Consider the following 44,502-nt stretch of genomic DNA (forward strand, 5'->3'; position numbering starts at 1 on the left):
CTCGCCGGCCCGCCGTCGCCCGGTGCCCCGCCGCTCGCGCCGTCACCCGGCGCACCGCCGTCCAGGCCGAGCGACTCCAGGCCGCCCCCGGCACCGCCGCCGCGCCCGCCGGACAGGCCGGAGCTGAAGAACACGCCCGCCCAGGCCTGCTTGAACACGCCGTCGTCGGTGGTGGCCGCGGACTGCGCGAACAGCGACTTGCCGAGGTCGTTCCACGTGATCATCGGGACGATCGCGTCGACCCGCTTGTCCTGCGCCGCGAGCAGCAGCGACAGCGCGCCGCCGTACGAGCCGCCGAGCACGCCGACCCGCGGGTCGCCGGCGGCGTCGAGCTGGATGTCGTCGCGCTTGGCGAGGTGGTCCAGCAGCCGCTGGGCGTCGCGGACCTCGTAGTCCGGGGAGTTCAGGTGGATCTGCCCGGTGCTCGCGCCGAAGCCCTGCGCGGTCCAGGTGAGCACCGCGTACCCGAGCCCGGCCAGATCCTGCGCGTCGAGGGCGACGCTCTCCTTGGTGCCGCCGAACCCGTGGGCCAGCAGCAGCGCCGGCACCTTGTTCCCGGCGGACGCGCCGTCGGGCAGGTAGAGCCGGGTGTCGAGGGTGACGTCGGAGTCCCCGAGCGGGCCGGTGCGCACCGACACCCGCTCGTCCACCGTGCGGTAGCCGGGGTCGGCGGGCCAGACCGCCCAGGTCGCCAGGCCGGCCAGCAGGACCACGCCGACGCCTCCGGCGATCCACCGTCTGTTGAGCTTTGCCCGTACCCGGGCCGCGAGCGCGCGCATGACCGCCACAGTACGGCGAGTCACCCGGGGACCCATCGGGGACAACCCCCACGCAAGCTGAGAGTTCTTTCAGCCGGCGTGTGGGTGGCCTCCAGGTTTCAGCAGCCCTCGCCCTCGGTGTAGCGGAACTCCAGCGTCTCGGCGTCGCCCGCCTCGATGCCCGTGAGCACCCCGGCCTTGGAGAACCGGAAGAACAGCGTGTTCTTGCCGCTGTCGACCGACAGCGCCTTCTCGCCGTTCGGGCCGGGCAGCTCCTTGGCCCCGGCGTACATCGCCTTGACCTCGGCGAGCTTCGCGCCCACCTGTGCCCCGGCCGCGGTCTGGTGCGACTTGCCGTCGGTGCTGAACCACAGCAGCTCGCCGTTGTAGAAGATCACCGCGACGTCGGCGTACTCGCCGCTGCCGAAGCCCGCGACCCAGCCGGGGCAGCCCGCGGTGCTCTGCTTCTTGGTGACCAGCTTGCCCGCGTCGGCCTTGGCCAGCGCGAGGCCGATGACGTACGGCCCGTACCCGCCCGCGGTGATGAAGCCCTTCTCCGCCTTCGGACTCGGGCTCGGCGCGGGGGCGGCGCTGCTCGGGGCGGCCGACGGGCCGAGCGAGGTGACGGCCGTCGGCGCGGCGGCGGGGGTGCCGCCCTTGCCGCAGGCGGCGGTGCCGAAGGCGGCCAACGCGGCCACCACCAGGAGCGGGACGGAACGGCGGAGGATCGATCGCATGTCCGGCAGGGTGTCAGCGACGGATCACGAAACGATCAAGAGATCGTGAAGCTGACAGCCGCGAACTGCGCCGGTCAGCGGGCGCTGCGGGTGCGGGCCCGGCTGCCGCGCAGCCGCCGCAGGCGGCCGACGAGCACCGGGTCGTACGCCAGCGCGGCCGGGTCGTCGAGCAGCGCGTTCAGCAGCTGGTAGTAACGCGTCGCGGAGACCTCGAACTGGTCGCGGATCGCCTGCTCCTTGGCCCCGGCGTGCCGCCACCAGCGCTGCTCGAAGGCGAGGATGTGCCGGTCGCGCTCGGAGAGCGCCTCCTCCTCGGTGCCCACGGCCGCCGCGGGCAGGTCGGAGTCGACCTCGTCGTCGCGCTCGGCCGGCGAGGTGAGCTCGACAACCGGCTCACGCCGGGGAATCGGGACCAGGGGCAGCTCTTCGAGGTCGCTGCCGTCGGCTCGCGAACGCTGTCTGATCTGCTCCATTTTGTCCCCTCCCCGCGGGCCACGTCCCACGAGTCTAGGTGCGCTGTCGTGATCAACGAAAGATCTGTGATCAGGGTTGCTGTGCCACAAAAGCGACCGGGCGGCCGGGGTGTTCGGATACCCCGGCCGCCCGGCCGTATGCCTGTCGCCGTGAGTCAGCTGATGTCGCGGCGGCGCATCTGCCAGAAGGCGAACGCGAGCACCACCACGACCAGGCCCAGCGCGATCGAACCGCTGTCCTGCCAGGTGATCAGCAGCTCCGGCGGGTTGCAGTTGCCCGCGTTGTCGCAGACCGTCTCCGGCGAGCTGTAGTCCATCAGCTTCATCTCTTTGTTCATCCAGGCGAAGATGTGCACCGGGACCAGGTACTGCTCCCAGAACTGCACCCGGATCATCTGGAACAGGATGGTCAGACCGACCTGCCCGACGATCACCACGGCCAGTGCCGCGCCCAGCGCGAGACCGGTGTGCCGGCCGATCGAGGCCAGCCCGAAGCCGAGCGCCGCGAACGCCAGGATCATGCCCAGCCCGCGCAGCGCGGTCAGGCCGAACGACTGCCACACCCCCGGGGTCAGCCCCTCGGTGGTGCCGCGCAGCTCACCCGCCGCCCACAGGATGCCGGTCCAGACACCCAGCGCCAGGATGGACAGCGCGGCCACCGACAGCAGCAGCACGCCCAGCTTGGTGCCGAGCACCTTCATCCGTTTCGGCTGCCAGGTCAGCAGGTTCATCATGGCCCCGGAGGCCCACTCGGCCCCGACGAACGACGCCCCCAGCAGGAAGGCCACCATCGCCATGATCGCGGCCCAGACCAGGAACAGCTCGCCGTACTGCGCCTTGAAGTCGAACGACGGCGGCATGAAGTCCTCGGCCCGGAAGTCGGTCCGCTGCGGTCCGGTCCAGCCGTCGTCGGGGCACTTCTCGCCGCACTCGCGCTTGTACTGCTCGTAGTAGCGGACCTGCTCCTGGTACATCGCCTCGGCCGCCGCCTCGCCCCTGGCGCGCGCCTCGGGGGTGGGCTTGGAGTGGAACGCGAACAGGATCGACGCGATCGTCACCAGCAGCAGCAGGCCGATCGGGAAGACCCAGCGGGTCAGCCGGCGCTTGAAGAACCGCCGCCGCTCAGCACGTACCAGGCTCATGCCTTCTCCTCGCTACGCTCGTCGGCGGCATGTCCGAGCCTGCTGAATCGCTCGCAAAGCTCGCTCATGAGTTCACCCCGCTCTGTGGCGTGAGCTCCGGCCGCACACTCTGATCGACCGAGCGGACCTGGCCGGGCACCGGGGCGGTGCCGGTCAGCTCCAGGAACACGCTTTCGAGGTCCGCGGTGACCGGGGTCAGCTCGCTGACGTACAGCTGGCGCTCCGCCAGCAGCCGCGCGATCAGCGCCGGCTTGTCCACCCCGGACAGGGTGAGGTGGTCGGCGTTCGCCTGCAGCTGGAAACCCGCCGCGATCAGCACCTGGGCGGCGGCGGACAGGTCCGCGGGCGTCTCCAGGGCGACCTTCACCTGGCCGGACGAGTGCGCCTGCAGCACCTCGGCGACCGGGCCGGCCGCGACCCGGCGGCCCAGCGAGATGATGGTGACGCTGTCGCAGATCAGCTGGATCTCGCCGAGGATGTGGCTGGACAGCACCACGGTCATGCCCCCGGCCGACAGCGTGGCCATCATGTCGCGCATCTCGCGGATGCCGCCCGGGTCCAGGCCGTTGGCGGGCTCGTCGAGGATCAGCAGCTTCGGCTGCTTGAGCAGCGCCGACGCGACGGCCAGCCGCTGCTTCATGCCCAGCGAGTACGTCTTGACGCGCTCCTTGGCCCGCTCGCGCAGGCCGACCAGCTCCAGCGCCCAGTCGACGCGCTCCTTGGGCAGGCTGCCCGCGTCGGCCAGCAGGGACAGCGTGTCGCGCGCGGTGAAGTGGGCGAAGAACTGCGGGCTCTCCACGATCGCGCCGACCTGGCCGACCACGCTGGGCAGGTGCCGCGGCAGCTCGTGACCGAGGATGCGCATCTCGCCGCTGTCCGGCTTGATCAGACCGAGCAGCGTACGCAGGGTGGTGGTCTTGCCGGAGCCGTTCGGGCCCAGGAAGCCGTGTACCTGCCCGGCCTCCACATACATCTCGAAGCCGTCCAGCGCCCGACGAGGGCCACCCCGGGCTCGGTACGTCTTACGCAGGCCTTGGATCTCCAAGACAGCGGTCACGGGCGACCTCCTAGGTATTCAGTGACCCCCGCACCCTACGGCGTATGCACCCCCCACGCAGCCCTGATCTCCCCCGATTCTTCACAACCCCACCCCGTACCGCACCGGTCACCGAAGGTCATCCGATTTGCCTGGCACCTGGGCGAATGCAGCCTCAAGATACGCACACCTGCCAGGCAAGTCCGACGATCAGCGGGACGCGGCGGGCGACGGTCAGGCGACGATGACGTTGAGGCCGGCGTCGCGGAAGGCGGAGACGGCGGCGGGGTCGGCGTTGGAGTCGGTGACCAGGGTTTCGATGCGCTCGACCGGGCAGATGCGGGCGAACGCGTGGCTGCCCAGCTTGGACGAGTCCGCGATGATCGCCACCCGCTTGGCGCGGGCCACCATCAGCGAGTTCATCGCCGCCTCGCCCTCGTGGTGGGCGGCCGCGCCGAGGGACACGTCGATCGCGTTGACACCGAGCAGCACCAGGTCCAGGGTGACCTCGCGCAGGATGCCGCCACCGAGCGGGCCGACCAGCTCGAACGACTGCGGGCGCACCACGCCGCCGGTCACCACGATCTTCATCCGGGAGCGGACCAGCAGCTCGTTGGCGATGTTGAGCGCGTTGGTGACGACGGTGAGCTGCGCGCCCTCGGAGACCGAGTTCAACTCGGGGCGTACGGCCAGGGCGCGGGCGACCTCGGTGGTGGTGGTGCCGCCGTTGAGGCCGACGACCATGCCGGGCTGCACCAGCGCGGCCGCGGCGGCGCCGATGCGCTGCTTCTCGGCCGAGTGCTTGGCGGTCTTGTAGCGCAGCGGCAGGTCGTAGGAGACGCCGCTGGCGACGGCCCCGCCCCGGGTACGCGTGATCATCTGCTGCTGGGCGAGCTGGTCGAAGTCGCGGCGGATGGTGGCCTGGGAGACGTCGAGCCGCTCGGCGGCCTCCTCGACGGTCACCCGGCCCGAATCGGTGAGCAGTTCCAGCAGCGCGTTCCAGCGGGCGTACCGGTCCACCGAGCCTCCGTTTGCGCGATTTATGAGCGGATGCGTGCACACTAGTGCGCGAAACCCGCCCATGCAACGCGATGTGCTGCGCGTATGTGACTCTTGAGTTGCCATCGCCCCAGGCGTCGCGCAGAATAGCGCGCGAAAACCCTTACTTTCGAGCCGTTACGCGCACGCCTGCTTGGAGGGCCCACCCCATGACGTACGTCGCCGAAGAGATCGACAGCCAGCCTGAGCTCTGGCGACGGGCCGCGGCACAGGCCGCCGAGGCGACCGGGGCACTGCCCCGGCCCGGCGAGCGTGTCGCCGTCGTCGGCTGCGGCACCTCCTGGTTCATGGCGATGGCGTACGCCGCGCTGCGCGAGTCCGCCGGCCAGGGCGAGACCGACGCCTTCGCGGGCAGCGAGTTCCCGATCGACCGCCCGTACGACCGGATCATCGCGATCACCAGGTCCGGCACCACCACCGAGGTCCTCGACATCCTGCGCAAGGCCGGTGACCGGTCCACGGTGCTGGTCGGCGACGTCGACACCCCGGCCGTGACCCTGGCCCGCGACGTGATCGCGCTGCCCTGGGCCGACGAGCGCTCCGTGGTGCAGACCCGCTTCGCGACCAGCGCGCTCACGCTGCTGCGCGCCTCGCTCGGCGAGGACCTGGCCAAGGCCGCCGACGACGCGCGGCGCGCGCTCGCACTGCCGCTGCCGCTCGACCCGGCGACCATCGAGCAGGTCACCTTCGTCGGCCGGGGCTGGACCAACGGCCTGGCCCAGGAGGCCGCGCTCAAGTGCCGCGAGGCGGCGACGTTCTGGACCGAGGCGTACCCGGCGATGGACTTCCGGCACGGCCCCATCTCGATCAGCACCACCGGCCGCGCGGTCTGGGCCTTCGGCGCGGTCCCGCCCGGCCTGCGCGAGGACGTCGAGGCGACCGGTGCGACCTTCGTGCACGACCCGTCGATCGACCCGGTCGCACACCTGATCGTCGCCCAGCGCTTCGCGGTCGCCCTGGCCGAGCACAAGGGCCTCGACCCCGACACCCCGCGCCACCTGACCCGCTCGGTAGTGCTGTCATGACTGGTATGAGCGAGCTTGCGAGCGAATCAGCAGGCATCAGTGATGCCGCCGACGAGCGCGGCGAGGAGAAGGCATGAGCGAGCTACGCGAGCGAATCAGCAGGCTCGGTGATGCCGCCGACGAGCGCAGCGAGGAGAAGGCATGAGCGAGCTACGCGAGCGAATCAGCAGGCTCGGTGATGCCGCCGACGAGCGCAGCGAGGAGAAGGCATGACCTCGCACCAACCTGACGACGTCGTCGTCTCCATCGACGTTGGCGGCACCGGGATGAAGTGCGCCCTGGTCGACGTCGCCCACCGGGTACGCCACACCGAGCGCCACGCCACCGGCCGCGAGCGCGGGCCGCAGGCGGTGCTCGGCACCATCCTCGACGTCGCCGCGGGACTGGCCGCGACCGCCGCCGAGCGCGGCTGGCGGCCCGTCGGCGCGGGCGTCGTCGTGCCGGGCATCGTCGACGAGGCCAACGGCATCGCGACGTACTCCTCGAACATCGGTTTCCGGGACGTGCCGCTGCGCCGCGAGATCGCCGACCGGACCGGCCTGCCGACCGCGGTCGGCCACGACGTGCGGGCCAGCGGCCTGGCCGAGGCTCGGCTGGGCGCGGGCCGTGGCCGTAAGCACGTGCTGGTGGTGCCGATCGGCACCGGGATCGCCGCCGCGCACGTCGTCGACGGCACGGTCATGGCGGGCGCGCACGGCGCGGCCGGGGAGATCGGCCACATCGTGGTACGCCCCGGCGGCCCGCTGTGCGGCTGCGGCCTGCGCGGCTGCCTGGAGGCGCTCGCCTCGGCCAGCGCCGTCGAGCGCCGCTACACCGAACTCGCCGGCAGCCCCGCCACCGCGGCCCAGGTCGCCGCTCGGCTGAACACCGACCCCCACGCCGACCAGGTATGGGCGGAGACCGTCGACGCGCTGGCCGACGGGCTGCTCACCGGCCAGGCCCTGTACGACCCGGAACTGGTCGTCATCGGCGGCGGCCTGGCCGAGTCCGGCGAGACTCTGCTCGCCCCGCTACGCGACGCGCTGGGCAAGAAGGTCACCTTCCACCGCGTACCCGAGATCGTGCGCGCCGAACTGGGCGACGAGTCCGGCGCCCTCGGCGCGGCCCTGATCGCCCTGGACCTGCTCGAACGTACCGAGGAGAAGGCATGAGCGAGCATCGCGAGCGAATCAGCGGGCTCGGACATGCCGCCGACGAGCGCAGCGAGGAGAAGGCATGAGCGAGCATCGCGAGCGAATCAGCGGGCGGATCGTCACACCTGAGGGTGTGGTCGAGGGCTCCCTCCATCTGAACGGCGATCGCATCGCCTCCATCGAACCCGGCACCGCGGCCCCGGACCGGTGGATCCTGCCCGGGTTCGTGGACATCCACAACCACGGTGGCGGCGGGTTCACCTTCACCACCGGCGACGCCGCGGCGGCCCGGCAGGCGGCCGCGTTCCACCTGGGCCACGGCACGACCACGCTGCTGGCGAGCCTGGTCTCGTCGCCGTTCGAGCTGATGCGCGACGCGGTGCTGGCGTACGCGCCGCTGGTGGCCGAGGGTGTGCTGGCCGGCGTGCACTTCGAGGGGCCGTACCTGTCGCACGCGCGCTGCGGCGCGCAGAACCCGGAGTTCCTGCGCGACCCGTCGCTCGACGAGCTGACCGAGATCATCAAGCTCGCCGACGGCGTGCTGCGCATGGTCACCATCGCGCCGGAGCGGCCGGGCGCGCTCGACGCGATCCGGCTGCTGGCCGAGCACGGCGTGGTGGCCGCGGTCGGGCACACCGACGGGTCGTACGCCGAGGTCATGGCCGCGGTCGAGGCCGGCGCGACGGTCGGCACGCACCTGTTCAACGGCATGCGCCCGGTGCACCACCGCGAGCCGGGCCCGATCGTGGCGCTGCTGGACTCCCCCACCGTCGTCTGTGAACTGGTCGCCGACGGCGTACACCTGCACGACGGCACCCTGGCCTTCGCCGCGCACAGCGCGGGCAGCGCTCGGGCCGCCCTGATCACCGACGCGATGACCGCGGCGGGTATGCCCGACGGCGAGTACGACCTGGGCGGCCTGGCCGTCACCGTCGCCGACCGGGTGGCTCGGCTGGCCAGCGGCAGCATCGCCGGCAGCACGCTGACCATGGACGCCGCGGTGCGCCAGGCGCTCGGCGCGGGCCTGCCGATCACGGATGTGGCGGCGATGGCCGCGACCACCCCGGCCCGGGTCCTCGGCCTGGCCGGCGAGCTGGGCGCGCTGCGCTCCGGCCTGCGCGCCGACCTGGTCGAACTGGACGCCGACCTGGGCGTCGTCCGCGTCATGAAGTCGGGAGTGTGGAACTGATGGCCCTGGTCCCCACCGGGAAGCTGGTCGCCGAGGCGGCCGTCGGCGGCACCGGCGTCGCCGCGTTCAACGTCATCACCCTGGAGCACGCCGAGGCGATCACCGCCGGGGCGGCCGCCGCGGGCCGGCCGGTGATCCTGCAGATCAGCGAGAACGCGGTGAAGTTCCACGGCGGGCAGCTCGGCCCGATCACCGCCGCCGCGCGCGCGGTCGCCGAGCTGGCCTCGGTCGACGTGGCGCTGCACCTGGACCACGTGGAGTCGGTGGCGCTGCTGAGGCAGGCGCCCGAGCACGGCTTCTCGTCGGTCATGTTCGACGCCTCGACCCTGCCGTACGCGGAGAACGTGGCCGCGACCAGGGCGGCGGCGGAGTTCTGCCACGAGCACGGGCTGTGGCTGGAGAGCGAGCTGGGCACCGTCGGCGGCAAGGACGGCGCACCGCCGCTCGGCGCGCACGCCCCCGGCGCGCGCACGGATCCCGCCGAGGCGGCCGCGTACGTCGCCGAGACCGGAGTGGACGCGCTCGCCGTCGCGGTCGGCTCCTCCCACGCGATGACCAGCCGTGACGCCGCCCTCGACCACGATCTGATCGCCGCCCTGAAGAACGCCGTCACCGTCCCCCTGGTGCTGCACGGCTCCTCCGGCGTAGGCGACGCCGAACTGCGCCGCGCGGTCACCGGCGGTCTCGTGAAAATCAACATCGGCACAGCCCTCAACATCGCCGCGACCGGCGCCGTCCGCGAGATCCTCTCCACCGACCCGAAACTCGTGGACCCCCGCAAGTACCTCCGCCCCGCCCGCGACGCCATGTCCGCCACCGTCCGACACTTCCTCACCCTGCTCTGACCCCCTCGGAGCGGCGATCTTGCACGGGCGTCCCCCACGACACGGATGAATCGGTCACGGAAGGGGCCACTCGTGCAAGATCGCCGCATTGAGCCGATCGTGGAAGAGCTGCGGGACGGGCGGCTCGACCGGGTCGGGGTGACGATGCTGTTGGTCCGCGACGACCTGGTTGACCCGGAGCTACCCGGCAACAAGGCGCGGAAGCTGAAGTACAACCTGGTGGAAGCGCGGGAGCAGGGGTTCGGGACGCTGTTGACGTTCGGCGGGGCGTACTCCAACCATCTGCGCGCGGTCGCCGCAGCCGGCCGCCGCCACGGGTTCCGGACCATCGGCATCGTGCGCGGCGAGGAGCACCTGCCGCTCAACCCGTCCCTGGCGTACGCCGCCGATCAGGGCATGATCCTGTCCTACCTGGACCGGGACACCTACCGCCGCAAGCACACCGATGCCGTGCTCGCCGAGCTGAAGCCGACCTGGGGCGACTGCTACGTGATCCCCGAGGGCGGCAGCAACGCCCTCGCCGTGCGCGGCTGCGCCGAACTGCCCGGCGCGATCGATGCCGAGTACGACTTGCTGTGCTGCCCGGTCGGCACCGGCGGCACCCTGGCCGGGATCGCGGGCGGCCTGACCGGCGATCGGCGGGCACTCGGGATCGCCGTGTTGAAAGGCGCACGCTTCCTGGTCGACGAGGTGACCGAGTTGCAACGCCAGGCCTTCGGCGCGCCCACGGCCAACTGGCGGATCGAGCTGGATCACCACTTCGGCGGGTACGCCAAGCGCACCCCGCAGCTCGACGCGTTCGTCGCCGACTTCCACCGCCGCCACGGCCTCGCCCTGGACCCGGTCTACACCGGCAAGCTGCTCGCCGCCCTCTTCGACCTCGCCGAACAGGGCGTCTTCCTCCGGGGCACCCGCCTCGCCGCGGTCATCACCGGCTCCGCACCGGCTCCGGTCGCCTAGCGGCGGGACCGCGCGCTGCCCGTCAGCCCTTGCGGCGCGCGACCGCGTACGCGAGCACGCCGAGCGCGAGCATTCCCGCCCCGGCCAGCACCGTCGGCTCGGGCAGGGTCATCGCGAGCACGATGCAGCCGATCAGCCCGAGCGCCGCCACCGCGCGCAGGTGCTTCGGTCCGCCCAGGCTCCACGCGGCCGCGTTGGTGATCGCGTAGTAGGTCAGCACCGCCACGCTGGAGAAGCCGATCGCGCCGCGCACGTCCGCCGCCAGCACCACCCCGATGATCACCACGGCGACGGCCAGCTCGGCCAGCCACGGGGTCGCGTACCGGGCGTGCACCGCGGACAGGCGGGACGGCAGGTCGCTGCGCCGGGCCATGGCCAGGATCGTCCGGCCGACCCCGGCCAGCAGGCTGAGCAGCACCCCGCACACCGCGATGCCCGCCCCGATCCGCACGACCGGGACCAGGCCGGGCACACCGGCGGCGGCGACCACGTCGGCCAGCGGCGCGGTCGATCGCGCCAGCGCGGGCATCCCGAGCACGGACAGGCAGACCAGCGCGACGGCCAGGTAGACGGCCAGCACCACCCCGAGCGCCACCGGCACGGCCCGCGGGATGGTGCGCTCCGGGTCGCGGACCTCCTCGCCGAGCGTGGCGATCCGGGCGTACCCGGCGAACGCGAAGAACAGCAGCCCCGCCGCCTCGAACGGCCCCGCCGGACCGGCGGCCCCGGCTTCGGCCACCCCGCCGCCCCACAGCCCGACCCCGACGGCCGTGACCAGCACGAGCAGGGTGATCGCGACGAGCACCCGGGTCGCGGCGGCCGTCTTCGTGACCCCCCGGATGTTGATCAGCGTGAGCACCACGACCGCCGCGACCGCCACCGGCCGGGCGTATCCGGGCCACAGGTAGTACCCGATCGTCAGCGCCATCGCCGCGCAGCTGGCCGTCTTGCCGATGACGAACGCCCAGCCCGCCAGGAACCCGGTGAACGCCCCGAGCTGCTCGCGCCCGTACACGTAGGTGCCGCCGGACTCGGGATACCGCGCCGCCAGCCGCGCCGACCCGGTCGCGTTGCACGCCGCCACCACCGCCGCGATGAGCAGCGCCAGCATCAGCGCGCCACCGGTTCCCGCAGCGGCGGCCGCCGGCCCCCACACCACGAACACACCGGCGCCGAGCATCGCCCCCAGCCCGATGACGACGGCGTCGCCGAACCCCAGCCGCCGCGCCAACGTCGAGATCACGCCCGCAGGCTAGCCCGCCCACATTGAATAAAGGAAGGGCACCTTGCAAACCCTATGTGTATAGGAAGGGCACCTTGTTAACCTTCGGCCCGCTGAGCGCGAGGTCAGCACGCTGGGCGTGCGGCCGACGGCGCGAACGCGGCAGCCTCCGGGCGCGGCGGAATCAGCGGGCCGGCGGCAGGATCGCGTTCCAGTCGATCCGGTGGATGATCCGGTCCAGCAGCAGGCCCAGGGCCAGCGCGGCCAGCCCGTCGGTGACCCAGTGGTGCGACAGGTACGTCGTCGTGCACAGCACGATCACCGGCGGCGCGACCCGCATCCAGCGCACCAGCGTCGGCGGCAGCCGCCACAGCCGCGAGGCCAGGATCACGATGATCCCCCACCACACGATCGCGTTGACCACGTGCCCGGACGGGTACGAGTTCGAGTACGCCACCGCCAGCGGGTTGAACAGCTCCACCGCGTTGGGCAGCGAACTGCTCGGCGCGTCCCGGTGCGTCCACAGCTTCAGCGGCCCGATGGTGAGGTACGTGAGCAGGAAACCCGTCACCCCGGGCAGCAGCACCCGCCAGTCCCGGGTACGCACGAGCAGCGTCACCGTCAGCGAGCCCGTGATGATCCACATCACCAGCCAGCCCTGCCCGAGGTAGTTCAGCGCCCGCGCGACGGTGTGCGCCCAGCCGGGCTGCTGGCTCTGCACCCAGTCGCGTACGCCCAGGTCGAGCCCTTCGGTCGCGCCACGCGCCGCCAGCAGCGTGATCAGCGCCAGCACCGCCACCAGGACGACGTCCCACCACCAGCTGTCGAACCGGCTCAGCCGCCGCGTCGGAATCCGCACCGGCCCACTATGCCTGACCGACCCCGCGACCCGGCATACCTGCACCAACCCTCCACAAGATCACCACAGCGCCACCCCCAACAAACGATCATGAACTTATGGCACGGACTCGCCGTCGAGCCGTGCCATAAGTTCATGATCAACCCGAAAGAAGGCGGTCAGAGCAGGGTGCCGAGCTTTTTGGCGATGAGTTCCATGCGGACGCCGGAGTTGGGGCAGCCGCCGAAGTGGTGCAGGGCGATGACCTTGTTGGTGCGGCGGGACAGGACCGGCGAGCCGGACGAGCCGCCCTCGGTGTCGCAGTAGTAGGAGATGTCGGTGTCGTCGGCGTAGCCGTCGTAGTCGCTGCTCTCCACTGCGCAGTTGCCGGCCCGGTCGCGGTCGCTGCTGATCGCCACCATCGCCGGCGCGCCCGCCGGGTGCTGCGGGATGTAGAGCTCCTCGCCCTTGGCGGGGCGGCGCAGATCCAGCTCCAGGTAGCCGAACTTCTCCACCAGCGGGAAGTCGGTCACCGAGAACAGGCTGAAGTCCAGCGTCTTGTCCGTGGTGATCAGCTCGCTCAGCCACACCTTGGTCGGCCGGAACACGTCGTACCCGCCGCACTCGGCGCACTGGTAGTTGAACCACACCTCGACGTCGCTGGTCTCGCTCTTGTCGGCGACGCAGTGGTTGTTGGTCAGCAGCAGGTTGCGCGGCCCGACCCGCCACGCGGTGCACAGCTCGACGCCGCCGATCAGCATCCGGGCCACGGCCTTCGCGCGCCGGTAGACCACCGGCTCGGTGGTGCGGTAGCAGACCGCGTCGGCCTTCTGGTCGGAGCCGCAGATGGTCTCCTCCCGGCCCGTGCCCGCCTGCGCCCGCTTCGCCTTCTGGTACGACTCGGACGCCGCGGCCCGCTCGGCCTCGGTGTGCCCGCGGCTCACCTGGTCGATCACCACGCCGAGCCGGGCCACGGCGCCGCCCAGCCCGAGCAGGTCGAGGTTCGAGCTGTGCAGCTCGACCAGGGCGGTGTCCCCGGTCACGGACATCGCCCAGCGGCCGGCGCTGCCGAGCACCGAGCCGACCGCGTCGCCGTCGATGCGGTGCACCTCGGTGCGCTTCGGGTCGCTGACCGTCAGGTAGTCGCCGGGCAGCAGCAGCAGCTGCGAGAAGTGCACCTTGACGTACTCGGCCCCGGGGTAGTGCAGCGTCGTGCTGCGGTCCGCGCCGAGGTAGCCGAGCACCGCGTGCGCGGACTCGACCCGGCCCGCCTCGGCCCGCCCGGTCCGGTTCGGGGTCGCGTCCTCGCCGCCCTTCGCGGTGACCGGGGCGACGGCCCCGGCACCGGCCGACGGCACGGCCGCCTGCTCGGCGTCCTGCACCGCGGTGATCATCGATCGGGCGTCGTCCGGCCGTACGGCGGGCGGGGCTCCCTCACCGAGCACCGCGGCGCCTGCGGCCGAGGTGAGCGCCAACACGGCAGAGATTCCCATCACCAGCGCGACCGTACGGCGCATGCGACCAGCCTCCTGAACGACTCCGGACAAGCTCCCTACGTGCAACGACGCAGCACTGTGGCCGGTGCCTCGGCCGAAAAGAGGATTCGCGGCAGCTGTACGCGAATCCGTAGGCTGTTCGCGTGCGGATCACCTCGGCCCTCGTAGACCCAGCCCTGATCGATCTACCCTGGTCAACTCCACTGGAGGAGTGGCCGGCCGACCACCTGGTCGCGCTGCCCCAGGGCATCTCCCGGCACGTGGTCCGCTTCGTCAAACTCCAGGGCACCGTGTACGCGGTGAAGGAGACCCGCGAGAAGATCGCCGAGCGGGAGTACGACCTGCTCCGCGCCCTCGAACGGATCGACGCCCCGGCCGTCGAGGCGGTCGCGATCGTCGCCGACCGGATCGCCGCCGACGGCGAGCACCTCGAACCGGTGCTGGTCACCCGGCACCTGAAGTTCTCCCTGCCGTACCGGGCGCTGTTCTCGCACACGCTGCGCCCCGACACCATGAACCGGCTGCTGGACGCGCTCGCCGCGCTGCTGGTGCGCATGCATCTGCTCGGCTTCTTCTGGGGCGACTGCTCGCTGTCCAACACCCTGTTCCGCCGCGACGCGGGCGCGTTCGCCGCGTACCTCGTCGACGCCGAGACCGGCCAGCTGCACCTGCGGCTGTCCCCCGGCCAGCGCGGCGAGGACCTGGAGATCGCCCGGACCAACATCTTCGGCGAGGCGCTGGACCTGCAGGCCGCGGGCCTGCTGCACGAGGGCATCGACCCGGAGCACGTCTCCGACGAGGTGGTGCGCCGCTACGAGACGCTGTGGCACGAGCTGACCCACGAGCAGGCCGTCGAGACCGACACCCGCCGCCAGATGGACAAGCGCATCCGCCGCCTCAACGAACTCGGCTTCGACGTCGAGGAGGTGGCGATGTCCGTCGTCGAGGAGGGCGGGCACCGCAGCATCATGCTGCGCCCGAAGGTCGTCGACGCCGGCCACCACACCCGCCGCCTGCTCCGCCTGACCGGGCTCGACGCCGAGGAGAACCAGGCGCGCGCGCTGCTCAACGACCTCGACGCGTACCGGGCCGAGTCCGAGGACCTGCCCGACGAGGCCCAGGCCGCGCACCGCTGGCTGACCGAGGTGTTCGAGCCGGTGATCCGTGCCGTGCCGCCGCACCTGCGCGGCAAGCTGGAGCCACCGGAGCTGTTCGTGCAGATCATCGAGCACCGCTGGACGCTGAGCGAGAACGCGGGCCGCGACGTCGGCCTCGCCCCCGCGGTCCAGTCGTTCCTCAACAACGTGCTGGTGCACCGCCCGGACGAGCAGGCCGTCCTCGGCTACGACCCCGACGAGGAACCCGACCCCGACCTCATCCCCGACGACGACATCGCCGAGGACGACGACCTCGCCGCCCGCTGACCGCTCACGTCGACGACGCCTACCCGCTCGCCGCCCCACCCGTCATCGACGTTGGCCTATCACATCGAATCCGAGTCGCGATTTTTCGATGTGATAGGCCAACGTCTATTCAACTCGGGTGGGTGACAACGCTGGGCGATCGACAAAACCGCAGGTAGCGTGGCTGCCCGGTCCGGACGCGCCGCTCTGCCGAGCGGTGTGCACCCCGTCGGGCCGTGCACAGCGAAAGGGTCGCGACGATGCGATCACGGCCGCGCCTGGCCGCCCTCGCCAGGCTCTCCGCCGAGCGGGCCCGACCCGACGGCCCTGCACGCCGCCTGGCGTCCACGGGCCGCCGACCGCTGCCGGGCTGGCTGCGTTCGCTGCTCGTGCTCGGCGTCGGCATCGCCGCGGCACTGACCGTCGCGACCCCTGGCAACGCTCAGGCCGGCGCGGACGCCGCCGCGACCCGCATGATCCACGCCCTGCCCGCCGGTGACCTCGCCGCCGTGCCGGCGGACTTCCCGCAGGTCATGCACTACACCCCGGGCACCGCCCGGCTGGCCGACGGCTCACTGCGGGTGATCAACCCGACCGGCTCGTGCTCGGTGCCCGGCGAGGGCCGCCCGTTCGACTTCGCCGCGGCCTGCCAGGCCCACGACTTCGGCTACGACCTGCTGCGGTACGCGCAGCGCCGGGGCGCGCCCCTGGACCCGACCGCCCGCGCCGACATCGACCTGCTGCTCGACCACGACCTGCGGGTGCAGTGCGTCGCCGACTCCACCCCGGCCAGCTGCGACGCGACGGTCGCCCTGTTCGCCGCGGGGGTGGGCTTCAACTCCTGGCGGCAGGTCTCCGGGCCGCCCGTCGACACGTCCGGGCTGCCGCGCACCGCGGGCCTGGTGCTGCTGGCCCTGGCCGGTGGCGGCTGCCTGGTCACGGCGCGCTCGCGCCTGCTCCCTGCGCGATCGGGTCCGCGTCGTCGTCCGCGCCGTTTCCGGCGGCCTGGCGCATCAGCCGGCTGAGCCCGTCGCGGCTGGCCACCACGGTGATCCGGTCGCGCGCCTTGAGCACCCGGTTGGGCGCGGGCCGCCACAGCGGGCGGGGCTCACCGAACTCGGCCAGCGCGATCACGCGTACCGCTCCGGCGAGGTCCGCGACGGCCACCCGCTGGCCGGCGAGCTGCGAGCCGGTGCCGACCACGACCTCGGCGACGAGCAGCACCCGGCGCTCGACCGAGATGGTGCCGATGACCTCGCGTTCCATCAGCGCCTCGGCGAAGGCCGGCGCGGCCAGGTAGGACACGCTCCGGGTGAACCGGATGCTGAACGTCTTGCGTACCCGAGCGGCGAGGTCGCCGTCGAACAGCCGGACCAGCACCCGCAGCTGCGGCTGCAGGTTGCGGCCGTGCAGCGCCGCCTCCAGGTTGATGACGTCGTTGCTGGCCAGCGTCATCAGCGCCCGGCAGCCCTGCACGTGTGCCGAGCGCAGGGTGCTCTCCCGGCTCGCGTCGCCGATGATCAGCGGTACACCCAGTTCGCGGGCCAGCGGCACGCCGCGGGCCTGCTCCTTGACGTCGATCGCGACCACCGGAATGTCCCGGTCGTGGAGCAGCCTCAGCACGCGGGTGCCGACGTTGCCCAGCCCGACCAGCACGACGTGGCCGTCCTCGGGCAGCCGCAGCCGGCCCTGCGCGACGGCGAGCCGGGCGTTGACGGTGCCCTCGACGACCATCGCGGTGATCAGCGGCACCAGCGCCAGCCCGGCCAGCGCGACGAGCAGCTGCAGCACCTGCTGCCAGCCGGGGATCTCCGCGTCGAGTTGCGGGCCGCCGAGCGCGTTGACCAGCGTGACGTACACGCCGTCCCAGAACGAGGCGACCTCCGGCCGGGTGCGCGCGAACGCGAAACCGGCGACGATCAGGATCAGCAGCACCACCGCGACCGCGATGCGGAACTGGCGCGAGATCAGCGTCTTGGCGGTGTCGACGACCGCGGGCAGCCGCCAGCGGCGGGCATTGCGGCGTACGGTGCGCGCGACGGTGGTCACCGTGTCGGCGACGCTGTCGGCCACCCCGCTGCTCACCCGCGCCTCGGCCAGCACCAGGTCGGCCCGGCCCGGGTCGGCGGGCAGCAGGTCCGGCGCGGTGCCGCCGGTGGTGGTGTCGACGAGCCCGCAGACCACGTCGTCGGGCGCCACGTCGGCCCGCCGGGCGACCACGAGGGTACGGCCGCCGACCGGCAGCGGCACCGCGTTGACCTCGTCCAGCGCGATCGCGACGAGCGCCGGTGACGCGATCTCGGCGTCGGACAGCACCCGGGCGTTGCCGAGCAGCTCCTCGATGCCGCGGCCGAGGTGCGAGTTGTACATCCGGACCACCAGCCGCAGCTCCGGCACCAGGTCACGGGCCTGCAGCGCGACGTGGATGTTGCCGACGTCGTCCTGCACCGTCAGCGCCAGCCCGATCGCCGTGGCGACGTCGGCCTTGGCCAGGGCACGCTCGTCCACCCGGTCGACCACCACCACCCGCACCCGCGGCAGCTCACCGAAGTCGCGCGCGTCGCGCTTCTGATCGGGGGTCATCAGCACCACCACGTCCACGCCGTAGCGCGTGGTCAGCTGCTCGGCGAGGCGGTAGGCCAGGCCGTCCGAGCCGTTGATCACGAAGTGGTTGTTGCGGGCCCGGCGCAGGTTGGCCACGACCGAGGAGGGGGTCAGCACGCCCGGATGCTATCGACCACGCACCACCCGTACCACCCCTGAGGGATCGCCAGACATGCCTTTCCCGCGACGATATGCCCCTTTTGGTCGTTGCTCCTTCAGACGAATGCACCAAGCAGCACCCTGCGGTTCGGGGTGCACCGGTCAGCAATCGAATGGATGGACATGAACAAGTGGTTCTACCGTGCCGTCGGCGCCGTGGGCGTGGCGGGCGGCGTCATGCTTCTCGGCAGTGGCGTCGCGCACGCTGAAACGGTTTCCGAGGCCCAGCCGACCGCCGATCTTCAGGCCATGCGCGGGTTGGTGGCCGATCTCTTCTCCCCGACGGGCGGCCTGCACAACCTCGGCCTGTCGATCGACATGCCCGACACGAGGCTGAACGCAGGGCTGGTCGCGGACGGCCCGCTGTCGATCACGCGCGGCACCGGCGACCTCGGCGTCACCGCGTACGCCCCCGGGGTGCAGGACATCTCGCTCACCGGCAAGGCGCCGGCCCTGACCCGCGCGCTGCCGAGCACCGACCTGCTCAGCAGCACCGGCCTGCTCAACGGCGCCGGCAAGGAGGAGGTGCTGCCCGGCCTGGACAGCGTCACCGGCATGCTCTCCGGCGGACCGCTCGGCGGCCTGCTCGGCGCCCAGCCCGGCGGCAGCCCCATCGGCGGCCTCACCAACGGACCGCTCGGCGGCCTCACCAGCGGCCTCATGGGCGGCCCCGACGGCGGCGGCACCCTGGGCGGCCTGCTCGGCGGCGACGGCGGCCCGCTCGGTGGGCTCACCGGCGGGCTCACCGGCGGCGACAGCCCGCTCGGCGGCATCACCGGCAGCCTGACCGACCTGACCGGCGGGCTCAGCGGCGGACTCAACGGCAGCGCCCGCGCCGCCGACCCGCTCGCCAGCCTCACCGGCGGCCTCGGCGGCGACGCCCTGAACGGCCTCACCGGCGAGCGCAACGACCTGTCCGGGATCCAGCCCGCGCCGCTGCCCGCACCCGGCTCCCCGGCCGTCGACACCACCCGGGACAGCTTCGGCGAATGGCTCGGCGACCAGCCCACGGGCATGCCGTCCGGCATGCTGGCCCGCCAGGACGTCATCGACCCACTGCTCGACACCGACGCGCTCGACCCGTCCGACGCCCAGGGCGTCACCCTCGACCCGGCGCTGTCCCAGCAGGTCGCCGACGCGACCTCGCAGATCGTGCCCGCGCTCATCGCCGACGCGATGGGGCAGCCGAGCGGCGACGAACTGCTCGCGACCGAAGGCATGCCCACCGCCGAAGGCCTGCCCTTCGTCGACAAGCTGCCCATCCTCAACGGCGTGCTCGGCAACGGCGGCCCGCTGGACAGCATCCTGGTCGTCGGCGACATCGCCAAGCAGGTTCCCGGCGTACGCGACCTGGCCAGCGGCAAGCTCAGCCTGGACACCGTGACCAAGCTCCCCATCGTCGGCGGCATGCTGACCGGCGGCATCGTGCAGGGCGGCAAGCCCGGCACCGCGCTGCCCGTCGTCGGCTCCCTGCCGGTCGTCGGCGACGCGCTCGGCAAGATCACCGGTGGGCTGTCCGGCATGAGCCCGGGCCGCGGCGCCAACCTGCTGAACCCCGCGCCGACCCTCGACACGCAGCTGCCCGTCGGCCAGCAGCTCTCCGCCCCGGCGCCCCAGCCCCAGCACGTCGGCCGGCACCGGGCCACCGAGCGCCCGATCGCGGGCGAGGACGCCGAGTACGCGGAGTCGGCCACCGCTGAGGCCGGACTGCCTGGCCTGCCCGACCTGGGCGGGCTGCCGCTGCTGGGCAGCCTGACCGGCGGCGCCGGCGCGGGCGGCCTCGGCGTAGGCAGCCTGCTGGGCCAGCTGCCGCTCGTCAACGACCTGCCGATCCTGGGCAACATGGCCACCTCCATGGAGGTGCTGCGCGCGCTGCCGCTGGTCGGCACCGCCGCGGGCCTGCTGCCGCTGGAGAGCGACACGCTCATCTGACAGGGCGTACATGGCAAGGGGCGGATGCGATGCGCATCCGCCCCTTGCTCGCTGTACTGACCTCGTCAGAGCCGTCTCGTGGTGAACAGGGTGGTTCCGTGGACCGGGTCCACCACCTTCCGCTCGGTCTCGGTGAACCCGACCTTGGCCAGCACCCGGCGAGAAGCGGTGTTCCAGTCCCAGACCGTGGCCCACAGGCGTTCGTAGCCGGACGATCTCGCCCAGTCCAGCACCGCCGACGCGGCCTCGGTCGCGTATCCCTGACCCCAGACCCGGCGTAGCAGCTCGAACGCCAGTTCCGGTTCACCTGCGGACCCTCGACCGTCGACCAGCCCGCAGTAGCCGATGACGTCGCGGACGGCCTTCCGCTCGACCGCCAGCAACCGGGTGGACCAGAGATCGTCAGTGCGGATCGACTCCTCGAGCTCGGCGAGGGTGGGGTGTCCGTCGGCGTCGATCCGGCGGTGCGGCGGCACTCGCGGATCACGTTCCGTCCACAGCTCGCGTTGGACGGCCGCCTCGGCTACCCCCCAGGGTCTGAGCAGCAGGCGATCTGTCTCGAGTACGACCTCGCGGCCCGGAGTCGCTGAAGCTGCCATGACGGCAACCCTCCCACGGGCGGACGAGCTGTGTGCCACGGGGCTGAGCTGGGGCGTTGGAGCCGACCAGGGGACTTGAACCCCTAACCTTCCGATTACAAGTCGGGTGCGCTACCAATTGCGCCAGGCCGGCATGCACGGCGCAGGAACGGCCGTACCCAGCGATGGTACGCGCCGTACGTATCAGGTCCGCTACCGGATTCCCCGGAGTTTCGTACCGATCATCACCATAGCGTCCGTTTTGCCTGGCAGGCGCGTTCCACATGATGATCCACGGGCTTGTTTACCGGCCGTAACGCGGTTACTTTGGCGAACGCCGGGTTCGTGAAAACGTGGCCGGCACTCACTTTCACTCGGATCGTCCGGCACGTTCCTGCCGGTGGAAGGACACACCCCCGTGGCTACCGTCACCTATGCCAAGGCGTCCCGGATCTACCCGGGCACCGACCGCCCCGCCGTCGACCAGCTCGACCTCCAGATCAACGACGGCGAGTTCCTCGTCCTCGTCGGCCCGTCCGGCTGTGGCAAGTCCACCAGCCTGCGGATGCTGGCCGGTCTCGAGGACGTCGACCAGGGCGCGATCTACATCAACGACAAGGACGTCACGAACCTCCCGCCGAAGTCGCGGGACATCGCGATGGTCTTCCAGAACTACGCCCTCTACCCGCACATGACGGTGTACGAGAACATGGCGTTCGCGCTCAAGCTGCGCAAGACCCCGAAGTCGGAGATCGACGTCCGGGTCAAGAAGGCCGCGCAGATGCTGCAGCTGGAGGAGTACCTCAACCGCAAGCCGAAGGCGCTCTCCGGCGGTCAGCGCCAGCGTGTCGCCATGGGTCGCGCCATCGTGCGTGAGCCGCAGGTCTTCCTCATGGACGAGCCGCTGTCGAACCTCGACGCCAAGCTGCGCGTGCAGACCCGTTCGCAGATCGCCACGCTGCAGTCGCAGCTGGGCATCACCACCGTGTACGTCACGCACGACCAGGTCGAGGCCATGACCATGGGTCACCGGGTGGCCGTGCTGCTCGACGGCGTGCTGCAGCAGTGCGACACCCCGCGTGCCCTGTACGACCGGCCGTCGAACGTGTTCGTCGCGGGCTTCATCGGCTCGCCGGCCATGAACATCAAGACCGTGCAGCTGACCGAGGCCGGCGCGGTGTTCGGCCAGATGGTGCTCCCGCTGACCCGCGAGCAGGTCGCCCTGGCGCAGGCCGAGGGCGGCAACGGCCAGGTCACCGTGGGCTTCCGCCCCGAGGACTCGGACCTGGTGGGCGCCAGCGAGGGCGGCATGCCGATCGTCGTCGACCTCGTCGAGGACCTGGGCGCCAACGCCAACGTGTACGGCCACGCCGCGATCAACGGTGGCGAGGAGCGGTTCGTGGTCACCACGACCCGTCAGGCGATGCCGAGCCTCGGCGACACCGTGTTCGTCAAGCCGGTGGTCGGTAGCCACCACGCGTTCCACGCCGCCTCCGGCGTGCGCATCTGACGCAAGCAGTAAATAAAGGGCGGGGCCGGAAACGGTCCCGCCCTTTTGTGATGTGCGTGCCGATCTTCGGTTACCCGTGCTCCAGGGGGTAAGCATGGAGCCATGACGGAGTATCGAGTCGAGCACGACACGATGGGCGAGGTACGGGTGCCTGCCGACGCCCTGTGGGGCGCGCAGACCCAGCGGGCGATCGAGAACTTCCCGGTTTCGGGGACTGTCCTGCCGTACCCCCTGATCATCGCTCTTGCCCAGATCAAGGCGGCGGCGGCCGAGGCCAACGCGGCGACCGGGGACCTGGACGCGCAGACCGCGGGCGCGATCGCCTCGGCCGCCCGGGAGATCGTCGAGGGCGACTTCGCGGAGCATTTCCCGCTCGACGTGTACCAGACCGGTTCGGGCACCTCGACCAACATGAACATGAACGAGGTGCTGGCCCGGCTGGCCGGGCAGCGCCTCGGCCGGGCGGTGCACCCGAACGACCAGGTGAACGCCTCGCAGTCCAGCAACGACGTGTTCCCGTCGGCGATCCATCTGGCCGCGCTGCGGCTGGTGGCGTACGAGCTGCGCCCCGCGCTGCTGGAGCTGGAGCAGGCGCTGTCCCGCAAGGCGCGGGAGTTCGCGCACGTGGTGAAGTCGGGGCGCACCCACCTGATGGACGCCACCCCGGTGACCCTGGGCCAGGAGTTCTCCGGGTACGCCCAGCAGGTGCACCGGGCCGCCGAGCGGGTCGCATCGACCCTGCCGCACGTCGCGGAGCTGCCGCTGGGCGGCACGGCCGTCGGCACGGGCGTGAACGCGAGCGCCGAGTTCCGCCGCGAGGTGTACCGGCGGCTGGCCGCGGACACAGGGCTGCCGGTCAAGGAGGCCGAGAACCACTTCGAGGCGCACGGCGCCCGCGATGCCCTGGTGGAGCTGTCGGGTCAGCTCCGTACGGCCGCGGTCAGCCTGTACAAGATTGCCAACGACATCCGGTGGATGGGTTCCGGCCCTCGGGCGGGCCTCAGCGAGCTGCGTATCCCCGACCTGCAGCCCGGGTCGTCGATCATGCCGGGCAAGGTGAACCCGGTCATCTGCGAGTCCGTACGCCAGGTCTGCGCCCAGGTCATCGGCAACGACACCGCGGTCGCCTTCAGCGGCTCGCAGGGTGACTTCGAGCTGAACGTCATGCTCCCCGTGATGGCCCGCAACCTGCTGGAATCCATCACGCTGCTGGCCAGCGCGAGCCGCCTGCTGGCCACCAAGTGCGTGGCGGGGCTGCAGGCCAACGAGGAGGTGGCCCGGCTCTACGCCGAGGGCTCTCCGTCGATCGTGACGCCGCTCAACCGCCACATCGGGTACGAGGAGGCGGCGGCCGTCGCCAAGCAGGCCCTGGCGGAGAACAAGACCATCCGGCAGGTCGTCGTGGAACGCGGCCACGTCGAGGCCGGCAAGCTCACCGAGGAGCAGCTCGACGCAGCCCTCGACGTGCTCGCGATGACCCGCCAGCCCGACTGACCCGCGACACCCCTGCCACGACGGCGCGGGCAGCATCCCGCTCGACGGCTCAGGTAACGGCGACTCGGCCGACGCGCCGCCGCAACCCCGGTCCACGAATAGACGCCAGCCTATCACATCGAAAACGAGGGACTCGGATTCGACGTGATAGGCCGGCGTCTATGGAAAAGCACCGCGCGAACGCGGCCAGGTCACGCCGCCCGGCGGCGGGCCACCTCGGCCAGCGCGACGGCAGCGGCCACGGAGGCGTTGAGCGACTCGACCTCGGACACGATCGGGATGCTCACCCGCATGTCACACGTCTGCCCGACCAGCCGCCCGAGTCCACGGCCCTCCGACCCGACCACCACGACCAGCGGCCCGACCGCGGCCTCCAGCTGGTAAAGATCGGTCTCCCCGTCGGCGTCCAGCCCGACGACCACGAACCCCTCGGACTGCGCCTGCTTCAGCGCCCGGGTCATGTTGGTCACCTGCGCCACCGGCAGCCGCGCCGCCGCGCCCGCGCTGGTCCGCCACGCCGTCGCCGTGATGCCCGCGGCCCGTCGCTCGGGCACGAAGATGCCCTGCGCGCCGAACGCCGCCGCGGAGCGGATGACCGCGCCGAGGTTACGCGGGTCGGTGACCCCGTCCAGCGCCACCAGCAGCGGCTCCGGGTGCTCGATCGAGGCGGCGAGCATGTCCTCGAAGGTCTCGTACGCGTACGGCGGGACCTGGATGCCGATGCCCTGGTGCAGCACGCCACCGGTGAGCCGGTCGAGCTCGGCGCGGCTGATCTCCAGGATCGGGATGCCCCGGTCGCCCGCGGTGCGCACGATCTCGTTGACGCGCTCGTCGATGTCGATGCCCTGGGCGACGTAGAGCGCGGTCGCGGGCACGTGCGCGCGCAGCGCCTCGTTCACCGGGTTGCGGCCGACGAGCAGCTCCGGCGCGTCCTTCGGGGTCAGCGACTTGCGGCCGGGCGCGACCCGCGGGCCGCTGCGCACGGGAGCGCCGCCACGGCCGGCCGGGGTGCGCTTGGTCGGCACGCCCTTGCCGCCGTTGCCGCGGCCCCAGGTGGTGTCCTTGGTGCCGGGCTTGCCGATCTTCGGGGCACGACCCTCCGCTGCGGCGGCCTTGCGCTCCTTGTCCTGCTTCCAGGCGGTCTTCGAGGGCAGTTTCTCGGTGCCCGAGTAACCCTTGTGCCAGGGACGCTCGTCGGCGGGCAGCGTCTTGCCCCGCCCCTTCAGGGTGTCCTTGCCCTTGCCGCCCGTCCCCTTGACGGCGGTCTTCTTGCTGACCTGGCGTATGTTCCGGCGTTGCGAGTTGCCCGGCATTACAGTTCACTTCCGATCGTCCAGCGTGGACCGTGCGGGGTGTCCTCCACCACGACTCCGGCCTGTTTGAGCTGATCCCGCACGGCGTCCGCGGCGGCCCAGTCCTTGCGTCCACGTGCGGCCGTACGCTGCTCGAGGGCGAGCGCGACCAGCGCGTCGACCGTGCTGCGCAGCCCGCTGCCGCTCTTGCTCTCGGCCCAGGCCGCGTCGAGCGGGTCGATGCCGAGCACACCGAGCATGGCCCGGACGCTGCCCAGCGCGCCCGCGGCGGCCTTGTCGTTCCCGGCGGCCAGCGCGGTGTTGCCCTCGCGCACCACCTCGTGCAGGGCCGCGAGCGCGGCCGAGGTGTTCAGGTCGTCGTCCATGGCGGCCGTGAAGTCGGCGCACAGCATCGTCGGCTCGACGACCCCGACCAGTTCCACGGCGCGCTGCACGAAACCCTCGATGCGGCGGTACGCCGTGGCGGCCTCCTCCAGCGCGCCCCAGCTGAAGTCGATCCGGGCCCGGTAGTGCGGGGACAGCATGTAGTAGCGCAGGTCGACGGGCCGGATGCCGCGCTCGGTGACCGCGTCCAGGTCGATGACGTTGCCGAGCGACTTGCTCATCTTGGCCTCGCCGAGGTTGAGCAGGCCGTGGTGCACCCAGAACCGGGCGAACGCGAGCCCGGCGGCGCGCGACTGCGCCTGCTCGTTCTCGTGGTGCGGGAAGACCAGGTCGAGGCCGCCGCCGTGGATGTCGAACTCCGCGCCCAGGTAGCGCTTGGCCATCGCGGAGCACTCGATGTGCCAGCCGGGCCGGCCGCGGCCCCACGGCGAGGGCCACTCGGCGTCGTCGGGCTCCTCGGTCTTCGCGCCCTTCCACAGCGCGAAGTCGCGCGGGTCGCGCTTGGCCCGCTCCGGGCCGTCGGGCGCGGCCAGCATGTCGGCGGGGCGCTGCCCGGACAGGGCGCCGTACTCGGCGAAGGAGCTGACGGAGAAGTAGACGTCGCCGCTGCCGTCGTTGCTCGGGTACGCGTTGCCACGCTCGATCAGCTCGGTGATCAGCTCGTGCATCTCGGGCACGTGCCCGGTGGCCCGCGGCTCGTACGTCGGGGCGAGCACGTTCAGCGCCCGGTAGGCGGCGGCGAGCGTCACCTCGTTGGCGTACGCGATCGACCAGAACGGGCGACCCTGCTCAACCGACTTGGCGAGGATCTTGTCGTCGATGTCGGTGATGTTGCGCACGAACACGACGTCGTAGCCCGAGTGGATCAGCCAGCGCCGCAGCACGTCGTAGTTGACGCCCGAGCGCAGGTGGCCGATGTGCGGGCCGGACTGGACGGTGAGACCACACAGGTACACGGAGGCCTGACCGGGAACGCGCGGCACGAAGTCGCGCACCTGTCTGGTCGCGGTGTCAAAGAGTCTCAACGTCACCGGACAAGGATAGTCAATGCGAGGCGATCCATCGCGACTGCAGCCACCGCAACGCCTCAAGCTCATCCGGATCGACGGCGATTCGATACTCACGGCCATCAGTGCCGGTGATGCCGATCACCGCCAGGTCTCCGATCGCCGCCCGGTCCGCCTTCGTCGACGGCGTCTCGGGCAGCACCGCACCCCCGAGCACGGGGATGGCCCGGCGGGCGATGCCGCCGGCCTGCGAGATGCTCAGCGAGGTCTCGTCGGCGCGCAGCCATCCGCTCAGCCACCCGTTGCGGGCGTACGCCGACGTCGTGCCGTACACCTGGCCCGGGATCTCCAGGGGCTCACCGGACTGCACCAGCCGCAGCGACGTCTCGCCCGACACGACGATGTCGTCCTGCTCGGCAACGACCGGCGCGCCGAGCGAGCGCGGCGCGCCGTGCACCCGGACCTCTTCGCGGACCGCGTCGATCAGCGCCGCGCTGCCCCGCCAGCCGGCTGCCCGGCCGTAATAGCGCCACCGCCGGCCGTCGGCGGACCTGCCTCGTGCGACGATCACCCACGGCACCCCGAACACCACGCGCGCCAGCACCCACAGGGGCAGCAGCAGGAGCACCAGCAGCCACTCGATGGCGAGGAAGACCAGCAGCAGCACGGCCGGGAACGCCACGATGATCATCAGCACCATCACGCAGCCGAACATGCCCTCGGCACCGGCCAGCGGCACGAGCTGGCTGCTGTCCCCGAGCCCCTGGCCGTCGGAGCGCCGCCGCGCGGGACGCCACGGCAGCCAGCGACGGCCCACCCACCACTCGTGCCCGTCCGGACCGGTCACCCTGTCGACCATGCGCGGCATCGTGCCACGCCGGGACAAACGGCCGCGACTCAGTTGTTGAGGGAGGCCACCGCGTCCGGCAGCTCGGTCAGGTCGGCGATCACGACGTCGGCGCGCACCGGTCCGGGCGCGGGGGTGCCCGACCTGTTCAACCAGACGGTACGCAGACCCGCGCCCGCCGCCCCGGCGACGTCATGGTCGTAGGAGTCCCCGACGTACACCACCTCGTGCGGCTGCGCCGACGCCGCGGCGAGCACCGCGTCGAAGAAGCCGCGGGCCGGCTTCTTCGGCACCCCGTTCTCCAGCGCGTACAGCTCGAACGCGAAGCGCCCGGCGAGCCCGCACCGGTCGGCCAGGCTGTTGGCGTTCGTCGCGTACCCGAGCCGGTAGTCGCGGCTCAGCTTGTCCAGCACCGCCGCCACCCCGTCGAACGGGCGCGAGTTGGCGTACCGGACCTCGAAGAACAGCTCCAGCCAGCGGTCCAGCTCGTGCTCGCGGCCGGCCCGGGCCAGGGTGTGCCGCATCGCGGCGGCCCGGATGTCGCGTGCGGGCCGGTCGGCCAGCAGCGTCCAGTGGTCCTCGGCGTCGGCCGCGAACAGCTCCAGCGTCAGCGCCGGGTCCGCCACCGCGGCGGTGACCGCGCTCAGGCCCGCGTTCACGGCGGTGCGGATGTCCACCAGCGTGTCGTCGGCGTCGAAGGCGACAGTTGTGATCATCGGTACACGTTAGCGGAACCGCAGGTCAGCGCCCTGCACCGTCACTCGCAGGGGGTACCCCGTCCCATGTCGCGGGACGTCGCCGGGCCGGTCAGGCGAGGCCGCGCAGCGCTGCCGGCAGCTGTGCCAGGCGCTCGACCACCAGGTCCGGCACGACCGGGCCGGGCAGGTCGCGGCCGCCGCGGTTGACCCACACGGTACGCATCCCCGCCGCGGCCGGCGCCACGACGTCGTGGTGGTAGTTGTCGCCCACGTAGACGATCTCTCCCGGGCTCGTGCCCGTGGCCGCGCCCACCGCGGCGAAGAACTCCGGCGCGGGCTTCTTCGGCAGGCCGCCCTGGTGGGCGTACAGCTCGAAGGCGAATTCGCCGCCCAGCCCGCACCGGTCCGCCGTCGAGTTGCCGTTGGTCGCATAGCCCAGCAGGTACGCCGCCCGCAGCTCGGCCAGCGTCGCCAGCGCGTCCGGGAACGGCCGGGTCTGCTCGTACCGGTGCCGGAAGAACAGCTCATAGTGCTCGTCGAGATGCCGGTCCAGGCCGAAGCGGGCCAGCGACCGGCGCAGCGACTCGCGCCGGATGTACGGCACGGGCGCCCCCGGGTCCTCGGCGAACACCTCCTGCCAGCTCTCCCGCAGGTGCTCGCGGGTCAGCGCCAGGCCCGGCTCCAGCGCGCGCAGGCTGCCGAGCACCTGCTCCAGCGCGTAGTCGACCGCCGGGCGCAGATCCAGCAACGTCTCGTCCGCGTCGAACACCACCGCCTTGATCACTCCGCCACTCTAGTCATGCCGGTCGACGCCTACGCTTGGCGCGTGGACACCGCACAGACGCTCGACCGCGGGCTGCGCCTGCTGACCCTGGTCGCGGACACCCCCGGCGGGCTCACCGTGACCGAGGCCGCCAACCGCCTCGGCGTCGGCCGCGCCGTGGTGTACCGGCTGGTCACCACGCTCACCGAGCACTCCCTGGTCCGCCGCGACTCCGCCGGGCGGCTGCGGCTCGGCGTGGGGCTGCTGCACCTGGCCCGGCGCGCCCAGCCACTGCTCGCCGACGCGGCCCTGCCGGCCCTGCGCCGCCTGGCCGACCAGGTCCACGCCACCGCCCACCTCACCGTCGCCGACGGCGACGAGGCCGTCGCCGTGGCCGTCGTCGAGCCCAGCTCCACGATGTTCCACGTCGCCTACCGCACCGGCTCCCGGCACCCACTCGACTCCGGCGCCGCAGGCCGCGCCATCCTCTCCGACGCCGCAGGCTGGACCGTCTCCTCCGGCGAACTCCAACCCGGCGCCTACGGCATAGCCGCCCGCGTCCACGCCGTCGAAGGCCTCCGCGCCTCCGTCGGCGTCGTCGCCCTGGCCCCCCTCGACGCCCCCACCGTCGGCCCCCTCGTGGTAGCCGCCGCCACCACCATCACCACCGCCCTCTCCTGACCCCCTGCCGGGCCGCCGGGCCCAAGGTCATCCGACTTGCCTGGCACCTGTGCGTATCTTGAAGCCGCATTCGCCCAGGTGCCTGGCAAGTCGGATGACCTTGGCGGGCGACGGTCGTGCGGTGGCAGGCAGGTTCGTCCACAGGTGTCCACAGGCGATCCATATGGTTTTCCACAGGGGCGGGGTGGGTTATCCACAGGGCTGCGCACAGGCGGCGCGGATTTGCGGCACGCTGTGCGGCGTGCGACGAGTCGATCGACCCAGGCGACTGGCCTGGCAGGTGTTCCGCGGGTCCGACGCCCTGCGGGAAGGGCTGCTGACTGCCGAGCAGTTACGCGGCGACAACTGGATGAGCGTCGGCTACAACGTCTTCGCCGACAGCAGGCTCGACCGCGACCACGAGCTGAGCTGCCGCGCACTCGCCCTGGACCTGCCGTCCCACGCGTACTTCGCCGGGCCGTCCGCCGCGAGCCTGCACGGCGTGGCGCATGCCGCCGCCTTCGGCGACGCCGCGCATCTGGTGGTGCCCGCAGGAACCCGGCTCAACCAGCGCAAACACGCGACGGTCCACCGTATGCGGCTCAGCGACGACGAGGTCGAGGTGCACCGGGGCTTCCCCGTCACCCGGCCGTTGCGCACCTGCTGGGATCTCGTGCTCTGGCTGGACCTGGTGCCCGCGGTCACCATCATCGACGCCCTGCTGCACGCCAAACTGGTGACCGCCGCCGAACTCGGCGAACTGGCCCACAGCCGCTTCGGCCGGCACGGCGCGGCCCGAGCCGCCAGGGCGTTCGCGCTGGCCGACGGCCGCGCCGAGTCCCCGCAGGAGTCCCGCCTACGGGTGGGCCTGATCCGCGCCGGTCTACCCCGTCCGGAACTGCAGCACCCCGTCACGGCGGGCGGTCGTGTGCTGCACCCCGACCTGGCCTGGCCCGATTTCAAGGTCGCCATCGAGTACGACGGCGAGTGGCACGACGCACCCGACCAGTTCCACCTGGACCGGCGTCGCCTCAACCTGCTCGTCAACGACGGCTGGATCGTCCTGCACGTGACCAGCCGCCGGATGCGCACCGACTTCGCGGGCATCGTCCGCGAGGCGAAAACCGCCCTCCGCTCCCGCGGCTGGCGCCCCTAGATCACTCGACTTGCCAGGCACCTGGGCGAATGGCGCTTCAGGATACGCACAGGTGCCAGGCAAGTCCGACGATCAACAGGCCGGGCGGGTCAGCGGCGGCCGATGGTGAGGGTGGGTTTGGCGGTTTCGGCGAAGAAGTCGTTGCCCTTGTCGTCGACGACGATGAAGGCCGGGAAGTCCTCGACCTCGATCTTCCAGACGGCTTCCATGCCGAGCTCCGCGTACTCCAGGACCTCGACCTTCTTGATGCAGTCCTGGGCGAGCCGGGCGGCGGGGCCGCCGATGGAGCCGAGGTAGAAGCCGCCGTACGCCTGGCAGGCCTTGGTGACCTGGCCGCTGCGGTTGCCCTTGGCGAGCATCACGTACGAGCCCCCGGCCGCCTGGAACTTCTCCACGTACGCGTCCATCCGCCCGGCGGTCGTCGGCCCGAACGAGCCGGACGCGTACCCCTCGGGGGTCTTCGCCGGTCCCGCGTAGTAGACGGCGTGGTCGCGCAGGTACTGCGGCATGGGCTCGCCGGCGTCGAGCCGCTCGGCGATCTTCGCGTGGGCGATGTCGCGGGCGACGACGAGCGGCCCGGACAGCGACAGCCGGGTCTTCACCGGGTGCTGGGCGAGCTCGGCGCGGATCTCGGCCATCGGCCGGTTGAGGTCGATCTTGACGACCTCGTCGGAGACGTCCTCGGCGGTGACCTCGGGCAGGTAGCGGGCCGGGTCGGTCTCCAGGCGCTCCAGCCATACGCCGGAAGGGGTGATCTTGGCGACGGCCTGGCGGTCGGCGGAGCAGGAGACCGCGATGGCGACCGGGCACGACGCGCCGTGCCGGGGCAGCCGGATCACGCGCACGTCGTGGCAGAAGTAGCGCCCGCCGAACTGCGCGCCGATGCCGAAGTTGCGGGTCAGCTCCAGGACCTCGGCCTCCAGCTCGACGTCGCGGAACCCGTGCGCCAGCATCGAGCCGGACGACGGCAGGTTGTCCAGGTACTTCGCCGAGGCCAGCTTCGCGGTCTTGAGCGCGTGCTCGGCGGACGTGCCGCCGATGACGATCGCCAGGTGGTACGGCGGGCAGGCGCTGGTGCCGATCAGGCGCAGCTTCTCGTCCAGGAAACGCATGAACGAGGTGGGATTGAGCAGCGCCTTCGTCTCCTGGTAGAGGTACGACTTGTTGGCGCTGCCGCCGCCCTTGGCCATGAACAGGAACTTGTACGCGTCCGGGTGCCCGTCCGGGTCCTCGGCGTACAGCTCGATCTGCGCGGGCAGGTTCGTGCCCGTGTTGCGCTCGTCCCACGTCGTCAGCGGCGCGAGCTGCGAGTAGCGCAGGTTCAGGCTGGTGTACGCCTCGTAGACGCCGCGGGCGATGTTGGCCTCGTCGTTGCCGTCGGTCAGCACGTGCCGGCCGCGCTTGCCCATCACGATCGCGGTGCCGGTGTCCTGGCACATCGGCAGCACGCCGCCGGCCGCGATGTTCGCGTTGTGCAGCAGGTCCTTGGCCACGAAGCGGTCGTTCGGGGAGGACAGCGGGTCGTCGATGATCGATGTGAGCTGGGCCAGGTGCGCCGGGCGCAGGTAGTGCGCGATGTCGTGCATCGCCTCGGCGGTCAGCTGGGTGAAGATCTCCGGCTCGACGGTGAGGAACTTGCGCCCACCCGGCCCGCTGACGACGTCGACGCCCTCGTCGGTGACGAGGCGGTAGTCGGTGGTGTCCGCGCCCAGGGGCAGCAGCGAGGAGTAGGCGAAGTCAGTCACGCGAAAAAGGGTACTCATGTGCCATCGGGTCGCAGAATTCGCGCCCTGGCTAATCGAACGGGAGGTAACCGAGATCACGCCGCTGGCCCAACAGCAGGCCCTTGTCGTCGGCGGCGAGCACCTCGGCGTCCGACTTGACCTCCTTGCGCACCTTGCCGTCCTCCGGGTTCAGCACGATCACCCGGTTCGGGCCGCGGTCGGACACGACGACCACGGTGCCGCGCAGCGCAGCCGACGCCTCCGGGCTGATCTTGCGGTGCCACAGCGCCTTGGGCTTGCCCGGGTTCTTCCCGTCGGGGACCACCCCGCTCAGCCGGCGGCCGTCGGCGGAGCGCACCAGGACCAGCCCATTGGTCACCCCCACGATGTGCTCGCCCGCGGCGCACAGCAGCACCTGCTCGCCGAGGCCCGCCTCGATCAGCTGCTCCCGGCCGTCGATCGTCAATCCGACAAGGGCGCTGTCGGTGCCCATGGGCAGCCGGCGCTGGTCGCAGCCGCCGCCGTCGAAGGTGCGCAGGTGCTGCCCGGCCGGCAGGGGCCAGACCCGCTGCCGGCTCACCGCGTCGAGCGCGACGACGGAAACATCGCAGCCCCCGTCGCGCGGGGTCGCGGTGCTGCGCACGACACGCCCGCCCGCGACAATGATCTTGTCGCGGCGGCCGGGTTCCAGGGGCGGATCCAGCCGCGGCTCCGACCGGCGCGGATCGACGACGTACACCTTGCCGTCTATGGGGAAGGCCAGCAGCTCCGGGCGGGTGCCCGGCTCGTGGCGGTCGGCGATCCGGTCCGACGGGATCGGCTGCGTGCCCAGCAGCTCCGGATTGTCGGCGAAGAGCACGAACCCCATGCCGGGCAGGCCGGTGGACCAGATCTTCGTGCCGGTGCCGGGCGCGCGGCCGGTGACCTCGCAATCCTTGGGCGTACGGCAGGCCACGTCGACGACCTCGTCCCGGTACGTCCACACGGCGGAGGCCTCCTCGTCGCGCCACACCACCGCGCCCGTCCGCGGGTCGAGCGCCTGATACCCCTTGACCAGCAGCTTTCCCGCGAGGATGACCGGCTTGTCGGCCGGACCGGCGACCGCCGACCAGTCCGCCTCGGTCGCGAAGTTGCGCCGGCCGTTGAACCGGCTCAGCGCCTCGACCGAGTCCCGGTGCTCGACGATCACGTAGTCGTCGGTCAGCGTCACCGTCTGCGGGGTGCTGCCGAGCCGCTCCTGCCAGCGCGGCAGCGGGTCGGAGACCGGGCCGCTCGTGTTGAGCCAGGCCCACAGGTCAGGGAACGGGTTCCAGACGCCGGTGCTCACGAGCACGGTCAGCGCCACGGCCACTGCCACGAGCCAGCCTGCGCCAGCCCTCCCCTGAGCCATCCGGCCAGGGTAGCCAGGAAACCGTCAAACGTGAGTGACTGTCCGATTCACCCGTGTCGGGCGGCTTTCCCCACCAGCGGCAGCGTCCGGTACGGCAACTGCTCGGCGAGCGCGATCAGCGTGGACGCGCGCACGATGCCGTCGTACGCCACGATCTCGTCGATGACCCGTTGCAGGTCGGCATTGGACCGGGCCACGATCCGGCAGAGCAGGTCGCCGCCGCCGGTGATGGTGTACGCCTCCAGCACCTCGGGGATCGTCGACAGGTGTGCCGCGACCGGGTCGTGGCCGCCGCTCTGCCGGATCTCCAGGGTCACGAACGCGGTGACGCCGTAGCCGAGCGCCGCCGGGTCCAGCTCCGGTCCGAAGCCCTTGATGACGCCGCGCGCGACGAGCCGGTCCAGCCGGGCCTGCACGGTGCCCCGCGCCACCTTCAGCCGGCGCGAGGCCTCCAGCACGCCGATCCGCGGCTCGGCCGCCAGCAGCTCGACCAGCTTCACGTCCAGCTCGTCCACGGTGGGCGTCACCGGCCCATCATGTCACCGGGGCAGCCGGGCGATCTGTCCGCCTTCCGCCTCCCTGGTCACCGGAGATACGCCCGAGCACGAGAAGCCTTGATAACGATTCGATAACTGGTCAATCTGTCCAGCGAATCCGCGCCCGCACCGGTCGTTCTGCGCAATCTGATCAGTGATCGGCGAGACAGTTGCCCAGCTCACGGCGCTGCGTAAACCTTTCGGCATGACCGCTGTAGCGCAACCGGCCGCCACCCACGCGTCGCCGGAGACGACCGACCCGTTCCCGGTGAAGGGTGTCGACCACATCGCCTTCCTGGTGGGCAACGCCAAGCAGGCGGCCCACTACTACTCCACCGCGTTCGGCATGTCACTGGTCGCCTACCGCGGCCCGGAGCAGGGCTTCCGGGACTACGCCGAGTACGTGCTGACCTCGGGCAGCGCCCGGTTCGTGCTGCGCGGCGCGGTGCACGCGGCCGCCCCGGGCGCGGAGCACCACGCCCGCCACGGCGACGGCGTCACCGACATCGCGCTGGAGGTCCCCGACGTCGACGAGGCCTACGCGTACGCGGTGGCGCACGGCGCGACCGGCCTGCGGGAGCCGTACGACGAGAAGGACGAGCACGGCACCGTCCGCCTCGCCGCGATCGCGACGTACGGCGAGACCCGGCACACCCTGATCGACCGCTCCGGCTACACCGGCCCGTTCGAGCCGGGCTTCGTGGTCCGCGAGCCGCTCGTGGACCGCTCCGCGGCCGTCGCCGCGGGTTCGCCGAAGCGCTTCTTCCAGGCCGTCGACCACGTCGTCGGCAACGTCGAGCTGGGCCGCATGGACGAGTGGGTGGAGTTCTACCACCGCGTCATGGGCTTCACGAACATGGCCGAGTTCATCGGCGACGACATCGCCACCGACTACAGCGCGCTGATGAGCAAGGTCGTCGCCAACGGCACCCGCAAGGTGAAGTTCCCGCTCAACGAGCCGGCCATCGCCAAGAAGAAGTCGCAGATCGACGAGTACCTGGAGTTCTACGGCGGCCCAGGCGCGCAGCACATCGCGCTGGCCACCAACGACATCCTGGCCACCGTCGACGCGATGCGCGCCGCGGGCGTGGAGTTCCTGGCCACCCCGGACTCGTACTACGACGACCCGGAGCTGCGGGCCCGCATCGGCAACGTGCGCGCCCCGATCGAGGAGCTGAAGAAGCGCAAGATCCTCGTCGACCGGGACGAGGACGGCTACCTGCTGCAGATCTTCACCAAGCCGGTACAGGACCGCCCGACGGTCTTCTTCGAGCTCATCGAGCGGCACGGCTCGCTCGGCTTCGGCAAGGGCAACTTCAAGGCCCTGTTCGAGGCGATCGAGCGCGAGCAGGACACCCGCGGCAACCTCTGACCGCGCGACAGCACCACGACGGGCGCCCGCCGAAGCGTATGCCGAGGTAGGCGCCCGTCTCACACCCCGGCGCGGACCGTCGACGGCTGCGCGGACATGGAAGGATGTCGCGCATGACCTCCCCCTCTCCCGCCATCCCACCGGGCGACCCGGTGCAGCTGCGCGGCCCGGTGCCGCCGCAGGGCCCGGCTCCCGCGCCGGGCTTCGTGCCGCCCCAGGGCCCGGCCGGTCCGTGGGCCGGCCAGCCCACCGGCTGGGTGCCGCCCCCGCAGCAGGGCGCGTGGCCGCACGCCGCCGTCCCGTTCGCGCCGAACGGCCAGCCGCTGGCGAGTTTCGGCGACCGCCTGCTCGCCTACCTGCTCGACGGCCTCATCCTGGGCGCCATCGGCATGGTCTTCACCGTGCCGATGATGATCCTGTGGATGTTCACGGTGATGGACTGGACCGCGGCGAACAGCGGCTACACCGACGCGTACGGCCAGCCCGTTCCCGATGAGTTCTTCCAGTTCTTCGGCACGATGATGGTCTTCTTCCTCGGCATCTTCGCCGTCAACCTGGTCCTCACCTACCTGTACCTGGTCGAGTACCAGCTGCGTAAGGGCGGCGAGACCGTGGGTAAGCGGGTGATGAAGCTGCGCGTGGTCAAGGTGCAGCCCGGCGAGGTGCTGACCCGCGGCGACCTGACCAAGCGCTGGGCCGTGGAACGGGTGGCGGGCATCTTCGTGCCGTTCTTCAGCTACCTCGACGGGTTCTGGCAGCTGTGGGACAAACCGCTCCAACAGTGCCTGCATGACAAGGCGGCGAAGACCGTCGTGGTGAAGGTCGGTTAAATAGCTGTCATGACGATCAGTCCTGGGTGGTACAAGGACCCCGCCGACCCCAGCACGCAGCGGTACTGGGACGGCGAGGGCTGGCTCGGCGCGTCCCTGCCCGCCGACGCGACGCCACCGGACGGGCCGCCCGCCGCGCCCCCGCCCCCTCCTCCGCCGCCGGTGCCCGTGGGCCAGCCGGTGCACAAGGTCGGCGAGGCCGGGCCCGGCCCGGTGCCCCCGGTGCTGCCGCCGGCCGGCGGGATGCCGCCGGGTGGGCTGCCGCCGGGTGCGATACCTCGCGGCTGGCCGCATCCGGTGCCCCAGCCGCCGGTACGCCCGCACGGCATGCCCCTGGCCACGCCCGGGGCGCGGCTGGTCGCCCGGATCGTGGACACGATCGCGCTGGTGCTGCTGAACGTCGTGGTCAACGGCTGGTTCATCTACCTGTTCCTGCGCGAGTACATCCCCTTCACCCAGGCCATCACCGACAAGTGGATGGAGACCGGCGAGCTGCCGCTGGACATGGAGCGGCCGGCGCAGATGGACGCGCTGCTGCTCGTGATCATCCTGATCGCGCTCGCGCTGTGGTTCGCCTACGAGGTGCCGGCGACCGCGCACACCGGGCAGACCCTGGGCAAGCGGCTCGCCCGCATCAAGGTCGTCCGGGTGGAGAACCTGGACCCGCTCGGCGTGGGCCGGGCCTGGCGGCGCTGGAGCCCGCTGGCCATGCCGCTGCTGCTGCTCTCCTGCTGCGGCCCCTGCTTCGTCATACTTCAGTTCGTCGACGTCATCTTCCTGCTGATCGACCGCCAGCAGCGCATGGCCTGGCATGACCGTTCGGCGGGCACCTACGTGGTGCGCCTGCCCGACCCGGTCCGTACCGACAAGAGGAGCGCATCATGAGCGAACGCAGCAAGCGAGGGCTGACCAGGCCCGACCTGGACGCCCTGCCCAACTACGTGCCCGGCCGCTCGGTGCCCGGCGCGATCAAGCTGGCCAGCAACGAGGTGCCGTACGGGCCGCTGCCGGGCGTGGTCGAGGCCGTCGCCGACGCCGCCGCCAACGTGCACCGCTACCCCGACATGGGTGTGGGCGCGCTGCGCGACAAGTTCGCCGACCGGCTGGGCGTGCCCGCCGAGCGCGTGGTCACCGGCTGCGGCTCCGTCGCGCTCGCCGAGCACCTGGTGCGGGCCACCTGCCTGCCCGGTGACGAGCTGATCTACGCCTGGCGCTCCTTCGAGGCATACCCGATCATCGCGGCCACCACCGCGGCGACCTCGGTGCGCGTGCCGAACACCGCCGAGCACGGCCACGACCTGGCCGCGATGGCCGCGGCGATCACCGACCGCACCCGGCTGATCCTGGTCTGCAACCCGAACAACCCGACCGGCACCAGCGTGCGCAAGGCGGAGCTGGACGAGTTCCTCGCCGCCGTGCCCGAGGACGTGCTCGTCGTGCTGGACGAGGCGTACAAGGAGTTCGTCACCGACCCGGGCGTGCCCGACGGCGTCGAGGTCTACGGCGACCGGCCCAACGTCGCGGTGCTGCGCACCCTGAGCAAAGCGTGGGGCCTGGCCGGCCTGCGCATCGGCTACCTGGTGGCGCAGCCCGAGGTGGCCGCCGCGGTGCGCAAGGTGGTCACCCCGTTCTCCACCAGCATGGCCGCGCAGGCCGCGGCGCTGGCGGCGCTGGACGCCGAGACGGAGATGCGCCGCCGCTGCGACCTGGTCATCGCCGAGCGCGACCGGGTGCAGATCGCGCTGGCGAAGCTGCTGCCGGGCGTGCCCGCCAGCCAGGCCAACTTCGTGTGGCTGCCGCTGGGCGAGCGCTCGGTGGCGTTCGCGCAGGCCTGCGAGGCCGAGGGCGTCATCGTGCGGCCGTTCGCGGGCGACGGGGTACGCGTCACCATCGGCACCGCCGAGGAGAACGACGCGCTGCTGCACGCCGCGGAGAAGCACTTCGTCTGACCCGTACCCACGAAAAAGACCGCCGCCGGCCCGAGAGCCGGCGGCGGTCTTTCGTTCTGCCGGGCCCTCCCCACCGGACCGTCAGGCCCGGCGGGGAGGTTCACCTGTCACGCGGCGGCGACGGTGATCTGCCTGGTCGTGCTGGCCGCCTTGCCCCAGCCGTCGGTGACGGTGAGGGTCAGCGTGTACGTGCCCGCGGCCGGGAACGTGTGGGCCGGCGCCGACGAGGTGCTCGTCGGGGTGCCGTCACCGAAGTTCCACAGGTAGGTGAACGTGTCGCCGGTGTTCGGGTCCGCGGACCCGACGCCGGAGATGTTGCACACCAGCAGCGTGCACGACGGGGTGTTGATGACCGGCGTCGGCGCCACGTTGCCCGCGGGCTCCGTGATGGTCACCGGCAGGGTCTTCGTCGCCGTCAGGCCGTACTCGTCCTTCACCGTCAGCACCACGTTGAACGTGCCCGCCGAGGTGTAGGTCTTCGTGGCCACCGCGCCGGAGCCGGAGCCCTGGCCGAAGTTCCACGAGTACGTCAGCGCCGGGGTGTTCTCGTCGGTCGAGCTGCGGCCGTCGAAGGTGCAGACGTTGGCCGCGCAGGACACCGTGAAGTTGGCGACCGGAGCGTTGTTCGCCGGCACCTGCACCGTCACCGTCACGTCCACCGACGGGTTCGTGGCGAAGTCGTGCTGGTCGACACCACGGACCTTGACCGTGTACGTCCCGGCCGGGATCGCCGGGCTGGTGTACGAGTAGTTCGAGCCGGGCGAGCCGGGCGAGTTCAGGAACGCGTCCCGCCAGCTGGCCGACGTGCTGGTGAACGTGCCGGTCGAGCTCATGTAGCGGCCCTGGCTGTCCACGATCGCCACCTGCGCCTTGGCGATCTGCTGGTCGTCCTCGACCCGGCCGCTGACGAAGATGCGCGCGTCGGTGAAGACCGCGCCGTTCGCCGGCTGCATCAGGGTCGTCGAGACGACCGGCGGCAGGTCACCGGGGTAGATGGTGTACGTGGCGGTGGCACCGGTCGTCGACGTGTCCTGCTGGCCCACCGTGTCGTACGCGTACGCCGTCACCGAGTACCGGCCCTGCACGGGCAGGTCGGTCGACAGCGTCCAGGTGCTGCTGGTGCCGTTCGGCGTGGCCAGCACCGCGTCGCGGGTCGCGAACGCGGCACTGAGCGTGCCGTTGGCCTGCAGGTAGCGGCTGCTGTCCAGCTCCCGGATGGCCACCTTGACGCTGGCCACGCCGAAGTCGTCGGTCGCGGTGCCGACGAGGTCGAGGTGCAGCACGTCGGCGGTCTGGTTGCCGGTGACGTTGAGCAGGCCGTTCGGCGGGTTGTCGCCGGGGATCTGCGCGTTGATCGTCAGCTTGCCCTGGTTGGCGTTGGACGTCTCCAGGCCCAGGTCGTCCGCGGCCTTGACCGAGAACGAGTACGCGCCCGGCTTCAGCGTGAACGGCGTGGTGTACGACCAGTTCAGCGACGTGGCGTTGAGGTTGGCAGGGGAGACCCGGTACCAGCCCGCCTGCACGTCGGTGCCCCAGGTGCCGTCGGAGGCCAGGTTCTCGCGCGTGGTGCTGTTGCGCAGCTGGATCTCGACGAAGTTGAGGTTCTGGTCGTCGGTGGCCGTGCCGGAGAAGGTCAGCGTGCCACCCGGCGCCACGGTGAGCGGCGCGGTCGCGGTCGGCGGATTCATCACCGCGGGGGCGGTGATGGTGACCGACGGTGCGATGCCGGTCGAGCTGATGATCCAGCTGCGGTCGGTGGTGTCGAGCGAGGACTGGCCGCCGGTGTCCGACGGCGTGACCTGGATCTTCCACTCACCCTCGTACGGCACGGTGACCTCGGTCGACCACGTGGTGGTCAGACCGCCCACGACGTCCGGCTGGATCCGGAAGGTGCTGAACGTGCTGGCGACGGTGCCGTCGTCCTGCAGGTAGCGGTTGTTCGCGTCGCGGATCGTGTAGCCGATCGACTGCACGCCCTTGTCGTCGGTGGCGGTGCCGGTGACGGTGAACGTGGTCGACGGCACGACGCCGCCGGACGGGCCGGTGATCGACGCTGTCGGCGGGCGGTCGTCGAGGCTGAACGTCTCGAACTTCTTGACCGCCTTGGTCGCGTCGCTGCTGCCGTTGTTCGCGAACGACTTCGCGAACACCTTGATGCGGCGGTTGCCCGTGATCGTCACCGGCAGCGACCAGTTGCTGGCCGCGGTGTTCGGCGAGGCCAGGTTGGTGTTGATGATGGCCGCCGAGCCCCACGTCGTGAGGTCGGGCTGCAGGTAGCGGTTGGTGTCCATGTCGACGATCTCGACCTGCACGCGCTTGAGCGAGTTGCCCGTCGCGGTGGCCGAACCCGTGATCGTGAACTCCTGGCCGGCCGGCTTGACCTGGCCCTCGATCGGCGTGGCGATCTTCGTGTCGTACGGCGACGCCGCCGGGATCGAGTTGAAGTCGTAGAACGCGACCCGGCCGACGTTGTAGCCGCCCTGGGTGGTCGCGTCACCGCCGGCGAACAGGCCGCGCGGGGTGGCCAGCATCGCCTTGTTGCCCTCGTACGAGTTGGAACCCGGGTTCCACTCGATGGCCTTGCCGTTGGTCGGGTCCAGCGCGCCGATGTGGTCGCGGCGGACGACCGCGTCGCCCAGGCCGTAGCCGCTCAGGCCCTGGCCCGTGCCGTAGCCGACGTCGTCGAGACCCGGCCACGGGTCCGGCGAGGTCTGCGACTCGTTCCAGGAGAAGTGGCCGCCGATGTACACGGCGTTCTCCGTGATGGCGACCGAGTAGAGGCTGTCGAACGCCCGGGAGATCCACTGCGGCTCGACCAGGTCGTTGCCCGCGATCGGGAACGCGATGGCGGTGTCGTTGATCGGGGGCCGGTCGCCGCCCGAACCGCTGGTCACCACGAAGAACTGGTCGTTCGGCGCGATGTCGCCCGCGTAGATGCGCTGGATGCCGCCGACGAACTGGAGGTTGTCCTCCCACAGCCGGGTGCGCCAGGGCAGCAGCGCGTTGGTCGTGGTGTTGATGAGGCCGACGCCGTAGCGGTCCTGGTTCGCGATCTTGCGCGCGGTGTGCACGACCAGCAGCTTGGTGTCGTCGTGCGTGAGCACCAGGGCCTGCACGGTCAGCGCGCCGTCGACGCCGATGCCGCCGGACAGGTTGTTGTTGAAGGCGGTCACCAGCGCACCGGTGGTCGCGTTCACGGCCGCCAGGCCGACCCGCGCGGTGTTGTTGATGAGCGTGAACTGGCCGCCCAGGTACACCGTGGTGTTGGTGGCCTCGATCGCGGTGCCGGCACCGTTCGCGTTGGCGGTGAAGCCCGCGATCGGCGCGCCCGTGGTCAGGTTCAGCGAGGCGAACTTCTTCTTCGACACCCCGTTGATGGTGTTGAAGCGGCCCGCGACGAACAGCTTGGTGCCGTCCGGCGACGCCTCGACCTCGGTGACCCCGCCGCCGGCGAACACCGGCTTGAACGCGGTGTCGATCAGACCGGTGTCGATGTTGAAGGCCAGCAGGTTCGCCTGGTTGACCACCGTCGTGTTCGTCGACGTGTTGTTGCGCGCCGAGGTGAAGGTGCCGGCGATGAAGACCCGGTTGCCGACGTACGCGATGTCCGTGATCTCACCGGAGGTGATGCGCGGAGTGTTGGTTCGCGGAACGTCCGGGACGATTTTCGTGTGATTGGGCTTCGGCTGTGCCGCCGAAGCGGTGGACGCGGTCACGAAGACGGCGCCCACAATGGACATAGCTCCGAGTAACGAAGCTGTGACTACAGATGCCACGCCTTTGCGTGTGCGCACGGTTGATCCCCCACGCATTCAGAATCCCCAAACCCAGGTGGAAGTACAGCTTCCCCCGGAAGCCTAGGGAGCACCCTCTCAAGGCAGCCGACGGTCGGGAATGGGCTCTTCGCCTCATCCGATGGTCCGAGTGGGCAATGCGCACCGGAACCCCCGTCCGATGCCGAAATCAACACCCCGCTGACCTGGGCATATGTATTCCAGCCGCGGCAGGTGAATTGGCCAGTCGCACTTACGACACCGCCCGGGTGACCACTGCCACGCTGCGGATATGCCGTCGCGGCAGGCGCGACCGCGCCGTCGGCGGCTCGCGTCACCCCGCCATCACCTGGCCGAACGCCCCCGGAATGCGGCCAAGCCTCCGTAATAGGGTGCACCTATGAGGTGGCGGACCCTGCCCCGCGGCGCACGGCTCGCGGTGATCGGCGCAGTCTCGGTGGCGCTGCTGGCGGCCGCCGGACTGGTGGCCTGGCGCGTGCTCGGCCCGGCCGACGTCGTGACCCCGGCGCGCAAGCCTTACCCCGAGCCGGTCATCCCCGCCCCGGGCCCGATCGGCGTGCTGGTCTCCGCCCCGCTCGTACTCGACGACCGGATCCGCGTCTTCGCCACCAAACGGCAGGTCTGGGCCGACGCACCGCCGAACTTCAAGTACGAGCGCAGCGCGCTGTGGTCGCTGCGCCGCTGGCCCGCGCAGCTGATCGGCGTCGTCGCCGTCGGCGGCGGCAGCCCGGTCGTGGTCAGCTCCTGGTCCGACGGCGAACTCGTCGGCACCGACGCCCGCACCGGCACCGTCGCCTGGCAGATCCACGCCGAGGCCCTCGGCGACTCCTACACCGGCCGGCGCACCGGGGCGTCGACCGTCTACCAGCCGCCGGGCCTGTTCACCACCGGTGGCGCCGTCCTCGTCGCCGGCCCCGCCGACGTCACGGCATACGATCCGACCACCGGCGCCCAGCGCTGGCAGGTCGCCGCGCCCGTGAGCCGGGACTGCCGCGGCGTCGACCTCACCTCGGACCGGCAGTACCTGGTCCACGACACCTGCGCGGGCACCGTACGGCGCGTCGACACCACCACCGGCACGGCGCTGACCGACCTGGGCAGCGGGGTGACCACGACCGAGCCCGTCTCCTGCGCCGTCGGCCACTCACACTGCCAGGGCGTACGCCTCACCAGCGCCACCGGCGCCGAGGGCCTGATCCTCACCGGCCCGACCGCCGAACCAGCACCGCCACTGGCGGCCGCAGGCTCGCTCCTCGCCGCCGGAATCGTCGTCACCGCACCGGATCCGGCCGCCGTGACCCGCCTCGACGGCCACGACCCCCGCACCGGCGCCGTGCAGTGGACCTGGCAGCCCCCCGCCGGCGACACCACACCACCACCGCGCCTGCTGACCGCCTCCGGTGACCGGGTGCTCCTACTCGCCCCCGACCACACCCTGATCGCCGTCAGCGCCACCTCCGGCAAGGAACTCTCCCGCACGCGCCTCCAGCTCTACTACGAGCCCGACTTCACCTACGACCTGGCCCAGGTGCACACCTCCGGCCGCTACCTGGCCCTCGTCCGCACCATCCCCGGCGCCCCCACCACAGCCCCCGACGACGACTACTACCTGACCCCCCGCACCGTCCTCCTCGCCGCCTCCTGACCCCCGGTCCGCGACGATCATGAATTTATGGCACGGTTCGACGGCGTGTCGCGGGCACAGCCTCCTGATGACCTTGCCGACGGCGATTCATCGCGTAGGTGCGTCGACGTCCAGCCACTCGTCGGTGCCCCGGCAGCGGTTCAGCCCCACGGAGACGAACTCGTCGGCGTCACGCCGCCGGCGGACCGCGCCGAGGTGCGCGAGAACCTGGGAGATGGGGCTGCCGATGGCCGGGAACGGCTCGTGCTCGCCGACGTACATCGGCCCGATGGCCAGCTCGCCCCGCGCCCACAGGGCCGCCCGCTGCGTGCCCACGCCACCGAGGTAGTCCGCCTCGACATAACCCAGCGGGCCGGCCTTGGACCAGTCGGAGAGCACGTTCTCGAAACCACCGGGCAACTTCCAGAAACGCAGACCGTCACCGCGGCTGCCGTCCGTCGCGGCGTCGAAGAGCTCGTCCGTCATGGGGATGAGGGCGAAACCCTGCCGCAGCGGCACGACCACGGCACCGGGTTGCTCCGCGGCGACCTTGCGGAGGACGTCCTCTGCGCCGATGACTGCCTGCAGGCCGTAGCTCATCCGATCTCGATCCTCCCCCGCCGGCCGCCCTGACGATCCGGCGACCTGACTGCTGCCTCCCGGATAGCGCCCCGGGTGCCGCAGATTCTGCCCCGCGGGCCGAGAAGGCTCAACCGGAGGGGGTGGGCCATTCCGCCACCCGCGAAACTGCACCTCGGCGCGACTCTCCGTCGCGAAACCAACGCGGATACGAAAAAGGCCCCCGTGGCAGGGGCCCGAAAAGGGTGTGCGGTGTCAGCAGGGTGCCCTTGCTTTGCCCGGG

Annotated in this window: 37 protein-coding genes, 1 tRNA gene and 1 pseudogene; 17 read left to right on the forward strand and 22 right to left on the reverse strand. The window is 71.4% G+C overall.

Going from position 1 to position 44,502, the window contains the following annotated elements; all coding sequences use genetic code 11:
- From Cco03nite_RS33660 to Cco03nite_RS33685, 6 genes are all read right to left on the reverse strand, one after another.
- On the reverse strand, positions 1-779 hold a 779-nt coding region (locus Cco03nite_RS33660), incomplete at its 3' end, for an alpha/beta hydrolase (protein ID WP_203697809.1).
- A gap of 98 nt (positions 780-877) precedes the next feature.
- Positions 878-1,495 (reverse strand): hypothetical protein, encoded by a 618-nt coding sequence (locus Cco03nite_RS33665; protein WP_203697810.1) that lies wholly within the window; start codon positions 1,493-1,495, stop codon positions 878-880.
- A gap of 74 nt (positions 1,496-1,569) precedes the next feature.
- Positions 1,570-1,968, reverse strand: a complete 399-nt coding sequence (locus Cco03nite_RS33670; RefSeq protein ID WP_203697811.1) for a DUF3263 domain-containing protein — start codon at positions 1,966-1,968, stop codon at positions 1,570-1,572.
- A gap of 155 nt (positions 1,969-2,123) precedes the next feature.
- Positions 2,124-3,110 carry an ABC transporter permease subunit gene (locus tag Cco03nite_RS33675; RefSeq protein WP_203697812.1) on the reverse strand — a complete coding sequence of 329 codons (987 nt, stop codon included), beginning with the start codon at positions 3,108-3,110 and terminating at the stop codon, positions 2,124-2,126.
- A gap of 64 nt (positions 3,111-3,174) precedes the next feature.
- Positions 3,175-4,167, reverse strand: coding sequence for an ABC transporter ATP-binding protein (locus tag Cco03nite_RS33680; protein WP_203697813.1), 993 nt, complete (start codon positions 4,165-4,167; stop codon positions 3,175-3,177).
- 213 nt (positions 4,168-4,380) lie between these two features.
- On the reverse strand, positions 4,381-5,166 hold the full coding sequence (locus tag Cco03nite_RS33685) for a DeoR/GlpR family DNA-binding transcription regulator (RefSeq protein WP_203697815.1): 786 nt from the start codon (positions 5,164-5,166) through the stop codon (positions 4,381-4,383).
- 188 nt (positions 5,167-5,354) lie between these two features.
- On the opposite strand from Cco03nite_RS33685, the gene Cco03nite_RS33690 reads away from it, so the two are divergent.
- From Cco03nite_RS33690 to Cco03nite_RS33710, 5 genes are all read left to right on the forward strand, one after another.
- Positions 5,355-6,230, forward strand: a complete 876-nt coding sequence (locus Cco03nite_RS33690; protein ID WP_203697817.1) for an SIS domain-containing protein — start codon at positions 5,355-5,357, stop codon at positions 6,228-6,230.
- Positions 6,231-6,439: 209 nt separating this feature from the next.
- Positions 6,440-7,381 carry an ROK family protein gene (locus tag Cco03nite_RS33695; protein ID WP_203697819.1) on the forward strand — a complete coding sequence of 314 codons (942 nt, stop codon included), beginning with the start codon at positions 6,440-6,442 and terminating at the stop codon, positions 7,379-7,381.
- Between the two features lie 64 nt (positions 7,382-7,445).
- The gene (nagA, locus tag Cco03nite_RS33700; protein ID WP_203697821.1) at positions 7,446-8,552 is read left to right on the forward strand and encodes an N-acetylglucosamine-6-phosphate deacetylase; all 1,107 of its coding nucleotides are present in this window, start codon (positions 7,446-7,448) and stop codon (positions 8,550-8,552) included.
- On the forward strand, positions 8,552-9,397 hold the full coding sequence (locus tag Cco03nite_RS33705) for a class II fructose-bisphosphate aldolase (protein WP_203697823.1): 846 nt from the start codon (positions 8,552-8,554) through the stop codon (positions 9,395-9,397). The genes nagA and Cco03nite_RS33705 overlap by 1 nt, the downstream gene beginning before the upstream one ends.
- A gap of 99 nt (positions 9,398-9,496) precedes the next feature.
- Positions 9,497-10,357 (forward strand): 1-aminocyclopropane-1-carboxylate deaminase/D-cysteine desulfhydrase, encoded by an 861-nt coding sequence (locus Cco03nite_RS33710; protein ID WP_239167878.1) that lies wholly within the window; start codon positions 9,497-9,499, stop codon positions 10,355-10,357.
- 22 nt (positions 10,358-10,379) lie between these two features.
- Here the strand turns inward: Cco03nite_RS33710 and Cco03nite_RS33715 are convergent, their stop codons facing one another.
- The 3 genes from Cco03nite_RS33715 to Cco03nite_RS33725 all read right to left on the reverse strand — a co-directional run bounded on the left by Cco03nite_RS33715 (position 10,380) and on the right by Cco03nite_RS33725 (position 13,934).
- Entirely contained in the window at positions 10,380-11,597 is a 1,218-nt protein-coding gene (locus Cco03nite_RS33715) for an APC family permease (protein WP_203697866.1), read from the reverse strand.
- A gap of 166 nt (positions 11,598-11,763) precedes the next feature.
- Positions 11,764-12,438: a phosphatase PAP2 family protein gene (locus Cco03nite_RS33720; protein WP_203697827.1), complete on the reverse strand. Its 675-nt coding sequence runs from the start codon at positions 12,436-12,438 to the stop codon at positions 11,764-11,766.
- 158 nt (positions 12,439-12,596) lie between these two features.
- Positions 12,597-13,934, reverse strand: a complete 1,338-nt coding sequence (locus Cco03nite_RS33725) for a trypsin-like serine peptidase (protein WP_203697829.1) — start codon at positions 13,932-13,934, stop codon at positions 12,597-12,599.
- A gap of 122 nt (positions 13,935-14,056) precedes the next feature.
- Between Cco03nite_RS33725 and Cco03nite_RS33730 the strand changes: the two are divergent.
- Together Cco03nite_RS33730 and Cco03nite_RS33735 are read left to right on the forward strand one after the other, a co-directional pair.
- Positions 14,057-15,262, forward strand: a pseudogene (locus Cco03nite_RS33730) (DUF4032 domain-containing protein); the annotation flags it as partial.
- Between the two features lie 314 nt (positions 15,263-15,576).
- Positions 15,577-16,341: a phospholipase A2 gene (locus Cco03nite_RS33735; RefSeq protein WP_203697832.1), complete on the forward strand. Its 765-nt coding sequence runs from the start codon at positions 15,577-15,579 to the stop codon at positions 16,339-16,341.
- Here the strand turns inward: Cco03nite_RS33735 and Cco03nite_RS33740 are convergent.
- Positions 16,253-18,037 carry an NAD-binding protein gene (locus Cco03nite_RS33740; RefSeq protein ID WP_203697834.1) on the reverse strand — a complete coding sequence of 595 codons (1,785 nt, stop codon included), beginning with the start codon at positions 18,035-18,037 and terminating at the stop codon, positions 16,253-16,255. The genes Cco03nite_RS33735 and Cco03nite_RS33740 overlap by 89 nt on opposite strands.
- 165 nt (positions 18,038-18,202) lie before the next feature.
- Between Cco03nite_RS33740 and Cco03nite_RS33745 the strand changes: the two genes are divergently transcribed.
- Positions 18,203-20,011 (forward strand): hypothetical protein, encoded by a 1,809-nt coding sequence (locus Cco03nite_RS33745; protein ID WP_203697835.1) that lies wholly within the window; start codon positions 18,203-18,205, stop codon positions 20,009-20,011.
- 65 nt (positions 20,012-20,076) lie between these two features.
- Here Cco03nite_RS33745 and Cco03nite_RS33750 read toward each other — a convergent pair whose 3' ends face one another.
- Positions 20,077-20,610, reverse strand: a complete 534-nt coding sequence (locus Cco03nite_RS33750; protein WP_203697836.1) for a GNAT family N-acetyltransferase — start codon at positions 20,608-20,610, stop codon at positions 20,077-20,079.
- Between the two features lie 57 nt (positions 20,611-20,667).
- Positions 20,668-20,743: transfer RNA gene (locus Cco03nite_RS33755), tRNA-Thr, on the reverse strand.
- A 264-nt stretch (positions 20,744-21,007) separates the two neighbouring features.
- Here Cco03nite_RS33755 and Cco03nite_RS33760 point away from each other — a divergent pair.
- Positions 21,008-22,099: an ABC transporter ATP-binding protein gene (locus Cco03nite_RS33760; RefSeq protein ID WP_203697837.1), complete on the forward strand. Its 1,092-nt coding sequence runs from the start codon at positions 21,008-21,010 to the stop codon at positions 22,097-22,099.
- 102 nt (positions 22,100-22,201) lie between these two features.
- A complete protein-coding gene (locus Cco03nite_RS33765; protein WP_203697838.1) occupies positions 22,202-23,593 on the forward strand; it encodes a class II fumarate hydratase in 1,392 nt (463 codons plus the stop codon).
- Between the two features lie 191 nt (positions 23,594-23,784).
- Here Cco03nite_RS33765 and rlmB read toward each other — a convergent pair whose 3' ends face one another.
- The 5 genes from rlmB to Cco03nite_RS33790 all read right to left on the reverse strand — a co-directional run bounded on the left by rlmB (position 23,785) and on the right by Cco03nite_RS33790 (position 28,626).
- On the reverse strand, positions 23,785-24,906 hold the full coding sequence (rlmB, locus tag Cco03nite_RS33770) for a 23S rRNA (guanosine(2251)-2'-O)-methyltransferase RlmB (RefSeq protein ID WP_203697839.1): 1,122 nt from the start codon (positions 24,904-24,906) through the stop codon (positions 23,785-23,787).
- Positions 24,906-26,321, reverse strand: a complete 1,416-nt coding sequence (gene cysS, locus Cco03nite_RS33775) for a cysteine--tRNA ligase (RefSeq protein WP_203697841.1) — start codon at positions 26,319-26,321, stop codon at positions 24,906-24,908. The genes rlmB and cysS overlap by 1 nt, the downstream gene beginning before the upstream one ends.
- A 13-nt stretch (positions 26,322-26,334) precedes the next feature.
- Positions 26,335-27,156, reverse strand: a complete 822-nt coding sequence (locus Cco03nite_RS33780) for a hypothetical protein (RefSeq protein ID WP_203697842.1) — start codon at positions 27,154-27,156, stop codon at positions 26,335-26,337.
- A gap of 38 nt (positions 27,157-27,194) precedes the next feature.
- Complete coding sequence (locus tag Cco03nite_RS33785) at positions 27,195-27,860, reverse strand: HAD family hydrolase (protein WP_203697843.1); 666 nt, start codon at positions 27,858-27,860, stop codon at positions 27,195-27,197.
- A gap of 91 nt (positions 27,861-27,951) precedes the next feature.
- A complete protein-coding gene (locus Cco03nite_RS33790; RefSeq protein WP_203697844.1) occupies positions 27,952-28,626 on the reverse strand; it encodes an HAD family hydrolase in 675 nt (224 codons plus the stop codon).
- 15 nt (positions 28,627-28,641) lie between these two features.
- On the opposite strand from Cco03nite_RS33790, the gene Cco03nite_RS33795 reads away from it, so the two are divergent.
- Complete coding sequence (locus Cco03nite_RS33795; protein ID WP_203697845.1) at positions 28,642-29,286, forward strand: IclR family transcriptional regulator; 645 nt, start codon at positions 28,642-28,644, stop codon at positions 29,284-29,286.
- A 241-nt stretch (positions 29,287-29,527) separates the two neighbouring features.
- Complete coding sequence (locus tag Cco03nite_RS33800) at positions 29,528-30,421, forward strand: endonuclease domain-containing protein (protein WP_239167879.1); 894 nt, start codon at positions 29,528-29,530, stop codon at positions 30,419-30,421.
- Between the two features lie 89 nt (positions 30,422-30,510).
- Here the strand turns inward: Cco03nite_RS33800 and Cco03nite_RS33805 are convergent, their stop codons facing one another.
- The 3 genes from Cco03nite_RS33805 to Cco03nite_RS33815 all read right to left on the reverse strand — a co-directional run bounded on the left by Cco03nite_RS33805 (position 30,511) and on the right by Cco03nite_RS33815 (position 34,062).
- On the reverse strand, positions 30,511-32,184 hold the full coding sequence (locus Cco03nite_RS33805) for a fumarate hydratase (RefSeq protein ID WP_203697846.1): 1,674 nt from the start codon (positions 32,182-32,184) through the stop codon (positions 30,511-30,513).
- Between the two features lie 31 nt (positions 32,185-32,215).
- The gene (locus Cco03nite_RS33810; RefSeq protein WP_203697847.1) at positions 32,216-33,502 is read right to left on the reverse strand and encodes a PQQ-binding-like beta-propeller repeat protein; all 1,287 of its coding nucleotides are present in this window, start codon (positions 33,500-33,502) and stop codon (positions 32,216-32,218) included.
- Positions 33,503-33,582: 80 nt separating this feature from the next.
- On the reverse strand, positions 33,583-34,062 hold the full coding sequence (locus Cco03nite_RS33815) for an Lrp/AsnC family transcriptional regulator (RefSeq protein ID WP_239167880.1): 480 nt from the start codon (positions 34,060-34,062) through the stop codon (positions 33,583-33,585).
- A 214-nt stretch (positions 34,063-34,276) separates the two neighbouring features.
- On the opposite strand from Cco03nite_RS33815, the gene hppD reads away from it, so the two are divergent.
- From hppD to hisC, 4 genes are all read left to right on the forward strand, one after another.
- Complete coding sequence (gene hppD, locus Cco03nite_RS33820) at positions 34,277-35,443, forward strand: 4-hydroxyphenylpyruvate dioxygenase (protein ID WP_203697849.1); 1,167 nt, start codon at positions 34,277-34,279, stop codon at positions 35,441-35,443.
- Between the two features lie 113 nt (positions 35,444-35,556).
- Positions 35,557-36,273 carry an RDD family protein gene (locus Cco03nite_RS33825; RefSeq protein ID WP_203697851.1) on the forward strand — a complete coding sequence of 239 codons (717 nt, stop codon included), beginning with the start codon at positions 35,557-35,559 and terminating at the stop codon, positions 36,271-36,273.
- Between the two features lie 9 nt (positions 36,274-36,282).
- Positions 36,283-37,158, forward strand: coding sequence for an RDD family protein (locus Cco03nite_RS33830; RefSeq protein ID WP_203697852.1), 876 nt, complete (start codon positions 36,283-36,285; stop codon positions 37,156-37,158).
- A complete protein-coding gene (gene hisC, locus Cco03nite_RS33835; RefSeq protein ID WP_203697858.1) occupies positions 37,155-38,222 on the forward strand; it encodes a histidinol-phosphate transaminase in 1,068 nt (355 codons plus the stop codon). The genes Cco03nite_RS33830 and hisC overlap by 4 nt, the downstream gene beginning before the upstream one ends.
- 107 nt (positions 38,223-38,329) lie before the next feature.
- Here the strand turns inward: hisC and Cco03nite_RS33840 are convergent, their stop codons facing one another.
- Complete coding sequence (locus Cco03nite_RS33840) at positions 38,330-41,962, reverse strand: PKD domain-containing protein (protein WP_239167881.1); 3,633 nt, start codon at positions 41,960-41,962, stop codon at positions 38,330-38,332.
- Positions 41,963-42,395: 433 nt separating this feature from the next.
- Here Cco03nite_RS33840 and Cco03nite_RS33845 point away from each other — a divergent pair, with 433 nt between their 5' ends.
- Entirely contained in the window at positions 42,396-43,661 is a 1,266-nt protein-coding gene (locus tag Cco03nite_RS33845) for an outer membrane protein assembly factor BamB family protein (protein WP_203697863.1), read from the forward strand.
- Between the two features lie 87 nt (positions 43,662-43,748).
- On the opposite strand, the gene Cco03nite_RS33850 is transcribed toward Cco03nite_RS33845, so the two are convergent.
- A complete protein-coding gene (locus Cco03nite_RS33850) occupies positions 43,749-44,240 on the reverse strand; it encodes a hypothetical protein (RefSeq protein WP_203697864.1) in 492 nt (163 codons plus the stop codon).
- Positions 44,241-44,502 lie beyond the last annotated feature (262 nt).

Origin of the sequence: Catellatospora coxensis, assembly GCF_016862635.1 — a bacterium.
In the GTDB taxonomy this organism is placed as follows: Bacteria; Actinomycetota; Actinomycetes; order Mycobacteriales; family Micromonosporaceae; genus Catellatospora; species Catellatospora coxensis.

Coding starts and splice junctions, on each gene's coding strand:
- Cco03nite_RS33665 (WP_203697810.1), bottom strand. CDS start 1,495: ATGCGATCGATCCTCCGCCGTTCCGTCCCGCTCCTGGTGGTGGCCGCG.
- Cco03nite_RS33670 (WP_203697811.1), bottom strand. CDS start 1,968: ATGGAGCAGATCAGACAGCGTTCGCGAGCCGACGGCAGCGACCTCGAA.
- Cco03nite_RS33675 (WP_203697812.1), bottom strand. CDS start 3,110: ATGAGCCTGGTACGTGCTGAGCGGCGGCGGTTCTTCAAGCGCCGGCTG.
- Cco03nite_RS33690 (WP_203697817.1), top strand. CDS start 5,355: ATGACGTACGTCGCCGAAGAGATCGACAGCCAGCCTGAGCTCTGGCGA.
- Cco03nite_RS33695 (WP_203697819.1), top strand. CDS start 6,440: ATGACCTCGCACCAACCTGACGACGTCGTCGTCTCCATCGACGTTGGC.
- nagA (WP_203697821.1), top strand. CDS start 7,446: ATGAGCGAGCATCGCGAGCGAATCAGCGGGCGGATCGTCACACCTGAG.
- Cco03nite_RS33705 (WP_203697823.1), top strand. CDS start 8,552: ATGGCCCTGGTCCCCACCGGGAAGCTGGTCGCCGAGGCGGCCGTCGGC.
- Cco03nite_RS33725 (WP_203697829.1), bottom strand. CDS start 13,934: ATGCGCCGTACGGTCGCGCTGGTGATGGGAATCTCTGCCGTGTTGGCG.
- Cco03nite_RS33735 (WP_203697832.1), top strand. CDS start 15,577: ATGCGATCACGGCCGCGCCTGGCCGCCCTCGCCAGGCTCTCCGCCGAG.
- Cco03nite_RS33745 (WP_203697835.1), top strand. CDS start 18,203: ATGAACAAGTGGTTCTACCGTGCCGTCGGCGCCGTGGGCGTGGCGGGC.
- Cco03nite_RS33750 (WP_203697836.1), bottom strand. CDS start 20,610: ATGGCAGCTTCAGCGACTCCGGGCCGCGAGGTCGTACTCGAGACAGAT.
- Cco03nite_RS33765 (WP_203697838.1), top strand. CDS start 22,202: ATGACGGAGTATCGAGTCGAGCACGACACGATGGGCGAGGTACGGGTG.
- rlmB (WP_203697839.1), bottom strand. CDS start 24,906: ATGCCGGGCAACTCGCAACGCCGGAACATACGCCAGGTCAGCAAGAAG.
- Cco03nite_RS33780 (WP_203697842.1), bottom strand. CDS start 27,156: ATGGTCGACAGGGTGACCGGTCCGGACGGGCACGAGTGGTGGGTGGGC.
- Cco03nite_RS33785 (WP_203697843.1), bottom strand. CDS start 27,860: ATGATCACAACTGTCGCCTTCGACGCCGACGACACGCTGGTGGACATC.
- Cco03nite_RS33795 (WP_203697845.1), top strand. CDS start 28,642: ATGCCGGTCGACGCCTACGCTTGGCGCGTGGACACCGCACAGACGCTC.
- Cco03nite_RS33805 (WP_203697846.1), bottom strand. CDS start 32,184: ATGAGTACCCTTTTTCGCGTGACTGACTTCGCCTACTCCTCGCTGCTG.
- hppD (WP_203697849.1), top strand. CDS start 34,277: ATGACCGCTGTAGCGCAACCGGCCGCCACCCACGCGTCGCCGGAGACG.
- Cco03nite_RS33825 (WP_203697851.1), top strand. CDS start 35,557: ATGACCTCCCCCTCTCCCGCCATCCCACCGGGCGACCCGGTGCAGCTG.
- Cco03nite_RS33830 (WP_203697852.1), top strand. CDS start 36,283: ATGACGATCAGTCCTGGGTGGTACAAGGACCCCGCCGACCCCAGCACG.
- hisC (WP_203697858.1), top strand. CDS start 37,155: ATGAGCGAACGCAGCAAGCGAGGGCTGACCAGGCCCGACCTGGACGCC.
- Cco03nite_RS33840 (WP_239167881.1), bottom strand. CDS start 41,962: ATGTCCATTGTGGGCGCCGTCTTCGTGACCGCGTCCACCGCTTCGGCG.
- Cco03nite_RS33845 (WP_203697863.1), top strand. CDS start 42,396: ATGAGGTGGCGGACCCTGCCCCGCGGCGCACGGCTCGCGGTGATCGGC.
- Cco03nite_RS33850 (WP_203697864.1), bottom strand. CDS start 44,240: ATGAGCTACGGCCTGCAGGCAGTCATCGGCGCAGAGGACGTCCTCCGC.